Below are 44,362 nucleotides of genomic sequence, written 5' to 3'. Positions count from 1 at the left end.
GGTCCATTCATAGCCGAAGCCGTCGGGCAGCTGGCCCGCCAGCTGCTCCATCTCCGCCATGGCCTCGCCGGTGCTGTAACCGGGCGCGGCGCTGCCGGAGATATTCAAAGACGGAAATCCATTATAGCGGTTGAGCTGGGGCGGCCCCGCCGTCCACTCCGCCGTCGTGAACGCGGAGAAGGGAACCATTTGGCCCTCCGCATTGCGCACCCGCAGGTCGAGAAGGTCGGTCGGCGTCATGCGCTGCTCGGGCTCGGCCTGCAACAGCACGCGCAGCACCCGCCCCTCCCGGTTGAAATCGTTTGCGTAGCCGGAGCCGAAGGTGATCGACAGGGTGGTGTTGATGTCGCCGATATCCACGCCGAGCGCGCGCGCCAGAATCCGGTCGACGGTCACCCGCACCTGCGGGCTGTCCTGTAACCCTTCCGGCCGCACGCCGGTGAGAACCGGACTTTGCGCGGCCAGACCCAGAAGCTGGTTTTGCGCCTGGACAAGCGCGCCATGTCCGAGACCCGCCCGATCCTGCAAGCGGAAGCTGAAGCCGCTGGCTGTACCCAGCTCGGGGATGGGCGGCGGGCTCAAGGCATAGAGCAGTGCGCCCTTGATCTGCGAGAGCACTGCCATCGCCTTTCCCGCGACGGTCGAGGCGTGATTGTCCCTGCCCGGCCGCTCTTCCCACGGCTTCAGATTGATGAACATCAGGGCCGCATTCTGGCCGCTGCCGAAATAGCTGAAACCGAGAACGGCGATGACCTGCCTCACCTGAGGCTGGGCGAGATAATATGCCTCTGCCTGTTCCACCACCGCCAGCGTGCGCTGCTGAGTGGCGCCCGGGGGCGCCTGCACCACGGTGATGAGATATCCCTGATCCTCCTCCGGCAGGAAACTGCCGGGCAGGGACGTGAACAGGTAGCCGGCAACGGCCGTCAGCACCGCAAAAACGGCAAGCCAGCGCAGGGGCCGGCGAATGAGACTGCCGACCTTGTTCTGATATTTGAAGGTGGTGCGCCCGAACCAGGTGTTGAACCTGCCGAAGAAACCATGCCGCGACCCCTCCTCGACGCCCGGCTTCAGCATGGAGGCACACAGGGCCGGCGTCAGCGTGAGGGCGAGCAGGGCAGAGAAGGCGATGGAGAGCGCCAGCGTGACCGAGAACTGCCGGTAGATGCCGCCCACCGTGCCCGGAAAGAAGGCCATGGGGATGAACACCGCCACCAGCACCAGCGTGATGCCGATGATCGCGCCCACAATCTGGCCCATGGCCTTGTAGGTGGCGTCTCGGGGCGAAAGCCCCTCCTCCGCCATGATGCGCTCCACATTCTCGATCACGACGATCGCGTCATCGACGAGGATGCCGATGGCCAGCACCATGGCGAACAGCGACAGCACGTTGATGGAGTAGCCGAGCAGCGCCAGCCCGACGCACGAGCCCAGGAGCGCGACCGGGACAACGACCGTCGGGATGATGGTCGCCCGGAAATTCTGCAGGAACAGGTACATGACGATGAACACCAGCACCATCGCCTCGGCCAGGGTCTTGACCACCTCCTTCACGGAAATCTCGATGAACGGCGAGGTGTCGTAGGGCACGGACCAATCCATGTCCGGCGGGAAGTCCTGCGCCAGTTCGGCCATGCGCGCCTTCACCGCCCCGGCGGTTGCCAGCGCGTTCGCGCCCGTCGCCAGCTGCACCGCCATGCCCGCCATGGGCTTGCCGTTGAGGCGCGATCCGGTTTCGTAGCTGGCGGCACCCAGCTCGACCCGCGCCACATCCGCCAGACGCACCGATGACCCGTCCGGGTTGGCGCGCAGGATGATCTGCCCGAACTCCTCGGGCGTGGCGAGGCGGCGCTGGGTGATGACCGTGGCATTCAGCTGCTGGTTCGGAATGGACGGCTGCGCACCAAGCTGACCGCCCGGCGCCTGGGAATTCTGCTCCTGCACGGCCGCCAGCGCCTCGGCGGGCGACAGGGAAAAGCTGGCCAGCCGCTCCGGGTCCAGCCACACCCGCATGGCGTATTCCGAACCGAACAGGCGCACGTCCCCCACGCCATCCACGCGGCGCAGCTGATCGACGATGCGGGTGTTGGCATAGTTGCCAAGATCGAGGGCGCTGCGGCTGCCTCCCGGAGAGGTGAGCGACACAATCATCAGAAAGCTGGAGGAGGCCTCGTTGACCTGGATACCCTGACGCCGCACCTCCTCCGGCAGGCGTGCCTCCACCCGGCTGAGGCGGTTCTGCACTTCCATCTGGGCGATATCGATGTCCGTGCCGCTTTCGAACGTCACCGTGATGGTGACCGTGCCGTTGGAAGCGCTGGTGGAACTCATGTAGAGAAAGCCGTCCACGCCGTTCAGTTCGGGCTCGATCACGGCCGTCACGTTCTGCTCGAGCGTCTCCGCATCGGCGCCCGGGTAGGTCGCGGTGATATTGAGGGAGGGCGGCGCGACGGACGGATACTGCTCGATGGGCAGCGAACGCAGCGCCAGCAGACCGGCAATGGAAATTGCCAGCGCGATCACCCAGGCAAAGACGGGCCGATCAATGAAAAACCTTGCGAACATTGGCCTTCCCTGGAATGGTCCTTACCGCTGAACCGGCGGCTTCCCTGCCCCGCCCTGCTGCCCCGGGCCCGCGCTCTGACCCGCCTGACGCGACGCCGCGGCCACCTGCACGGGCGCGCCCGGTCGGGCCTTCAGCTGCCCCTCGACGATCACCCGCTCGCCCGGCCTCAAGCCCTGCGCAATGATCCACGAGTCGCCAACGAGTTCTCCGAGTTTCACCGGGCGCTGCGCGACGATGTTGTTCTCGCCCACCACCAGAACGGAGGCGCTTTCGGCGGAAAACTGCACCGCCTTTTGCGGCACGGTGATGCCGGCCGGGTTGACGCCCACCTCGATCCGCGCGCGCACGAATTCTCCGGGTAGCAGCAGGCGTTCCTCGTTGGGCAGCACGGCGCGCAGGCTGACCGTGCCGGTGCCGGGATCGACCGCAAGATCGAGGAAGTTCAGGCGGCCCGCCTTGGCGTATACCGTGCCATCCTCCAGCACGACGGTCACCCGCATCTGATCGAGGGACGGAGCCTTCAGCCGGCCGCTCTCCACATCTTTGCGGATGTTGAGAACCTGGCTGCTCGAATGGGAAAAATTCACATAGATGGGGTCCAGCTGCTCGATGGTGGTCAGCAGCGTGCCCCCCGCCGCGCTCACAAGGGCGCCTTCCGTCACCTGGGCGCGGCCCGCGCGGCCACTGATCGGTGCCGTCACCGTGGCATAGCCCAGATCCAGCCGGGCCTGCTCAACCTGCGCCTGAGCGGATTCCACATCGGCCTCGGCCCGGGCCAGTCGCGCCTGAGCGGCGTCGAATTCCTGCTGGCTGATGGCATTTCGGGCGACAAGGGGACGAAAGCGCTCCACATCCTGCCGGGCGTTGGCCGCTTCCGCCTCTGCCCGGCGCAGCGCGGCCTGCGCGGCGGCCAGCCGCGCCTTCAGCGGCCGCGGGTCGATCTGGAACAGGGTCTGCCCTTCCCGCACGTCGGTGCCTTCCTCGTACAGGCGGCGCTCTACAATGCCGTCCACACGGGCCCGCACCTCGGCCGTCCGCACCGCCTGCAAGCGGCCGGGCAACTCCACGACAATCGGCACGGATGTGGCCTGAACCACCTGAGCGATGACCTCGGGAGGCGGCGTCTGCGGCGTTGCCTCATCCCTGTCGCAAGCGGCAAGACCGGTGCCCAGAACCAGGGCAAAGGTGGGTAAGGCCCAGGGGGCAAGGGCCCGGGGACGCCTGCGCCGACCGATCACCGATAGACACCGCCACATGCGTGCCCCTCCATTGCCTGTGGGGGCATTGCATGCTGCACACCCTGCCCCCGGGGACGCCTCATCGCAGGTGATGGGCTGCGGGAAGTTCCCCCGGAGTAACGTATGAAGAAGCGGACCGATCCCCCCGGCAGGCCACCCCAAGGGGTGGGACGCCAGCCGATCACCCCGGCGGGGCCGGCGCTTCCGGTTTGATTGGCCGTTAATGTAGTTGTAATAACATCCCCGATCCGGCAGAGGCTGGGGGCCTTGTCAGATCGGCAGTTCCCGGCACGGGGCCAGGGGGGGGGCAACGTGGAAGAGGCAACATCGTCGTTTTCGACGCCGCAGTCCGGTCTCGGCCGGGCGGGTTTCGCGATTGGCGGAAGAACCATTTTCCTGCTCGTCTTTCTGCTCGCCCTGTTCCCGTTTTTCATTTCCTGGACGCTGGAGCCGTCGGTTCCGCCGCAGCTTCAACTGTGCCACAGCGTGACGGACGATGCGGTTGACCCGGGCAAGGTGCCAGGTCTCACCTTCCAGTGCGACGGCACGCCGGCCAACTATGCCGACCGGTGGCTCTGGCTTCGCCACGAAATGACGGGGCAGCAGCAGACCTGGCCCGACTGGTCCATGAACCTGCATAACACGCGGTTTGAGGACCTTCTGGTCAACTTCCACTTTGCCAATGGCCATACGGAGACCCACCGGGTCCGCGCGGGCGATTTCGGCAACCATTGGACCCCCAACGGCTACCTCGCCTTCCACGCCCACAGCCGGCCGGCGCCGCTGGATGCCATTACGCTCGGCATCAACCGGCTGGCCTCCTACGAGTTGCTCCGGCTGCGTCTGGTGCCGGGGGTGCAACAGGACCGGGCCGTTCAGCTGACCTCCGTGCTGGTCGGCGCGTCGCTCAGCCTTCTGACCGTCTCCCTGGTCTACAACCTGTTCATTACCGTTATCGCGCGGAAGCGGCGGGCAATCTGGCACTGCGCCTGGGTGGTCTGCATGATTGCCTGGGGACTGTGCTGGTCCCAGCTCATTCTGCTGATTGCCCCCCAGCTGGCCGGAAGCGCGACCGTCAGAATTTCCTCCGTCCTTGCGACATCCGCCATCGTCTTTGCCAACCAGTACATGCTGGTCTCGCTGGAGAAGACCGCCCTGCCCCGCATCGTGAGAGTGGGTCTCAGGGGCAGTGCCCTGGCGATGCTGCTGTTGTGCCCCGCCGCCCTCTATGCCCCGGCGGGCATGGCCACCATCCTCGCCGAACTCTTCCGCTTTTCCACCGTGCTGACCCTGACGCTGGTGATCATTGCGCTCATCGTTGCCCTCTACCGTCGCAGTCAGGCCGCAAAGGATTTCGCCCTGGCCTGGAGCTTGCCGGTCGCGGCGGTACTGGCCTCGTTCACGGCCGACACCTCAACCACCGTGCCGGTCGTCAGCGGCGAATTGATGGTTCTGGGCACCTCCGCCCTGCAAACGCTCTGGCTGTCCTTCGCCGCATCGCGAGGGTTCGCCAACCTTCAGGCCGAGCGCGATCAGGCCCGGGCCATGCAGTCCGAACTCATGGTGCTGGCGGAAACTGACCCGCTGACCAAGCTCTACAACCGCCGCGGCATGATGGAGCGCTTCCATCGCGAACTGGCCCAGGCCCAGCGAAACGGCTCGTCTCTCGGCCTGATGCTGGTCGACATCGACCACTTCAAGTCCATCAACGACACCTTCGGCCATGAGGTTGGCGACCATGCGCTTCAGCATGTGGCAAACCTGCTGGCGCAACTCAGAAAGATCGGCGCGATCGTCGCCCGGTTCGGCGGCGAGGAGTTCTGCATCATTGTCCCGGGGAAGACGGGTGAGGAGCTGCTGACCCTGGCCGAGCGCGTCCGCCGCCTGCTGGCCGACGCCGACATGTCAAAGGTGTTCGACACGAACACGCACGGCATCACCGCCAGCTTCGGCATCATCGACACGCGGGAATTTCCGGATTCGGACGCCGCCACCCTGCTGCGCGCGGCGGATCAGGCCCTGTATCGGGCCAAGGCCGGGGGCCGCAATCGCGTGGTCATGGCGCGCCGGGAGGAAAACCCGCCGAGCATGGCTCTCGAAGATACAAACACCTGAGCGGCCAGCAGGCCATCCCTGCCTCAGCGCCCTTGCCTCAGGTGTTATCTTCTCGAGGCGCTTCCGCCACCGCCCGCACGATCGCCTGGCGGAGCGTGGTGATATCGAACGGCTTGCGGAGCACGAGCCAGTTTTCCGCCTCCTGAAAGGCGTTGTCGCTCCACCCCGTCATCAGGAGTGCCGGGACCAACGGATAATTCCGCCTGATGATCTCCGCCAGTTCCACACCGTTCATGCCGCCCGGCATGATCACATCGCTGAGCACCAGATCGATTGCCACTCCCGCCCGCAGGTGATCGAGGGCATCGGCCGCGTTGTCCGCCCGCATGACCTGATAGTCCAGTTCGCGCAACATGCTGGCGGTGACGTTGCCCACGATCGGGTCGTCCTCCACCAGCAGCACCCTGCCGCCTGGAAGGATGCTCTCCTCCGCCGGCGCGTCGTGCTTCCCTTTCGCCGGGATCTCCTGCGATTTCGGCAGGTAGATGGTAAAGGTCGTCCCCTCCCAGGGCACGCTCCTGACGGTCACCGTACCGCCCGAGCGGGACGCAAAGCCGTAAACCTGAGAGAGCCCCAGCCCCGTACCCTTGTTCGCATCCTTTGTTGTGAAGAATGGGTCGAAGATCTTGTCCAGATGCTCCGGCGCAATGCCGGTGCCCGTATCGCTGACCGCAATGGCGACAAAGGCGCCGTGAAGGTGAGACACCTCCGCGTTGGGCAGTTGAACATTCTCCGCCGTGATGCTGAGCAGCCCGCCCTGGCCCATGGCGTCTCTCGCATTCATGGCCAGGTTGACAATCGCCAGCTCGAACTCGCCCACATCGACCCGCACCGGATACACATCGGGCTGCACCTCGATGGTCAGTTCCAGATCGCCACGCAGCGAGCCATGCACCAGCTCCCGGAGGGCATCGAACTGCCGGGGCAGGTCCACAACCACCGGGTTGAGCGGTTCCCGGCGTGAGAAGGCCAGCAACTGGCGCGTGAGGGTGCGCCCCTGCTCGGCCGCATGGCGGATCGTGTCAATGGCCACCAGATCGGCCGGGTCCGTGAGCCGCCGGGCCAGAATGTCCGCATAGCCGTTGATGATCATCAGGAGGTTGTTGAAGTCGTGCGCCACACCCCCGGTAAGCTTGCCGATGGCCTCCATCTTCTGGGCCTGCGCCAGCTGCTCGCGGGTCAGCGCCAGCGCCACCTGCGTGTTGCGCTGGGCGGTCATGTCACGCGTCACCTTGGCGAAGCCCACATGCCGGCCGTGCTCGTCGTGGATTGCGTCCAGCACCACGCTCGCCCAGAACCGGCTGCCGTCCTTGCGAACCCGCCAGCCCTCGTCTTCATGACGGCCGTTCGCCAACGCAGATGCCAGCGCGCGGTGCGGCAGGCCGCCTTGCTGGTCCTCGGGCGTAAAGAAGCACGCATAATGCCTGCCGATGATCTCGGACTCGCTGTAGCCCTTGATCCGCTCCGCCCCGCCGTTCCAGCTGATCACATGCCCCTTCTGGTCGAGCATGTAGATTGCGTAATCGACCACCGATCTCACCAGCAGCTCAAATCGGCGATTGTTGATCTCTGCAATAGACATATCGGGAACTGTCAACGTCCGCGTTCCGGCTGTTCATCGCCCAAGCAACGGAAATGACTCATGCCAGACCTCACCCTTACCTGGTTCAGGTGACGGGCATCGCCCTGATGTCCATCTCGCCCAGTGCCTTTGCCTCAAATGTCTTTGCGACAGGAGTCCCCAGCGGTCTCCCCCCGTCCCCCGGCCGATTTCCCCCCTCTCTGCCAAGCTCTCTTTTTAAATTTATCAAAGTCGCCAAAAGTCACGGGCGACGCCGGAAAAATTATACACCCCCCCGGCTCAGACCCGCACCTGCCGCGCGACCCGCCCCCGCGAGCCGAACAGGGAGAGATAATGGGCGATGGCCTCCGGCGTGCCCGTCGCCTTCACCGGATTGTCCGACAGTTTGACCGTCGGACGGCCGTTGGCCTGCGTCACCTTGCAGACCAGCGAAATGGGCTCCAGTCCCGGCCGATCATCGGTGGCGCACCCGGCAAGATCGTTGGTCAGGTTGGTCCCCCAGCCAAAACTGAGGCGCACCCGGCCATTGAAATGATGGTAGGTCTCCTCGATAGCCTCCACGTCCATGCCGTCCGAGAAGACCAGCAGTTTGGCCGCCGGGTCAATCCCCCTGGCCCGCCACCAGGCCATGATCCGTTCTCCGCCTTCGACAGGCGGTGCGGAGTCCGGGCGGAAGCCGGTCCAGTCGGCAACCCAGTCCGGGGCCTGTTCCAGAAAGGCCTCGGTGCCGAAGGTATCGGGCAGCACCACCAGCAGATTGCCGCTGTAATAGCGCCTCCAGTCTTCCAGCACCTTGTAGGGTGCCCGGCGGCGCTCCGCGTCGGTGTCGGCCAGCGCCGCCAGCACCATGGGCAGCTCATGCGCATTGGTGCCGATGGCCTCCAGATCATGCTCCATCGCCAGGAGCACGTTGCTGGTACCCATGAAGGCGGACCCCAACCCCTCCTTCAGCGCCGCGATGCACCAGTTCTGCCACAGAAAGCTGTGCCGGCGGCGCGTGCCGAAGTCGGAGAGGCGCAGATCCGGCAGGCCGCGCAACCGCTCCAGCTTCTCCCACAGCCGGGCTTTGGCGCGGGCGTAGAGCACATCGAGCGAGAACCGGCCCAGCCCCTTGAGCGCCGCCCGGGAGCGCAGTTCGTTGACGATGGCGAGCGCGGGGATCTCCCACATGCTGGCATAGGCCCAGGGGCCGTGGAAGTTGAGGCGATACTGGCCATCCACCTTCTCCAGCTCGTAGTCCGGCAGCTGGAAATCGGCGAGCCAGGCGAGGAAGTCGGGCGCGAAGATCTGCTGGCGGCCATAGAAGCTGTTGCCCGCGAGCCAGATCAGCTCCTTCTTGGTGAACCGCAAGGTGCGGGCGTGGTCGAGCTGGGCCCGCAGCTCGCCTTCGTCGATTTCATCGGCGATCCGCACCGACGTGGTGCGGTTGATCAGCGAGAAGGTGACATTCACGTCGCGGTACAAGCCCCAGATCATCTGGACCATCAGGAGCTTGTAGAAGTCCGTGTCGAGCAGGCTGCGCACGATCGGATCGAGCCGCCAGCCATGGTTGTAGGTCCGGGTTGCGATATCGGTGAAGATCATGGGGGCCCCAACACGGCTGCTGCCTCTTACAGGGAGTCTAGCGTTTCAGGGCAAGTCAGGCTACACGCGCCCAATCACAGAGATCGGGCAGCAGGACAGGCAGGAGACGGCCATGGACCGGATCACCCTCACCCAACCGGACGACTGGCACCTCCACGTGCGCGACGGCGACGCCTTGCGCGCGGTTCTGCCCTATTCGGCCCGCCAGTTCGGCCGGGCCATCATCATGCCGAACCTGGTGCCGCCGGTGACGACCACCGAGCAGGCCCTGGCCTACCGCGAGCGCATTCTGGCCGCCTTGCCCGAGGGCAGCGCCTTTGAGCCGCTGATGACGCTCTACCTGACCGACAACACACCGCCGGAGGAGATCCTGCGCGCCAAGGCCAGCGGCCATGTCCATGCGGTGAAGCTGTATCCGGCCGGAGCCACCACCAACTCCGCCTCGGGTGTCACCGACATCCGCCGCTGCGACGATACGCTGGCGGCGATGGCGGAAGCCGGTCTGCCGCTGCTGGTGCATGGCGAAGTGACCGACCCGGATGTGGACATCTTCGACCGCGAGGCCGTATTCCTCGACCGGGTGCTGGAGCCCCTGCTCACCCGCCTGCCGAAGCTGAAGGTGGTGATGGAGCATATCACGACCCGCGAGGCGGCCGCGTTCGTGCGCGGCGGGCCGGACACGCTCGCCGCCACCATCACGGCACACCACCTGCTGTTCAACCGCAACGACATGCTGGTGGGCGGCATCCGCCCGCACTTCTTCTGCCTGCCGATCCTGAAGCGGGACGACCACCGCCGCGCGCTGGTGGAGGCGGCCACGTCCGGCAGCCCCAGGTTCTTCCTCGGGACGGACAGCGCGCCCCACGCCCGCAAGGCGAAGGAAGCCGCCTGCGGCTGCGCGGGCTCCTACACCGCGCCGGCCGCGCTGGAGCTGTACGCCACCGCCTTCGAGGCCGCAGGCGCGCTCGACAGGCTGGAAGGGTTCGCCAGCCACTTCGGACCGGATTTCTACGGCCTGCCGCGCAATACGCGCACGGTGACGCTGGTGCGCGAGAGCTGGCGGGTGCCCGCCACCCTGCCCTATCTCGACGAGGTGATCGTACCGCTCAAGGGCGGCGAGACGCTCGGCTGGCGTCTGGCCGACGCCGGCTGAGGCCTATTTCCGGGCCGGCACGGTCCACAGGTAGACGGTGCGGCCGCCGACCATGCGCGTCTCGTCCGGCTTCCAGTCGCCCATGTCGAAGGCATGGCTGACGATCCGGCTGCCGGGCTTCAGCTCCTTGAGCAGCTTGGGCCGGAGTTTCTGGTTGAGGGTCGGCAGCAGGTAAAGCGTCACCACGCTCGCCTCGCCGAGATCGGTCTCGAACAGATCCCCATTCCGGAAGGTCACCTGGTCGGTAACGCCGGCCGCCTTGGCGTTGGCATTGGCCTCGCTGATGCGGGCCGGGTCGATGTCGATGCCAACCGCCTTGATGCCGTAGCGCTTGGCCGCGGTGATGGGGATGCGCCCGTCGCCCGAGCCCAGGTCATAGAGCACATCGCCCTGCTTCACCCCGGCCATCTCCAGCATGGCGTCCACCACGTCCTGTGGTGTCGGCACGAAAATCACATCCGGCTCGCGCGGCGCCGCGTCGGCCGCCGGCGCGGTGGCGGCGTCCTGCGCATTTGCCGCGCCGGCATGTGGCAGCATGGCGGTCATGGCGACAATCTCGACTGTGCACAGGGCGGCAAGTGTACGCATGGCTTTCATGGTGCAGCTTCCTTGCTGGTGGGTGAGAGAAAAAGCAGGAGGATGACGCCCGCCGCCAGCACGCCTGCGCCGACAAGCGCGCCCCAGCCGGTGTAGGCGAGGCTCGACCACAGCAGCCAGGCATTGGCGGCGCAGAACAGCAGCGGCGTCAGCGGATAGAGCGGCACACGGAACGGCCGGGGCACATCGGGAGCGCGGCGGCGCAGCACGAACAGCGCGATGCCGACGAGCAGAAAGAAGAACCAGAACACCGGCGCGCTGTATTCCACCGCCATCTGGAAGCCGTCGCGCGCGAAGGCGCCCGCGATAACCAGAAGCAGCGCCATGCCCCCCTGCACCAGAAGCGCGTTGCCCGGCGTGCCGGTCGTCCCGTTCCACCGGCCAAGGAAGCCGAGCTGCGGCATGTCGCGCCCCAGTGCGAAGGTGGAGCGCGCGCCGGTAATCACGGTGGCGTTGGCCGAGGTCAGCGCGGCGACCGCCACCGCCGCCGTGATGAGCACCGCCCCCGCCCCGCCGGCCGCCCGCCGCATCACCTCGGCGGCGACCGCCTCCGAGGCGGCCATGCCTGCCAGCCCCAGCGCCCGCATGTAGGCGAGGTTCACCAGCAGGTAGAGGCCGGTGATCGCCCCCAGTCCCAGGAGCAGCACCCGCAGCATCCGGCGCGGGCCGCCGCGCAGCTCCGCCGAGACGTAGACCGTCTCGTTCCAGCCGCCATAGGTCAGCAGCACGAACACCATCACCAGCCCCAGCGCGCCGCCCGGGGCGCCCCCGGCCGGGGCGGGCGCGGGCGTTGCCGCCGGGGCCAGCGCCAGTCCGGCAACGATCACCGCGGCAAGGCCGGCGACTTCCAGAAGGGTCAGCATGTTCTGGGCGAAGGTGCCCTGACGCACCCCCAGCCAGTTGAGCGCCGTCAGGCCGATCACCGCCAGCGCTGCGTAGATCGCCGAGCCATTGGCGCCGAGCGGCAAAAGGTCCGCCATGTAGTCGCCAAAGACAAAACAGAGGATCGCCACCGACCCGGTCTGGATCACCGTCAGCCGCGCCCAGGCGTAGAGAAAGGCAAGGCGTCCGCCGAACGCGCGGCGCAGGTAGGTGTAGTCGCCGCCGGCATGAGGAAAGGCGCTGGCAAGCTCCGCATAGCAAAGCGCGCCGATGAGGGCGACGAGCCCGCCCGCCGCCCAGACGGCCATCAACATGGCCTCGCTGGTTACCCCGCCCGCCACGAGCGAGGGCGTGCGGAAGATCCCCGCACCCAGCACGATCCCGATGGTGATGGCCACCGCGTCGCGTGTGCGCAGCAGGGGGTGCGGTTCGTCGCCGCCGACGCGCCCGGCCGTCCTTGAGTCGGACTCGAGGTCTGCCCCCCGCATGGTCTCCGCCCCGCTGAACGTTGGTCCCTGGTCGCAAGAGCTGGCAAAACGTTCAGCAGGGGCCTTGGTTGCTCCGCCGCGATTGCATGCAAAATGCTCCCGGCTTGACAACGCGCCGGATTTCCCGAGAGTCGCTATATGACCAACGCCACGTCCACCATCTTCCGGTTGTTCCCGATCGCGGGACTTTAGGCCCCTGGGCTTGGCAGTACGCGCCCCAAGCCACAGGGGCGCAGCGGTTTCGCAAATCCCCTTCGTGTAACGTCAGGGCGCATCCAAACCGCTTTTCACCGCGTTGCATTGCGGCGTTTGCGCAGCTCCGCACCGCGCTTTCCCTTCGATCCCAATCAACAGGATATCAGGACTGCTATGACACATTCCCGTTCCCGCGCTTCCGGCTCCAAGCCGCCGATCATTCTGAGCGAGGATGACTACAACCGCCTGAGTGGTCTCGCTGCCGCCGTGGAGGACCGCCAGCCCCTCGTCGCCGAGGAGCTTCAGGCGGAGATCGACCGCGCCCGCGTGGTGGCGGACGGCACCGTGCCCGCCGACGTGGTGCAGATGGGCTCTACGGTCGAGTACCAGGCAAACGACGGCCCGACCAAGCGCGTCACCCTCGTGTTCCCCGGCGACGCGGACATTGCCGATGGCCGCATTTCCATCCTGACCCCGATCGGCACCGCGCTCATCGGCCTCTCCAAGGGCCAGTCGATCCACTGGACCGCCCGCGACGGCCGCACGCAGCGGCTCACTGTCCTCAACGTGGAGCAGCCCGCGGCGCGGGAGACCGCCTGAACCATCCGCGCTCGCCCAAGCCTCCGAAAGCACGCATAGAACATTTGCATCCCGATCAGATTGAGGGTATATCGTATACCATTCGCGGTCAGGTGATGACGAGGCAGCCCCGATGCCCTGCCGGGGACGCACGGCATGCCTGACTGCGAACACATGGAACGCTCAGGTGACGACGGGAGGCATTGCATGACGGACGCAGCGGAGAAGGTTCGGCTTTCCCTTGAGGAAGTGCGCGCGCTTGCCGAGGCGGTTCTGTCGCGCCACGGCCTGTCCGAGCGTCATGTGAAGGCCGTGGCCGAAACCATGGTCGCGGGCGAGCGCGACGAGTGCGCGTCCCACGGCATCTACCGGCTGCTGGTGTGCGCCCACACGATCAAGGCCGGCAAGGTGGCGCTTGATGCCGAGCCCGTGGTGCACGACATCGCCCCGGCGCTGGTGCGGGTGGACGCAAAGGGCGGCTACGCCCAGCTGCCGTTCCAGATGGGCAAGCCGGTGCTGGAGGAGAAGGCCCGCAATTGCGGCATCGCGGCAATCGGCATCAACAACTGCGTGCACTTTGCCGCCCTGTGGCCGGAAGTGGAGGCCCTGGCGCGCGATGGCTTCGTCGCCTTCGCCTTCACCCCCAGCCACGCCTGGGTTGCCCCCGCCGGCGGCACCAGGCCGGTGTTCGGCACCAACCCCCTCGCCTTCGGCTGGCCGCGCCCGGGCCCGCACCCTTACGTGTTCGACTTTGCCACCAGCGCCGTGGCGCGGGGCGAGATCGAGCTGCACCGCCGCGCCGGCAAGCCGATCCCCCTTGGCTGGGGCATCGACGCGGAAGGCAACCCGACGACGGACGCCGCCGCTGCACTGGAAGGCGCCATGCTCACTTTCGGCGGGCACAAGGGCTCGGCCCTCGCCACCATGATCGAGCTGATCGCGGGCCCGCTCATCGGCGACATGACGAGCGCGGAATCCATCGCCTACGATGACAACGCCAAGGCCTCGCCCTTCGGCGGCGAGCTGATCATCGCCATCGATCCCGCCCGCTTCCTGGGCGACAAGGCGGCCGAGCATCTCGCCCGCGCCGAGGCGGTGTTCGAGAACATCGTCAGCCAGGGCGCGCGCCTGCCCTCGCAGCGCCGCTACGAGGCCCGCGAGCGCACCCGGGTGCATGGCGTCGAGGTGCCCGCCAAGTTGCTGGCGGACATCAAGGCCTTGCTCGACTGATTTTCGTGTACTGTCATTGGGCCAGACAACAGAGGGGGAAAATGCCCATGAACAGACCATTCAGGCACATCGCCGCGCTGGGTGTGCTGGCGGCCGCCTGGGCCGCGCCTGCAACGGCGGCCAACGCCGAAGTGGATTACGCCACCCGGCTGAGCGAAGGTGACGTCATCCTGAAGAATTTCACCTTCGCCTCGGGTGAGACGCTGGCCGAATTGCGCATGCACTACGCGACGCTCGGCACGCCGCAGCGGGATGCCGAAGGGCGCATCACCAACGCCGTCATGGTGCTGCATGGCACCGGCGGCAGCGGCCGCCAGTTTCTCGCGCCCCAGTTCGCGCAGGAGCTTTACGGCCCGGGCCAGCCGCTGGATATCACCAAGTACTTCATCATCCTGCCGGACAACATCGGCCACGGCCAGTCCTCCAAGCCGAGCGACGGCCTGCGCATGGCCTTCCCCAAGTACGACTACGCCGACATGGTGGAAGCCCAGCGCCGCATGCTGGTGGAGGGCCTGAAGGTCACCCGGCTGCGTCTGCTGATCGGCACGTCCATGGGCTGCATGCACGGCTTCATGTGGGGTGAACTGCACCCGGATTTCGCGCAGGCGCTGATGCCCATGGCCTGCCTGCCCATGGAGATCGCGGGCCACAACCGCATGTGGCGCAAGGCGGCGATGCACGGCATCATGTCCGATCCGGCCTGGAACAACGGCAACTACGAAACCCAGCCGGTGCTCGGCCTGCGCACGGCGGTGAGCCTGTTGCAGGTGGCGGGCTTCGCGCCGCTTTATCTCCAGAAGCAGTATCCGAACCGCGCGTCCGCGGATGCGTATATCGTCGAGCGCATCGAGTCCGACATTGCCCGCCGCGACGCCAACGACCTGATCTACCAGCTGGACGCCTCGCGCACCTATGATCCCTCGAAGGATCTGGAAAAAATCATCGCGCCCATGACCTGGGTGAACTCGAGCGACGATTTCATCAACCCGTGGGACTATGGCCTCGCCGAGAAATTCGCGGCGCGCCTGAAAAACGGCCGCTACGTTCTCATCAAGGCCACCGACGATACCCGGGGCCACAGCACCCATACCTGGGCCAGGTTCTGGAAGGATGAGCTGATCGACCTTCTGAAACGCTCGGAAAAATAAATCGGTCTCCCCCCAAACCGCGCCAGTGATGGCCGGTCGTCGCGCGGCGGTCCTCCCCCCCCTCGGGACCGCCGCGCGTCTTTTTTGGGAAGCCCCCGCAAAACGACGCGGCACACACGCCAGACCGGCAACGCGCCTTCCGAAAAAGGAAATGGCCGTGCCTGGAGGGGAGAGGCACGGCCATCAGTTTGACTGCGTTTGGGGAAGCTAAGGTTTTTGTTATTGGGCCACCGTCCCCGTCCTCATTGACATTCGGACTTTCGGGGCGGCCACCGTTAAGGCGATTCCGTCGCCGAGACGTGGTTGAGCGCGATGACCCATTTGCCGTCCCGCTTGCGCATCAGCCGGGTGTTGATGCCATCCAGCGTCTTTTGCGGACGGCTGAGACGGAACCGGCTGATGAGCTGAGCCGCATCGGGCGCCAGCATCTCGATACGGATGTCATAGAAGTGCAGTTCGCCGCGGGTCTCGGCGGACGCGCCGTAATCCCGGATGTAATGATCGAGCGTGCCCTGCCAGTCCTTCTGGAACTGGCCGCGCGAGACGAAAATCACATCCGGGTTGGCAAAGCCCGCCATGTACCCCCGGAAGTCGCCCCGGTTCCACGCCGCCTCCATGTCCGCGATCACCTTGCGGATCGCGGCCTCCTCCGCCGCCACATCCACCCCGCAGAGGGTGCAGGCGGCCGGCTCCGCCCCCGCCGTGGCGGCGGGAGCGAGGCCCAGCGTCAGAAGGGCGGCAGCGAGGCAGAAGGCGCGCATCCGGGCCCCGACCTCAGGAATTCGGCTGACCCGGCGCGCGGCCGCCGTTGGCGATGAACTTCTTGATCTGGTCTTCCAGCGTCGAGAGCGGCACCGCGCCCAGCTGGAGGATCACATCATGGAAGTAGCGCTTGTCGAAGTTCTCGCCGAGCGCGGCTTCCGCTTCCTTGCGCAGGCGGCGGATGGTCAGCTCACCCAGCTTGTAGGCGACAGCCTGACCCGGCCAGGCGATGTAGCGGTCGATTTCGTTGATGACCTCGTGCTCGGTGAGCGCGGTCTTCTCCATCAGGTAATCGATCGCCTGCTGGCGGGTCCAGCCGAACTGGTGGATGCCGGTGTCCACCACCAGGCGGGTCGCGCGCCACATCTCGTAGGACAGCTGGCCGAACTCCTCGTAGGGCGTCTCGTAGATGCCCATCTCATAGCCGAGGTATTCAGTGTAGAGACCCCAGCCCTCGCCATAGCCGGAGAAGTAGATGTTCTTGCGGAAGTCCGGCCGCTCCGGCGCTTCCAGCGCCAGCGCCGCCTGGAAGCTGTGGCCCGGCGTGCACTCGTGGAGCGTCAGCGCCGGAATGTTGAACAGCGACCGCGCCGGCAGGTTGTAGGTGTTCATCATGCAGTTCTCGAGACCGCCGCGCCCGCCGGTGTAGATGGGGGCCAGCGCCTCGGGAACCGGAATGATGCCGTGGCGATAGCGCGGCAGGGTGGCGATGGTCGTCTTGAGCGCCGCGTCGGCTTTCTTCGACACGTACGCCGAGAGCGACAGCAGCTCCTTCGGCGTCTTGGCGTAGAACTGCGGATCGGTGCGGAGGAACTGCTTGAATTCGGCCAGCGTGCCGTTGAAGCCCGCCTTCTTCTTGGTTTCCTCCATGGCGGCGGTGATGCGCTCCACCTCCTTGAGGCCGATCTCGTGGATTTCCTTGGCCGTGATGTTCAGTGTGGTGAACTTGCGGACCATGTCCTGGTAGTAGGCGTCGCCGTTCGGCAGATCCTTGGCCGCAATGGTGGTGCGGGCCTTGGGCATGTACTCCGTGACGAACATGGTGTGCAGCTTCTTGTAGGCCGGCGCCACCACCTCGCGGATCACCTTCAGCGCCTCGGCCTTCAGCTTCTCGCGCTCGGCCTCGGGAATGTTGTCCGGCATCCGCTCGAACGGCTCGAACAGGGGGTTGTCCTCACCGGCCCGCAGGTACGGCTCCATGGTCTTGTCGCGGCCCTCGATGGACACGCGTGGCACCGTGAAGCCGCGCTTGATGCCGGCCCGCATGTTGGTCATGTGTTCGTCGAAGTAGCGCGGCACCTCGCGCAGACGGCTGATGTAGTCCTGGTAGTCCTGCCGCGTGCGCAGGACGCCCCACGGCTTCAGGCCGGTCCAGAAGAAGGTGTCCGCATTGAACGGCGCTTCGTAGGCCTTGTAGCGCAGGTCAACCGCGTCGTTCCACACCATGGTGTAGAACACGTCGTAGTTGATCCGCTCCTCGGGAGAGAGCTGGTCGACGGGGATGGCCTCCAGCTGCTTCAGCACATTCTCCCAGTAGGCGAGACGCTTCTGCTGGGTCGCAGCGTCAACGCGCGGCAGATGAGCGCCGCCTTCCTCACCACGGCCGAATTCGGCTTGGCGCCACTTCCATTCGGCTTCGTAAATGCTCCGCAGGCGTGCGTCAGCGCTGTTCGCCGCCGGGGCCTCTGCCGCCGTCGCCGTGGTCGCGGTGACCGCCACGGCGGGCAGTGCACCGATTGCTGCCGAGGCAAGCAGTACGCGGAACATAAGGGAAGCGTTTCGCATGCGAAAATCTCCTGTCCGGGACCCCCTGGAATCTTCTAGCCCCCGCCTCCCGGTAGCGAGGCATCGTATACCGAATACGATACGGAAACGGCCCGGCTGTCAATCCCGCAGATGCACCGAACGCGCCCGGATCTGGAATTTTCGCCTGCCGTCTGGCGCGTGGTCGGGCCGTGCCCCGACCTTAAACCCGAAAGTGCACCGGCCGGAAGCCCGGCGTGGCAGATTTGGATTGCCGCGCAGAGTATTTTGTATACGATTTGCACATACGAGAATGGCTGCGCCGGTGTGCGACGGCCGTAAAGCAGACATGGCCTTCACGACCCGAGGGGGAGTAGACCAGAAATGATCGACCAGATTTCCATCAACCGCCGCACGCTGCTGGCCGGGGCCGCCTTCGCCGCACTGATGCCGACGAGCGTCTGGGCCGCCACGCGCGCCGCCGGGCTGCCGGATCGGGCCACGGCGCTGCCGCTGTCCTCCGTGCGGCTGCTGCCCTCGCCGTTCCTCGAGGCGGTCGAGGCGAATCGCGCCTATCTGCACCGCCTGGACCCGGACCGGCTGCTCCACAACTTCCGCGTCAGCGCCGGGCTCCAGCCCAAGGGGGAGGTCTACGGCGGATGGGAGAGCGACACCATCGCCGGCCACACCCTCGGCCACTACCTGACCGCCCTTTCTCTGATGTACGCCCAGACCGGCGACGAGGAATGCAAGCGCCGCGTGCATTACATCGTGCGTGAGCTGGCCGAAGTGCAGGCGGCCCATGGCGACGGCTACGTGGCGGGCTTCACCCGCAAGCGCGGCGACATCGTCGAGGACGGCAAGGTCATCTTCTCGGAGATCATGGCGGGCGACATCCGCTCGGCCGGTTTCGACCTCAACGGCTGCTGGGTGCCCTTCTACAACTGGCACAAGTTGTTCGCCGGCCTGTTCGACGCGCAGACCTGGTGCGGCGACACCCAGGCCCTGCCCGTCGCCCTCAAGCTGGCCAGCTACATCGACAAGGTCTTCGCCGCGCTCAACGACGAGCAGGTGCAGCAGGTGCTGGACTGCGAGTTCGGCGGCATCAACGAGAGCTTCGCCGAGCTTTATGCCCGCACCCGCGATCCGCGCTGGATGCGCCTTGCCCAGCGCATCGACCACAAGAAGGTGATCGAGCCGCTGCGCAACCGCCAGAACTCGCTGCCGTGGATCCACGCCAACACCCAGATCCCGAAGATCATCGGCCTCGCCCGCATCCATGAGCTGACGGGCACGCCGAAGGACCGGGTGGCGGCCGAGTTCTTCTGGGATACGGTCGTCAATGAATATTCCTATGTGATCGGCGGCAACGCCGACCGCGAATATTTCCCCGCGCCGCGCACGGTCTCCAAGCACATCACCGAGCAGACCTGCGAGAGCTGCAACACCTACAACATGCTCAAGCTCACCCGGCATCTGTACAGCTGGAGCCCGAGCGCGCACCTGTTCGACTATTACGAGCGGGCGCACATCAACCACATGCTCGCGCACCAGAACCCGAAGACCGGCGGCTTTGCCTACATGGTGCCGCTGATGTCGGGCACGCACCGCAGCTTCTCCAGCGACTTCGACCATTTCTGGTGCTGCGTCGGCACGGGCATCGAGACCCACTCCAAGCACGGCGAGAGCATCTACTGGCAGGGCGGCGACACGCTGATCGTCAACCTGTACATCCCCTCTGAGGCGCAGTGGCAGGAACGCGGGGCGACTGTCCGCCTCGACACCCGCTATCCCCATGGCGAAGACGTCACCCTGACGCTGGCCGATCTCAAGAAACCGGGCAGCTTCGGCATTGCCCTGCGCATCCCCGGCTGGTGCGAGGGCGCGAAGGTCGCCGTGAACGGCGCCGACCAGCCCTTCACCGCCCGGGACGGCTATGTGGTGCTGCGCCGCAAGTGGCAGAAGGGCGACCGCATCACCCTCCGCCTGCCCATGACGCTGCGGACGGAATCGACGGTCGATGACCCGAACGTCATCGCGCTGCTGCACGGCCCGGTCGTGCTGGCCGCCGACATGGGCTCGCCGCAGGAGCCCTTCAACGGCCCGGCCCCGGCGCTGGTTTCGGACAACCTGCTGGCCGGTTTTGTCCCCGTCTCCGTGGAGCAGAAGCACTTCCGCTCCCAGGGCATCGGCCGCCCGCAGGACATGGAGTTCCGCCCGTTCTACAGCCAGTGGGAGCGGCGCACCGCTGTCTACTTCCGCCACTTCTCCGAAGCCGAATGGGAGAAGGAGCAGGTGGCCTTCGCCGCCGAGCAGGCGCGCCAGCGCGATCTGGAGGCGCGGTCGGTGGACATCATGCACCTGGGCGAAATGCAGCCGGAACGCGACCACCAGCTGGAGGCGAAGAACAGCTATCCCGGCACCTATCGCGGCCGCCACGGGCGCGACGTGCGCGCGGAAGGCTACGTGCAGTTCCGCATGAAGGTGCGGCCGGGCAAGATGGTGTTGCAGGCCACCTACTGGGGCGAGGAGCGCAACAAGCACTTCCACATCCTGGTGGACGGCCAGCGCATCGCCACCCAGAAGCTGAACGGCGACAAGCCGGGCGAGTTCTTCACCGTGGACTACCCGATTCCCGAAGAGCTGACCCGCGGCAAGTCCGAGGTGGTGGTCCGCTACGAGCCGGAGGCAGGCCTCAACCGCGGCGGACCGATCTACGGCATGCGGATGCTCGAAGCAAAATAACTCAGACAATAAATATATTACTCAGACAAAAGGCGGGCCCCACGGCCCGCCTTTCCTTTATAAAAATCCTGTAAATCTGCGGACCACTCAAAAAGTCCGCACTAAATCCGCCCGTTTCGACTCCCCGTCACGCGGCGTTTTTCTCCGCCTTCCCGCACGAGACCTTGGCGCCCCGGTTCGTAACTGATGTGTCGCAAATTAGACACACTATAGAAACGAGCCGCTGCGCAGCCTTGGGACATCCTTGACTCTTAAATCACCTGCAATACGGTATTTTGTATACGTTATTCATAGGCGACGGAGATATCCGGACTAGGGGAGTCGGACGGCCACGCCGTGAATGAGAACGACCGCGAAGCAATCGCGGCGCAACAATCCGCCGACCTATGGGGGCTCTCGGGAAAAGGGCATCTGCGCCAGACCGGGACTGTATGAGTTGCGTGTGTAGGGAGACACCAATGCATAGGGTTCAGAAGATGACGCACAAGCAGCGGCGATCCGCTTTGCACCGAACAAGCCTCATGTCGTCAACGCTGCTCTGCGGCGCGGCCATGCTGGCTTCGGCCTCCGCATGGGCGCAGGACGCAGCGCCGGCCGCCAATGAGGTGGAAACCATCATTGTCACCGGTTCGCGCCTCGTCCGTACCGACCTGGCTGCGCCGAGCCCGCTCACCGTAGTGGGTGCGGAAGCCATCGCGCTTTCAGGCAGCGTTACCGTCGAAAACACGTTGAATGAATTCCCGCAGCTGGCTGCCGGTAACACCTCGAACGTCAACAACGGCGGTGGCTCGGGCGTTCTCACCGCCAACCTGCGCGGCCTCGGCGCCACCCGCACCCTGGTGCTGGTGAACGGCCGCCGCTTCATCCCGGCCAACTCCGACGGTTCGGTTGACCTCGCCTCCATTCCCGACGCGCTCATCGAGCGCGTGGACATCATCACCGGCGGCGCCTCGGCGGTCTATGGCTCCGACGCCATCGCCGGCGCGGTCAACTTCGTGCTGAAGGACAATTTCGAGGGCCTGGAGACCAGCTACAACTACGGCCAGACCTTCAAGGGCGACGGCGAGTCCCACAAGGTGGACGTGACCTTCGGCTCCAACTTCGGCGGCGACCGGGGTAACGTGGTGATTTCCGCCACCTACACCAAGCGCAACGAGGTGATGCAGTCGGCCCGCTCCTTCTCGCGCGTGCCGCTGGATACCTTCGGCGACGAGCTGGTCCCGGGCGGCTCGGGCAGTATTCCGGGCACCCGCGTCCCGCTGAACGACGCCCAGCGCGCCAGCCTGGTGGGTGTCGACCTGACCCCGTCGGGCGCGTGCTCCGCCATCACCGGCATCCGCTTCGGCGAGAACGGCGCGGTTCTGCCGTACTGCCAGCCGCAGGACGCCTACAACTACGCGGCCGACAACTACCTGCTGCGCCCGATGGAGCGTACGCAGATCTCCGGTCTGGCCAAGTATGACCTGACCGACAACATCCAGGCCTACGCCGAGGTGTTCTTCGTCAACACGACGAATGCCTTCCAGCAGGCACCCGACAGCTTCACCCCGCTGACGCCGGGGGCGCCGTCCTCCACCCTGCTGCTGCCGAACTACGCCACCAGCGCTGCCCTTCCGCCCGCGCTGCGCCAGTTCTTCGTCAACAACGCGCACATCTTCGACCCGGACAACGACGGCACGGCGGAAGTGGTGGGCGCGGGCCGTCGCGCCGACGAGCTGGGCCAGCGCTACTACGAGTACGAGCGTACCTCGTTCAGCCTGACCGGCGGCCTGCGCGGCGACTTCGAGGTGGCCGGCAGCCAGTGGAACTGGGACGCCTTCTACCAGTACCAGCGCAACCGCACCAACACCCGCATCGAGGGCCAGATCTCGCAGACCCGCCTGAGCCTCGGCCTCGACGCGATCGAGGACGACAACGGCAACATCGTGTGCCGCAATCAGGTGCTGGGCTGCGTGCCGGTGAACATTTTCGGCCTCGGCTCGATCAGCGCCGAAGCCGGCACCTTCCTGACCCCGACGCGCGCGCACAGCGATCTGTTCGAGCGGCAGGTGGCCGGCGCCTCCATCAGCGGCGCGCCGTTCGAGTTGCCGGCCGGTCCGGTCGCCATGGCGTTCGGTGTCGAGTACCGCAAGGACAAGTACAACTTCCGTCCGAGCGCGCTCGACCTGGGCAACGAGTATGGCCCGGTCTCCCAGAAGCCGATGGGCGGCAGTTACGACCTGAAGGAAGTGTTCGGCGAAATCCGCATCCCGCTGCTGGATTCGCTGCCCTTCGCCGACACCCTGGCCATCGAGGCGGCCGCCCGCTACGGCGACTACTCCTCGATCGGCAGCGTGTTCACCTGGAAGGTGGGCGGCGAATATGCGCCGGTTGAATGGATCCGCGTGCGCTCGGCCTACAACAGCGCGATCCGCGCGCCGACGCTCAACGAGCTGTACTCGACCATCAGCCGCGGCTTCGCCTCGGGCACCGACCCGTGCGACCGCTCCCAGAGCCCGAGCGCCGCGCAGAAGCAGCTCTGCGTTGCCCAGGGCGTGCCGGCCTCCGAAATCGACAACTTCACCCAGGCGACCCTGGGCTACACGGTCGAGAGCGGCGGCAACCCGAACCTGAAGGAAGAAAAGTCCAAGACCTTCACGATCGGCGCCGTGATCTCGCCGCCGATGCTGCCGCGCTTCAACTTCACCATCGACTACTTCTCGGTGAAGGTTGACGACGCGATCACCAGCATCAACGGCAACCAGACGCTGGGCGACTGCTTCCGCACGCTCGACCAGAACTCCGAGACCTGCCGTGCCATCGTCCGTCTGCCGAGCGGCCAGCTCGACTACGTGTCGACCAGCCTGAAGAACATCGGCAAGCTCAAGGTGGAGGGTCTGGACGTTCAGGCCGACTATCGCTTCGACCTGCCGGATGCGGTGTCGATCGGCGGCGACGGCGCGACCCTGTCGCTCTCCGCTGTCGGCAGCTGGCTGTTCGAGCGGTCCACCCAGATCCTGGCCGGCCAGGAGCCGCTGGACTGCGCGGGCACCATGGGCGGCGGCTGCACCGGCGTCGGCGTGTTCGCCATTCCCGACTTCAAGCTGCTGCTGGGCGCCACCTACAACTCGGGCCCGGTCACCTGGCGCCTCCAGGGCCGCATGATCGCGGGCCTGAAGCTGCACAAGGATGCCCGGTCGCCGGTCACCAAGACCGCGGACCAGTGGTACTTCGACACCTCCGCGGCGGTCGACATCACCAAGGGCCTGCAGCTGTTCGGCGGCATCGACAACCTGTTCAACAACAAGCCGCCGATCATGGGTACGGCCCTGGCTGGCGACGCCAACACCGACCCGTCGCTCTACGACGTGCTCGGACGGCGGTTCTTCGTGGGTGCCCGCGCCCGCTTCTAAGAAGAACAGGGACAACGATTTTCGGTTCCGCACAACTGAGCGTCGCTGGGCTTTCCGTCCAGCGGCGCTTTTTCTTTCAGCCCAGGGAGGAGACCACACACCAATGACAAAGATCAAAGACATGCTGCTGCGCTCGATGCTCGGCATCGGCATGGCCGCGGCGACGGCCGGCATGACAGTCGCCGCGCCGGAGACCACGGGGCCGGTGGATGATCCCATTCCGCCGCGCGGCGAACGGGGCGTCGGCCCCTACCAGCGCATCGTGCTGCGCAACGTCACCTACGTAGACGGCACGGGCGCGCCGGCCCAGGGCCCGGTGGACATCGTCATCTCCGGTGACAAGATCGCGGAAATCCGCCCCATCGGTGCGCCGGGCGCCATCAACGAGGCCGCCCGCCCGCCCAAGGGCGACTACGAGATGGACCTGACCGGCCACTACGTGCTGCCGGGCTTCGTTGACACCCACGTCCACCTGCACAGCCTGGCGGACGGGCAGAAGGTGCCCTCGGACTACGTCCTGAAGCTGTGGCTGAGCCACGGCGTCACCACCGCCCGGGATCTCGGCAGCGCGCGCCCCATCGAATGGCTGGCGAGCATCAAGCAGCGCCTCGCCCGCAACGAGATCGTCGGCCCGCGCATCGACATCTACCCGTTCTTCGGGCGGATTCTCGACAAGCCGGTGAACGATCCCGAAACCGCCCGCTTCGCGATCCGCGAGGCGAAGCGCCGGGGCGCGGACGGCATCAAGTTCATCGGCGGCATCCCCGAGGACGTGCTGTACGCCGCCCTCGACGAGGCGGAGAAACTCGGCCTCAAGACCACCATGCACCACGCCCAGCAGATGGTGGCCTACGCCAATGTGCTGCAGACCTCGGCCCACGGGCTCGATTCCATGGAGCACTGGTACGGCCTGCCGGAGGCCATGTTCACCGACAGGCGGATCCAGGCCTTCCCGAACGACTTCAACAACACGGACGAGCAGATGCGCTTCCATGAAGCCGGCCGTCTGTGGCAGCAGGCGGCCAAGCCCGGTTCCGAGAAGTGGAACAAGGTGATGGACGAGCTGCTGGAGCGGAAGTTCGTGCTGAGCCCCACCTTCACCGCCTACCTCACCAGCCGCGACTTCATGCGCATGAGCCGCGCCGCCTGGCATGAGGAATACACCATGCCGAGCCTGTGGGACTGGTATCGCCCGAGCCGGGTGAACCACGGCTCCTACTGGTTCGACTGGACCACCGAAATGGAGATGGCGTGGAAGGAAAACTACCGCCTGTGGATGACCTTCGTGAACGAGTACAAGAACCGCGGCGGTCTGGTGACAGTGGGCAGCGACAGCGGCTACATCTACAACCTCTACGGCTTCGGCTACATCCAGGAGATGGAGCTGCTGCGCGAGGCGGGCTTCAGCCCGCTGGAGGTGATCCACGCCGCCACCCAGGCCGGCGCCAAGGCGCTGGGGCGCGAGCACGAGCTGGGCACCATCCGCGCCGGACGCAAGGCCGATCTGGTCATCGTAAAAGGCAATCCGCTCGCCAACATGAAGCTGCTGTTCGGCACCGGCACCATCCGGCTGAATGACGAAACCGGCCAGGTGGAGCGCGTGGGCGGCATCGCCTACACCGTGAAGGACGGCATCATCTACGACGCCCGCAAGCTGCGCGCCGAAGTGCGCGAGATGGTGGCGCGGCAGAAGGCCGAGCGGAACATCCCCGCCGGCCCGATGGTGATCGAGGCGGTCGACACGTCCCGCTGATCACGGCGCCGCAGATCAACGCCCCTGGGGCGGTCACACCGGTGGCCGCCCCTTTTTCATGCGGGCGGCGCTGGAGGCCGGGGGCGCTGCTCCGGCCCCTCCATGCCTGCGCCCCCTCTTGCGCCCGCAAAGAAGAAGGGCGGCCACCGGTGTGACCGCCCTTCCCTGTCTTGCGTGATGCCGGTGGTTATTCGGCAGCAGCCGCAGCCGCCTGCCGCTTCACCACGCTGCGGGTGCGCCCGTAAGCCAGGTAGACCAGCACACCGAGCACGTTCCAGCCCACGAAGCGGATCAGCGTCTTGTCCGGCAGGCTGAGCAGCAGGTAGAGGCAGCCGACAATGGCCAGCGTGCCCACCACGAACGGCAGCGGGCACTTGAACACCCGCTGCAGATCCGGGCGCTTCACGCGCAGGACCATCATGCTCGCCGCCACCGCGATGAAGGCGATGAGCGTGCCGGCGTTGGCCAGCTCGGCGATCTCGTCCAGGCGGAAGAAGCCGGCAACGGCCGCCACGAACACGCCGGTGATGGCGGTGATGAGCAGCGGCGAGCCGGTGCGCGGCGACACCTCGCTGAGCTTGCGCGGCAGCAGGCCGTCGCGCGCCATCACGAAGAAGATGCGGCTCTGGCCGTACATCATCACGAGAATGACCGACGGCAGCGCGATGAGCGCCGCGATGCCGACCGCCCACGCCGCAAACGGATGGTTCAGCGTGCGCAGCACGTAGGCCAGCGGCTCGGACGACTTGGCCACCTCGGTGTAGTGAACCGCGCCAATGGCCGACAGGGCCACGAGCATGTAGATGAGCACGCAGGCCGCCATGGAGCCGACGATGCCGATGGTCAGGTCGCGGCCCGGGTTCTTGGCTTCCTCGGCCGAGGTCGCCACGGCGTCGAAGCCGTAGAAGGCGAAGAACACGATCGCGGCCGCCGCCATGACGCCGCGGGTAACGCCGCCCTCATCGGCGACGCTGCCGAAGCCGTAGGGCATGAACGGCGTCATGTTCGCGCCGTTGAAGGCCGGCAGGGCCATGAACACGAAAGCCGCCAGCGCGCTGATCTTGATGATGACGAGAATGATGTTGAACGTGGCGCTCTCGCGCGTGCCCGCCATCAGGAGGCCGGCAATGGACAGAGCCACCAGCACCGCCGGCAGGTTGATGATGCCGCCCCCGTGGGGTCCGGCCAGAAGGAGCGGCGGCAGATGAAGGCCGATGCTCTCGAGCCAGCCAACCAGATAGGCCGCCCAGCCGACGGCCACCGTGCTGCACGCCAGCGAATATTCCAGAATAAGGCTCCACCCCACGACCCAGGCAACGGCCTCGCCGATCACCGAGTAGGTGTAGGTGTAAGCGCTGCCCGCCGTCGGGATCAGCGTCGCCATTTCCGCATAGGCCAGAGCGGCGCAGGCGCACACCGCACCCGCAATGGCAAAGGCCAGCAGCACCGCCGGACCGGCGCGGTCAGCGCCGACACCGGTCAGAGTGTAAATACCCGTACCGACAATCGCCCCGATGCCCAAGGCGATCAGGTGCGGCCAGCTGAGCGTTTTCTTGAGAGATTGCCCGTGCCCTGGCGCACCCGCCGTTTCAATGGGCTTGAGCGGCCCCCACAGATTGATACCCACAGTCCTCGGTCCCCTTGTTATATACGCTTTTACACACAGCCGGCCGGTGCCGGCCGTGTTTTTACGATTCAGGAGGCAGCTGCTTGCGCAGGTCCTCCAGAGTCTGGCTGATGTGTTTGCGCATCAGCTCCTCAACTGCCTTACCATCACGGGCCAGCCATGTCTCCAGAAGACGGGCATGTTCTTCATTGGCGCGTTCATCGCGGCCCAGCGGTTCCAGATGCTTGCGAACGTAGCGATCGGAGAGAACGTGCAACCGCTCGAGGAACCGGCTGGTCACCCGCAATCCCGACGGGCGGATGAGCGCCAGGTGGAAGGCGCGGTTGAAGGCACCCACGCCCGAGCCCTTCTCGTCGGTGACGCGGTAGAGGGTCTCCAGCGTGTCCTTGGCGAACTGCCGCTCCTCCTCGCTGGCCTTTTCGGCGGCGGCCGCGACGGCCTCCGGCTCCAGCTTGAGGCGCAGGGCGTAGACTTCCTCCGCCTCGGCGGTGCTGAGCGGGCGGACGAAGAACCCCCGGTTGGCCTGGGAGCGCAGCAGCCCTTCCTGCTCCAGCCGGGCCAGCGCCTCGCGCAGCGGAATCTTGCTGACCCCCAGCTCCGCCGCCAGCGCATCCTGCCGTATGGCCCTGTCAACCGGAACCTGCCCGGACAAGATACGGTCGCGAACGAGTTCAACGAGCTGGTCAGAAAGGTTCCGAACGACGAGGCTGCTCATAGGCGTTACACCGGTTTCTGGTATTTGTTTCTGTTATTCGTGAAGTCGGCACGGATAACCCGTGCCCGAACACGCGGACCATAGCTTCTAGACGGCGTTCCGCCAATCGCTATGCGAAAATTACTAACAGCAGCAATCCGGGCAGGCCGGAGGGCGCGCCCGTCGGGATCGCGCCGCGGGCACAGGCCCTGTTTCCTGCCCGACTCGCGCTCGCGCGCGCCAATCTGCTGACGGGGGGGCCGCCCCCGGGCAAAAGCAACGGCCCGGGCGATGTCGCCACGGGCCGTCAACAGCACATCGGCCTCCTTCCCCTGCCCGTCCGGCGCCGCCGTCCGAGCGATCTGCCCGGCAACCCGGTTGCCGGCGAAGGGGAAGGAAAGGCCGAGGGACAAGGGCATCAACGTTCCTCAGACCACCGAGAAGCCGGCCCAGAACTTGTCTGCCCGGTCGATCCAGATGGTGTTGTAGCCGGTGGCGATGGCCGAGCCCTCGATCGAGGGGATGATGGCGGGCTGGTCGCCCAGCATGGTCTCGCCTTCCACACGGCCGATGAACCGGCTGCAGATGTAGCTCTCGTGGACAAAGGAATCGCCCACCTTCAGGCGGCCGGTGGCGTGCAGGTGCGCCAGACGCGCCGAAGTGCCGGTGCCGCAGGGGCTGCGATCGATGGCGCGCTCGCCGTAGAACACGGCGTTGCGGCCGTCCGCGTCCTCGGCCTTGGGCTTGTCCGCCCACAGCACGTGGCTGACGCCGCGAATGGTGGGCTCCAGCGGATGCACCGGCTCGTAGACCTCCCGCACCATCTGGCGGATGACGCGGCTCAGCTCGACGATGCGCGAGGCGCCCAGATCATCAAGGCCGGTGTAGGGGCCCTGCGGCTCGATGATGGCGTAGTAGTTGCCGCCGTAGGACACGTCGATGGAGAGGGGGCCGAAGCCCGGCACGTCGATCTCGATGCCGCGCTTGGCCAGATAGGCCGGGACGTTGCGAATCTTGACCGAGGCGACCTTCTGGCCTTCGGTCTTGTACTCGATCTCGATGATGCCCGCCGGCACCTCGATGCGCAGCTTGCCGGGGGTGCGCGGCGTGATGAGGCCGTGCTCCAGGCCGAAGGTCACCATGCCGATGGTGCCGTGGCCGCACATGGGCAGGCTGCCGCTGGTTTCAATGAAAAGGATGCCGCAATCCGTATCCTCGCGGGTGGGCGGATACAGAAAACCGCCGGACATCATGTCATGCCCGCGCGGCTCGAAGCAGAGACCGGTGCGAATCCAGTCGAAGCGGGCCAGGAAATCCTGGCGGCGCTCGGCCATGGTCGAGCCCTTGAGCAACGGAGCCCCGCCGACCACAAGCCGAACCGGATTGCCGGCTGTATGGCCGTCAATGCAGAAGAATGTATGACGCATAAAGTTCTGCCTTACCTTGCCGTCAGAAATGGTGATGGCGCCATAGACAGGGGTCTACTTCATCACTTCGGAGTTTACGGCTTCCTCCATTGAACAGGGGGATAATATACGGTATACGAACCGGCCATGCCAATAAAAAATATGCACCCTACAAGTTCGTCCATCGTGGTTGGAGGCGGCCTCGTTGGCCTCGCGTGCGCCATCAATTTGCAGGCGCGAGGCGTTCAGACAAGTCTCGTTGATCCGGCCGGCCCGCAGCGGCCGGCGTCGTGGGGCAACGCGGGCCACATAGCCGTCGAGCAGGTGGAGCCGCTGGCGTCCATGGCGACGGTCAAGAGCTTCCCGCGCCGCCTGTTCTGGCGGGGCGGCGCGCTCGGCCTGCCGCTGCGGGACATCGCCGCCTGGCTGCCGTTCTCGCTGCGGCTGCTGGCCGCCGCCCGCCCGAGCCGCTTCAGGGCGGGCAAGGCCGCCCTCTCCGCCGTGCTGGCGGAGGCGATCCCCGCCTGGCGGCGCCTCCTCGGCGCGGCCGAGTCCCGGCATCTGATGGTGGAGGACGGCCACTACATCGTGTGGGAGAGCGAAGCCTCCGCCGCCCGGGGCCGCGCGGCGTGGATGGGCGCCGACACCGGCACCGCCTCCTGCCGCGACGTGACCGACGCGGAGATGGAGTCGCTGACCGGGGTGATCGGCTTCCGCCCGGCCGGCGCGATTCGGTTCGAGGGCAGCGGACAGATCACCGATCTCGGCGTTCTGGCCGAGACGCTGGAGCGGCACTTCGAGGCCCTCGGCGGGCGCCGGGTGCGGGGTTCGGTCAAGCTCCTGCGCCGGGGCAGCAAGACGATTTCCGTGGTGACGGACACCAACGAGACGCTGGTGGCCGAGACGGTGGTGGTGGCCGCGGGCGCGGCCTCCGGCGAACTGATGGCCCCGCTGGGCTTCAAGGTGCCGATCATCGCCGAGCGCGGCTACCACATCCAGACCCCGAACACCCAATGGCCCGAAGGAATGCCGCCGGTGGTGTTCGAGGACCGCTCGATGATCGTCACCCGTTTCCGCTCCGGCCTGCGCGCCGCGAGCTTCGTCGAGTTCGGCCGACTCAAGAGCCCGCCGGACCCGCGCAAGTGGGCGCGGCTGAAGGCGCATGTGCGGGCGCTGGGCCTCTCCTTTGGCGAGCCCGTCTCCGAGTGGACCGGCGCGCGGCCGACCCTGCCCGACTACCTGCCCGCCATCGGCCGGGCCGACAGCTTCCCCGGCCTCTACTACGCCTTCGGCCACCAGCACCTGGGCCTGACGCTGGCGGCGGTGACGGGCGAGGCCATCGGCGCCCTTGTCACGGGCGAGACTCCGGTGGTTAATATCTCCCCCTTCTCCCTCGACCGTTTCAGGAAGTGAAATTATGACGCGCGGAATTGGCGGCTCCACCGCCGCAGCCGAACTGGCAAGCCTGACGCCGTGGCAGGATCGCGCCCCTGCGATCACCGTTGACGAACGCCTCGCCCGCATCGAGAAGGCGCGCCGCCTGATGCGCGAGAACGGCGTCGATGCCCTGCTGGTCAACGCGGGCATGAGCCTGCGCTACTTCGCGGGCGTGACCTGGGGCGCCACCGAGCGGCTGGTGGCGATGCTGCTGCCGCTCAGCGGCAAGCCGATCATCGTCTGCCCGAACTTCGAGCTGGGCAGCCTGGAAGCCGAACTCGCCATCGAGGCCGACATCCGCCTGTGGGAAGAGCATGAAAGCCCGAGCGAGCTGGTGGCCAGCGCCCTGCGCGAGCATGGCGTGCAGCGCCTCGCGCTCGACCCGGCCATGGCGCTGATGTTCGTCGACCGCATCCGCAAGGCCGCCCCCTCCATCGACGCGGTGGAAGGCTCCGCCATCATCGACGGCTGCCGCATGCAGAAGTCGCCCGCCGAACTGGCGCTGATGAAGCAGGCCAAGGCGATGACGCTGGAAGTGCACCGCCGCACCGCCCGCATCCTGCGCGAGGGCATCACGGCAACCGAAGTGCGCCGCTTCATCGACGAGGCGCACCGCGCCCTGGGCGCCTCGGGCTACAGCTTCTGCATCGCCCAGTTCGGCCGCTCCACCGCCTTCCCGCACGGCCTGCCGGGCGAGTCCTACCTGCGCGAGGGCGATGTGGTGCTGATCGACACCGGCTGCACCATCGAGGGCTACCACAGCGACATCACCCGCACCTACGTGTTCGGCGAGCCCAACGCCGAGCAGCGCGCCATGTGGGAGCTGGAGCGGGAAGCCCAGCAGGCCGCGTTCGACGCGGTCCGGCCGGGCGTGCCCTGCGAGGCGGTGGACTACGCCGCCCGCGCCGTGCTGGAGAAGGGCGGTCTCGGCCCCGACTACAAGCTGCCCGGCCTGCCCCACCGCACCGGCCACGGCATCGGCCTGTCGATCCATGAGCCGGCCTACCTGGTGCGCGGGGACAAGACCCCGCTCGCGCCCGGCATGTGCTTCTCCAACGAGCCCATGATCGTCGTCCCCGACAAGTTCGGCATCCGCCTCGAGGACCACTTCTACGTGACCGAGAACGGCGCCGAGTGGTTCACCCAGCCTTCGCCTTCCATCGACGCCCCCTTCGGCTGAGAAAGGCGAGGTCCCCGGTCTGCCCGTTCCTCCCCGCCTGCTCCCCGCTGTCCGACCGTTTGCGGCCAACTTGCAGGGAGGGGCGGGCAGACCTTCCTGCCTCCGCCCCCCCGCGACGGACATTCGCCCGCGAGACCCTTTCGGGGCGGGCCGTCCTGCCATAGGCTGACGCCTTGGACTGCCGCGCGAGGACAGGATGGGCACGCTTCGCACAAAACGCATCTACGACCCCGCCGCACCGGAGGATGGCGTCCGCGTGCTGGTGGACCGGCTGTGGCCCCGGGGGCTGACCAAAGCGGAAGCCGCCATTGACCACTGGGCGAAGGACATCGCCCCCTCAACCGACCTGCGGAAATGGGTCCACGCCGACATGGAGGCGCGCTGGCCCGCGTTCGAGGCCCGCTACCGGGCGGAACTGGCGCCGCAGACCGAGGCGCTGCGCGCGCTTGTCGCCCTCGCCGGGGACCGCTCCCTCACCCTCCTCTATTCGGTGAAGGACCCGGAGCGGAACCACGCCGTCATCCTGCGGCAGGTGCTGGAGGCGCTGGGGCCGGACTGAGGAGGTGGCGCTAGGCCACCGCCAGCCGGCGCCGCCGCTCCAGCAGGACGGAGAGCAGCAACGGCGGCAGGCCGCCCAGCGCCAGGGCGCAGCCGACCCAGCCGATGGAGGTCCAGCCGTAGCCCGCCGCAATCGCCATGCCGCCGAGCCAGGGGCCGAGCGCGTTGGCGGTGTTGAAGGCCGAGTGGTTGAGCGCGGCCGCGAGGGACTGGGCGTCCTCCGCCACTTCCATGAGCCGGGTTTGCAGGATGGTGGCGAGCGACCCGCCCCAGCCGATGACGAACACGTCCGCCATCACCAGCCAGGGGTTGTGCGCCGCAGCGGGGAACAGGGCCATGGCCGTGGCGCTGACCAGCAGCAGCCCGATCGCCGTCGGCATCAGTGCGCGATCGGCAATGGGCGGCACGATGAGGTTGCCGACGGTCATGCCGATGCCGAACACCGCCAGCACCACCGGCACGAAGGCTTGGGCGACGTGCGTCACTTCCACCAGCGTGACCGAGAGGTAGGTATAGACCGCGAACAGGCCGCCAAAGCCGATGGCGCCGGTGATCAGGGTCAGCCAGACCTGCACGCTGGCGAGCGCCCCCAGCTCGCGCAGGGGGCTGGCGTTGCTGTCGGGCACGTCGCGCGGAGCAAAGCGCCACACCAGAGCGGCCGTGAGCAGGCCCAGCAGCGCCACGATGGAGAAGCCCCAGCGCCAGCCGACCGCCTGGGCCAGCCAGTTGGACACCGGCACGCCGATAATGGTGGCAACGGTGAGACCGAGGAACATGCGGGCGACGGACTGGGTGCGCTTGCCGGGGTCAACCAGCGAGGCGATCGTCAGCGCGGCAAGGCCGAAATAGGCGCCGTGCGGCAGGCCGCTGAGGAAACGGAAGCCAAGCATGGCGTGATAGGAAGGCGACAGGCCGCTCAGCGCATTGCCCAGCGCAAACACCGACATGAGGGCGATGAGCATGGTGCGCCGGGCCACCCGGGCGGAAAGCACGGCGATGATCGGCGCGCCCACCACCACGCCGAGGGCATAGGCGCTGATGGCATGGCCGGCAGTCGGCTCGTCAATGCCCAGGTCCTTTGCGAAGAAGGGCAGCACCCCCATGGTGGCGAATTCGGTGGTGCCGATGGCAAAGGCGCCGACGGCCAGCGCAAACATGACAAGGCCGGGGCGCACGGCGCGGTCCAGAACACGACTCATAGGCTTTCCCGAAATCACCGACGGAGGCGGTCCGCCTCATTCCTGCTGGATGGAGGGCCCCGCCGCCCGCCGGCCGGCGCGGCCCAGGCGCGCTAGATGAGGCCCCGGACGGCGCTTTTCAAGTGCCCATCGGGCAGGGCAGCCATGCAGGCGCACCTGCGCCGCCCGCTTTTCGGGGCCCCCGTTCAACCGGGCGCTGGAGTGGCGCGTTGGACACGGGAGGGCAGACAGCAGAACGGGTGGAGCGCGTGTCGGGGGGGCACGCAAGCCCCCGGACCGGGAGACGGCCATGGCCAGGCAGACGAAAGCGCAGCAGAAGAAGGTCGGGCGCGTGATGCACGAGTTCAAGCATGGCGAGCTGGAGACCAGCCACGGGCAGACGGTGAAGAACCCGCGTCAGGCCATCGCCATCGGCCTCAGCGAAGCGGGTGCCTCCAGGACGCAAAGCCCGCAAAGGAACGCCGAGCGCCGCCGCGAGACGGAGGCACAGGCCCGCCGCGAGGGCGGCAAGGCCAGCGCGGGCAGAAGCGGCACCGGCAACCGGCAGACCAAGGCCGAGCTTTACGCCCGGGCAAGGCAGCAGGACATCCCCGGCCGCTCGCGCATGAGCCGGGACGAGCTGGAAAAGGCGCTGCGGTAACGGCGGACGGCAGGCCGCCCCATGCGCCTGCTGTGCGACGAGATGCTGGCGGGCCTCGCCCGCTGGCTGCGCGCGGCCGGGCACGATACGGAACTGGCCGCCCCCGGCACGCCGGACCGGAGTCTCATCGCGCTGGCGCGGGCGGACGGACGCCTGCTGCTCACGCGGGACCGGAGCCTCGCCGCCCGCTGCCCTGACCGGGCGGTGCTTCTGCCCGAGCCGCTCGATGCCGAAGCGGAGCTGCTGGCGCGAACGCTGGGGCTGGACTGGAAACTCGCGCCCTTCACCCGCTGCCTCAGGGACAACAGCCCCCTCGCCCCCGCCAGGCCGAAGGAGCTGGCCGGGCTGCCGGGCGCTACGGCGGCGCTGCCGGGGCCGTTCCGGGTCTGCCCCGCCTGTGGGCGGCGCTACTGGCCCGGAAGCCATGTGCGGCGCATGGCGGCGCGGCTGGAGCACTGGGCGGGGTTTGCGACCTCCCCGCAGGGAACTCCGCCCGGCTCCAGCGGTTGGCTCCAGGCGGAGGCACCGGGCGCTGTCCGAACCGGACTCGGGGCGGCGACGCAGGAAGGAGGGACCGGCATGGACAAGCGCGACGAGACCAGACCGCCATTTCCCGACCAGCAGCAGGACGCCCCCGGCTCGACGCAGGCGATGACGCCGAAGCCCGATCACGGCGAGGACAGCTATCAGGGCTCGGGCCGCCTCAGGGACAAGAAGGCGATCATCACCGGCGGCGACAGCGGCATCGGCCGGGCCGTCGCCATCGCCTTCGCCCGCGAGGGGGCGGACGTGCTGCTCTCCTACCTCAGCGAGGACGAGGACGCGCAGGAGACCGCCCGCTGGGTGGAGAAAGCAGGCCGCACGGCGGTGCTGGTGCCGGGCGACATTCAGGACCCCGCCCACTGCCGGGCGATCATCGAGCGGGCGGTGCAGGAATTCGGGCGGATCGACGTGCTGGTCAACAACGCCGCCTGGCAGATGACCTTCGAGGCGCTGGACGACATCTCCGACGAGGACTGGGAGGCCACCTTCCGCACCAACATCCACGCCATGTTCTACCTCACCAAGGCGGCGGTGCCGCACATGAAGTCGGGGGCCGCGATCATCAACACCACCTCGATCAACGCCGACAAGCCCAACGAGACGCTGCTGCCCTACGCCACCACGAAGGGAGCCATCCAGAACTTCACCGGCGGGCTGGCGCAACTGCTGGCGGACAAGGGCATCCGCGCCAACTGCGTCGCGCCCGGGCCGGTATGGACTCCGCTGATCCCCGCCACCATGCCGCCGGAGAAAGTGAAGGAATTCGGCAAGAGCTACCCCATCGGCCGCCCCGCCCAGCCGAAGGAGCTGGCCCCGGTCTACGTGATGCTGGCCAGCGACGAGGCCAGCTACGTCTCCGGGGCAACGGTGGCGGTGACCGGCGGCAAGCCGTTCATCTGAGCGCTGCCCCCCGTGAGCCTCTTTTCAGGCGCGGATTTCCGCCGCGCGCGACCTCCTCATAAGTGCAGGTGGCCGACCGGTGCCGGTCATGGCAAGCCATGACCATGGAAGCCCTGAACAGACAGAGCGAGATCGGGATGACCCCAGTGAAATTCGAGCGGGAGGGCGCGGTTGCGCGTCTTGTCCTCTCCCGGCCGGACGCGGGCAACGGCATCGACGTGGCCCTGGCGCGCACGCTGCTGGAGCATGCCATTGCCTGCGACGAGGATGACAGCATCCGCGCCGTGGTGCTGACCGGCGAAGGCCGCATGTTCTGCGTGGGCGGCGACATCACCGCCTTCGGCGCGGCCGGCGACAACGCCCCGGCGCTGATCAAGGAGATCACCGCCTACCTGCACGCCGCCATCGCGCGGCTCTCGCACATGAACAAGCCGCTCCTCACCGCCATCAACGGCCCGGCGGCGGGCGCGGGGCTGAGCCTTGCTGTCCTCGGCGACATCGCCATCGCCCGGGCAAGCGCCCACTTCACCGTGGCCTATACGGCGGTCGGCCTGTCGCCGGACGGCGGCGCCAGCTGGCTGCTGCCGCGCCTCATCGGCCTGCGCCGCGCCCAGGAACTGGCGCTGCTCAATCGCCGTGTCGGCGCCGAGGAAGCGGCCCAGATCGGCCTCATCACCCGCGCGGTGGCGGACGACGCCTTCGAGGAGGAGGTGGCGAGCCTCGCGCGCCAGCTGGCGGTCTCCGCCACCGGCGCGATCGGCCGCACCCGCAACCTGCTGCTCTCCAGCCTCCACACGCCGCTCGAGGCGCACATGGACGCGGAAGCGCGCAGCATCGCGGAGGGCGCGCGCAGCGAGCACGGCCGGCGCGCCATCGCCGCGTTCCTCGCCAAGCAGAAACCCGATTTCAGCAACTGACCTCTTCCCTGGCCGACCGGGGGCCGCGGGCTCCCGGTCGGCAGAACCGCAGACGGCCCCATGGCGGGGCATCTCCGTCCCTACAAACTTGACGCCCAGCGCGCGGGAAGCGCACTGGGCGTCTTTTTTTGCCAGGGAGGAACCGGCAAAATCCGGGTCAGTCAATCCGGGTCAGTAGTGCAGTGCCCGGCCAAAGGCGTCGAGCACGCTCTCGTGCATCATCTCCGACAGCGTCGGGTGCGGGAAGACGGTGTGCATCAGGTCTTCCTCGGTGGTCTCCAGCTGGCGGGCGATCACATAGCCCTGAATGAGCTCGGTCACTTCCGCGCCCACCATGTGCGCGCCGAGCAGCTCGCCGGTATCCGCATCGAACACGGTCTTGACGAACCCTTCCGGTTCGCCGAGCGCGATCGCCTTGCCGTTGCCGATGAAGGGGAACTTGCCCACCTTCACCTTGTGGCCGGCTTCCTTCGCCTTTTCCTCGGTGAGACCGACGCTCGCCACCTGCGGGCGGGAATAGGTGCAGCCCGGAATGTTGGACTTGTCCATGGGGTGCGCGCCCTTGAAGCCGGCAATGGCCTCGGCCGCGACCACGCCCTCGTGGCTCGCCTTGTGCGCCAGCCACGGCGCGCCGGCAACGTCGCCGATGGCCCACAGGCCGGCCACGTTGGTGCGGCCGTAGGGGTCGGTGTCGATGTGCCCGCGGGTCATCTTGACCCCCAGCGCCTCAAGGCCGAGGTTCTCCGTGTTGGGCACGATGCCGATGGCGACGATCACCCGGTCGAAGGTCTCGGTGACGGTGTTGCCGTCCGCGCCCTTGATGGTGGCCTTCACCTCGTCGCTGCCGGGCTCCAGCGCCTCGACCGACGCCCTGGTGCGGATGGTGAGCCCCTGCTTGGTGAGCTGCTTCTCGACGAAGGCGGAGATTTCCGCGTCCTCGACGGGCAGGATGCGGTCCAGCATCTCGACCACCGTGACCTTGGCCCCCATGTCCGAATAGAAGCTGGCAAACTCGATGCCGATGGCGCCCGAGCCGATGACCAGCAGCTTCTTCGGCATGACCTCGGGGGTCATGGCGTGGCGGTAGGTCCAGATCAGCTTGCCGTCCGCCTTCGCCGCCGGGTGCTCGCGCGCCCGCGCACCGGTGGCGATGATGACGTTCTTTGCGGACAGCTCGGTCGTCTGCCCGTCCTTCGTCACCACGACGCGGGTGGCGGCGGCAAGACGGCCCTCGCCCTCCACCACCGTCACCTTGTTCTTCTTCATCAGGCCCTTGACGCCGCTGTTGAGCTGGTTCGCCACCTTGCGCGAACGCTCGACCACCGCCTTCAGGTCGAAGGCGGGCGTCCCGGCCGAAAGGCCGAAGGCCTCGGCGTGGGTCATGTAGTGGTAGATCTCCGACGTGCGCAGCAGCGCTTTCGTCGGGATGCAACCCCAGTTGAGGCAGATGCCGCCGAGCCGCTCACGCTCGACGATCGCGACCTTCTGGCCCAGCTGCGCCGCCCGGATGGCCGCCACATAGCCGCCCGGACCCGAGCCCAGAACAATCAGATCATAGGTATTGGCTGTCATTTACGATTTCCTGCCTGCAACGGGTTCAGAACACACAACATCACTCAAGGCATCGCCTCAACGGCACCCCGCCGCATGGCGGCCCGCCACCCGGCCGAACCACGAGCCCGGCCCGAGGCTGAGGCCGCTGGCATAGCCCTTGCCGGTCTGCGGAATGTGCGCGGCGCACGCGCCTGCCGCATAGAGCCCCGGCACCGGGTTGCCGCGCGGGTCAAGCACCTGCGCGTGCGCGTTGGTCTTGAGGCCGCCCAGCGCGATGAAAAGGTAGATCGACTTGTTGAAGGAGACGTCAAAGGCCGCGTAGGGCCCCTTGTCGAGCGGCTTCAGCCACTCCGGGTCCTTGAACAGGAAGGGATCGCGCCCCTCGGCCGCGTAATGGTTGTAGTCGGCCAGCGTCTTCTGGAGCGAGCCCTCGGGCAGCTCCAGGCCCGCTTCCATCTCCTCCACCGTCTCCCAGCCGTCGATGAGGCGGTGCTGGTGGGTCTCGATCTCGGGGTAGGCGAAGATCTCGGAGTCGACGATGAGATAGGCGGTCTGGTCCGGCTGCTCCATGATGAAGGCCGCCGTGCGGCCGTGGTAGCTGTCCTCCGCGACGAAGCGCTCGCCGCGCTTGTTGACGAGGATGCCCTTGATGAGCTGGGCCGGGGGATAGATGGAGGCCGTCGCGATCACGCCGTCCATCGCCTGGGTCGCCGCGCCCACCGACAGGCCCAGCTTGATCCCCGAGCCGTCATTGGAGGGAATGCCGAGCGGCTCGGAAGTCTCCGACAGCAGCGGGAGATACTTCGAGGTCATTTCCTTGTTCAGGTTGAAGCTGCCGGTGGTCAGGATCACGCCGCGGGCGGCGCGCACGAACAGCTCCCGGCCCGGCTGGCGGATGCGCGCGCCGACGACCCGGCCCTCGTCGTTCCGGATCAGCGCGGTCACGCCGCTGTCGTAGATGGCCGGCACGCCCTCGGCATTGCAGGTGCGCAGCAGGGCCTCCATGGCCTTCGCCCCGGCGTTCTCGCCCACGCCGGCCACCTTGTGGCCGCGCGGGGCCGGACGGGCGATCTGCTTGTAGGGCCACAGCTTCTCGTTGCCGGTGCTGAACAGGCACTCGGTGGTGTTGAGGAACACCGCCTTGCCCTTGAAGCTGGTGCGCTCGAAGGGCACGCCCTGCGCCTCCAGCCAGTCGAAGTGGGCGACGCTGTTCTCGCAGAAGGAGCGGACGATCGACGCATCGGGCGCGCCGCTGCTCGCCATCAGGAACTTGTACATCTCCTCGGGATCGTCGTCGTAGCCGCAGGCCTTCTGCACGGCCGTTCCGCCGCCGAGATAGAAAATGCCCGACGACATGGCGCTGGCGCCGCCGCCGCCGCTGGCCCGCTCCACCACCAGCACGCGCGCGCCCGCGCGATGCGCTTCCAGCGCGGCGCACGCCCCCGCCACGCCATAGCCGACGACGAGAACGTCCACGCTATTGTCCCAGCCCGGAACGTCCGTTTCCCTGACCGCCTCGACTTCCTGACCCAATCTTGCCTCCCCCGGCTGACCTTCGTCGCAAACAACCGTCGCAAACAACTGCATGCGAAGGGCCTGTCCGCCCGTCTGTTTCGCGCGACAGGCCGGGGAAAAGCATGTCCGCCGGAGGGCGGTCCCCCTACTGGCAAATCTGTCAGGTCCGTAGGGCCTACCTCTCCTATTGGTGAGGCTCGCGCCCCCCCTCGTTTTGTATAATTGACGCTCTAAAAGAGAAGATGTGTGCCGGGGAGGACAGACATGGATTTCAGCGCAAGCTGCAACAGAACCGTCGAACACCTGCTCGACTACGTGGCCAACGGCAAGACCGACCAGGCCGCCGAGACGATGACCGTGCCGGTGGAGGCCTATCTGGATCCCGACCAGTGGCAGCGGGAAATGGACCTGATCTTCAAGCGGTTGCCGATCTTTGCGGGCCTGTCCCACGAGCTGCCGAACCCGCGTGATTTCAAGACGATCGAGATCCTCGGCAAGCCGCTGATCATCAGCCGCCAGACCGACGGCAGCCTGCGGGCCATGTACAACGTGTGCACCCACCGCGGCATGCTGCTGACGACCGAGGCGCAGGGCAATTGCAGCCGCTTCTCCTGCCCCTACCACGGCTGGACCTTCGGCAACGACGGCCGCCTCATCGGCGTGGCCGAGGGCCAGAAGTTCGGGCCGGTGGACAAGGAGTCCCACGGCCTCACCCAGCTGCCGGTCTGGGAGCGCGCCGGGTTCATCTTCGTGGTGCTGACGCCGGGGCTGGAGGTGAATTTCGAGGAGTTCTTCGGCGGCATGGCCGATGAGCTGGACCAGTTCAACTTCCCCAACTGGTATTACTGCGGCCAGCGGGTGATCCAGGGCGCCAACTGGAAGGTGGCCTACGACGGCTACCTGGAAGGCTATCATTTCGCCGCCGCCCACCCGGAGACCATCAACCAGCGCACCTACTCCAACGTGATGCACTTCGAGGCCTACGGCCCGCACCTGCGCATCGGCTTCCCGCAGCGCGGCATCGACGAGAAGCTGCGCAACGTGCCGCCCGAGGAGTGGTGGAAGCACGAGAACGACGGCTACGACTTCGTGCGGACGCTGTTCCCCAACGTGTCGATTTTCGTTGCGCCCGAGTTCACCCAGATCGCCCAGCTGCTGCCCGGGCCGACCCCGAACCGCAACACCACCATCCTCTACTATGTGCGCTCGTCGCCCCCGGCCGACGACGTGGACAAGCAGAAGCTGATCGAGACCGTCGACTGGCTGCGCGACGTGGTGGACGAGGAGGATTACCAGCTCGGCCTCAAGGTGCAGCGCGGGCTCGAATCCGGCGGCATCAAGGAGGTCGTCTTCGGCCGGAACGAGCGCGGCAACCAGTATTTCCACAAGTGGGTGAACTACTATCTGGCCAACGATCCCAGCGCCCCCAAGCCGGTGCTGTAAGGTGGAGAAAACAAGTATGGCAAAAGGACCGATTTCTGCCCTCGGCGAGGTGATGCAGCTGGCGTATGTGCCCGCCGATTTCGACGCGGCGCTGCGCTACTGGACCGAGACGATGGGCGTCGGCCCCTTCTTCCTGTTCGACCACATGACCATGGAGGACTTCAAGTACAAGGGTCAGCCCACCGACGCGGTGTTCTCCGTGGCCATTGCCTACTGGAACGATATCCAGATCGAACTCATCCAGCAGCACAACGACAGCCCGTCGATCTACAAGCAGTGGCGCGATGCCGGGCTCGACGGCCTGCACCACACCTGCATCGTGGTGCCGGACCTGAAGAAGGCGCGGGCGGTCTGCCTTGAGGCGGGCGCGACCATTCTCCAGGAAGGCCGCGCGCCGGGCGTCGAGGCGCTGTACGTGGACACGGGCGGCGGGCCGGGTTCGATCCTGGAGCTGATCGAGATCGCGGAGGAAACCCGGGGCGCGTTCGACACCATCCGCAACGCCGCGCGCGACTGGGACGGCACCAACCCGCTGCGCCCGATCGGCGGCTGAGCCAAAACAACGCCCCCGCGACCGGCACCGGCAGCGGGGGCAAAAAAATCACAGGACGCACACACCAAAAAAGACCCCGGCCGATCGGCCGGGGTCTTCCTGTTTCCCCCCTGTTGTGAAGCGGCCTTCTCAGCCGGTCGGCCGGCGGTTGGCCTCGACGGTCTGGCGGATCGCCTCGAGGGTTTCCGCCTCGGTCATCGGCCGCTCCGGCCGCGCCTCCTTGGCCCAGGCAATGCCCCGGCGCAGGAGGGTGTAGAACACCGGCAGGTTCCACGCGCAGCGGTCCACCGTCGGCCAGTAGTCCAGCAGCGGCTGCATGTCGTAATGGCCGCGGCAGTGGCCGAGGGTCAGGTAGAGCACCTCGCCCTTGCCCACCGGATGCAGGTAGAACACCGGGTGCTTGCCGTGCTCCCAGGTGTGGTTGACGAAGCCGGGCGCCTCGCCGCCGAACTCGGTCTCGAGCAGCACGTGGAGATGCCCGTAGGTCTCCATGAGATACAGCTCGTCCGTGGTCTCGAACGGCTCCACCCCCTCCACCAGCGGGTGGGTGGGATCGGCCACCGTCACGGTGTACGGCTCGATCGGCGGGTGGGCGACGAACATGGAGCCCAGCGTCTCGCTGAACAGCGGGGCCCAGCGCGGCGTGTCGAACTCGCCGTTCGAGACCATGCGGATCAGCGAGTTGGTGCCATGCAGGGCATACCAGCGCCCGCCCCGCTCCAGCCAGGCGCGAATGGCCTCCTGCGCCGCCACGCTCGGCACCACGTCGCAGGTGTAGCTGACGAGGAAATCCGCCGCCTCGATGGCCGCGATGTTCTCGTAGTCCTCGAACACCCGCACGCGGATGCGATCGTCCTCCGCCAGCAGCTTGAGCAGCTCAAGCCGGGCGAAGTCGATGTCGTGCCATTTGCCCGAGGCGACGAGGACGCAATTGATGCGCCCCCGCTCGGGGGTGGTGCCATCGCTCATGCCGTTGCCTCCCCGTGCCCGCGATCAGAACTGGACGCGCTTGGTGTAGCCGCCGTCCACCACCAGGTTGACGCCGGTGATCCAGCTCGCCGCCGGGCTCGCCAGGAACGTGACGGCGCGGGCCACCTCTTCCGGCGCGCCCAGGCGGCCGCTCGGCTGCTGGGCCACATGGGCCGCGTAGAGATCGGGCATCTGCTGCTCGATGTGGTCCCACGCGCCGCCCGCGAACTTGATCGGGCCCGGCGAGACCACGTTGACTCGGATGCCCTTCTTCATGAACTCCTGGCTCAGCTGCTTGGCATAGGTGATGAGACCCGCCTTCAGCGCATTGTAGGCCATGGGCGCCATGAAGGTCTCGACCGCCGCCGTGGTGCCGAGGAACACCACCGCGCCCGCCTCCGACTTCTCGAGCCAGGGCGTGGAGGTCTCGACGCCGCGCACCGCGCCCATCACGTCCGCCTCGAAGCACTTGTACCAGCTCGCCTCGCCTTCCATGCCGCCGCCGGCCGAGACGTTGTGGACGAACACGTCAATGCCGCCCAGCTGCTCCGCCATGGAGGAAATCCAGGCGCGATAGCTCTCGGCGTTCGCCACGTCGACAGCCGCGCCCACCACCTTGCCGCGGCCGCTCAGCTCGCCGAGCGCGGTCTTCACCTCGTCGGCGCTGCGGGCGCCGATGGCGACCGACGCGCCTTCCGCCAGCATGGTCTCGACGATGCGGCGGCCGATGCCGCGCGTCGAACCCGTGACCAGTACCTTCTTGCCAGCCAGACCCAGATCCATGTCAATTCCTCCTGAAACTGTGCTCAGACGCCCGAGAAGCCGGCAATCGAACCACCGTCGATGACCATTTCCGCGCCCGTGATGAATGAAGATTGATCAGACGCCAGGAACAGCACCAGCGCCGCGATCTCCTCCGGCCGGCCGAGACGGCCCAGCGGAGAGACGCTTTCCAGAAAGGCGCGCGCCGCCGCCGCGTCGGCCTGCTCCTCGATGGCGCGCTTGATCGTCGCCGTCTCGGTGATGCCGGGGTGAATGCTGTTGCAGCGGATGTTGTACTTCTTGCGCGCGCAGTGAATGGCAATGGACTTTGCCAGCGACCGCACCGCCCCCTTGGTGGCGGTGTAGGCCGCGTCATCCGGCAGACCCACCATGCCGGTCACCGACGAATTGATGATGATCGAGCCGCCCGGACCGCCCGGATTTTTCTTCATCGCGGCAATCGCATGCTGGCAGGTGAGCATGGTGCCGGTAACGTTCACCTCGAAAATGCGGTTCCAGGCTTCCAGCGGCACCGTCTCGATATCGCTGTCGCCGTGGTTGATGCCCGCGTTGGCGAACGCCATGTCGAGGCGGCCGAACTGGCGGTCGATCTCCGCCATCACCGCGCTCCAGCCCGCCGCATCGGAGGCATCATGGCGCACGAACACCGCGCCGGTCTCGGCGCAGATGCGATCGGCCGCCGTCTGGTTCGA

The 44,362-nt window shown here is 66.9% G+C and carries 34 protein-coding genes and 1 pseudogene (2 of these 35 running past the window's edge); 17 read left to right on the top strand and 18 right to left on the bottom strand.

Translation table 11 applies throughout. From position 1 onward, the window contains the following. Both ACSJJU_RS14115 and ACSJJU_RS14110 read right to left on the bottom strand, forming a co-directional pair. Positions 1 to 2,565: the 5' portion of an efflux RND transporter permease subunit gene (locus ACSJJU_RS14115; RefSeq protein ID WP_435916235.1), read on the bottom strand. The gene continues 579 nt to the left of window position 1, outside the view; only the first 2,565 of its 3,144 coding nucleotides appear in the window; it begins with the start codon at positions 2,563 to 2,565; the stop codon falls past the left edge of the window. 21 nt (positions 2,566 to 2,586) lie between these two features. Then, entirely contained in the window at positions 2,587 to 3,822 is a 1,236-nt protein-coding gene (locus ACSJJU_RS14110; RefSeq protein WP_435916234.1) for an efflux RND transporter periplasmic adaptor subunit, read from the bottom strand. A gap of 294 nt (positions 3,823 to 4,116) precedes the next feature. Between ACSJJU_RS14110 and ACSJJU_RS14105 the strand changes: the two genes are divergently transcribed. Further along, a complete protein-coding gene (locus ACSJJU_RS14105; RefSeq protein WP_435916233.1) occupies positions 4,117 to 5,919 on the top strand; it encodes a diguanylate cyclase in 1,803 nt (600 codons plus the stop codon). A gap of 37 nt (positions 5,920 to 5,956) precedes the next feature. On the opposite strand, the gene ACSJJU_RS14100 is transcribed toward ACSJJU_RS14105, so the two are convergent. Together ACSJJU_RS14100 and pncB are read right to left on the bottom strand one after the other, a co-directional pair. Then, positions 5,957 to 7,501: an ATP-binding protein gene (locus tag ACSJJU_RS14100; RefSeq protein WP_435916232.1), complete on the bottom strand. Its 1,545-nt coding sequence runs from the start codon at positions 7,499 to 7,501 to the stop codon at positions 5,957 to 5,959. A gap of 279 nt (positions 7,502 to 7,780) precedes the next feature. Beyond that, positions 7,781 to 9,085: a nicotinate phosphoribosyltransferase gene (pncB, locus tag ACSJJU_RS14095; protein ID WP_435916231.1), complete on the bottom strand. Its 1,305-nt coding sequence runs from the start codon at positions 9,083 to 9,085 to the stop codon at positions 7,781 to 7,783. A 112-nt stretch (positions 9,086 to 9,197) separates the two neighbouring features. On the opposite strand from pncB, the gene pyrC reads away from it, so the two are divergent. Then, positions 9,198 to 10,238 (top strand): dihydroorotase, encoded by a 1,041-nt coding sequence (pyrC, locus tag ACSJJU_RS14090; RefSeq protein WP_435916230.1) that lies wholly within the window; start codon positions 9,198 to 9,200, stop codon positions 10,236 to 10,238. Positions 10,239 to 10,241: 3 nt separating this feature from the next. On the opposite strand, the gene ACSJJU_RS14085 is transcribed toward pyrC, so the two are convergent. Beyond that, positions 10,242 to 10,835: an SAM-dependent methyltransferase gene (locus tag ACSJJU_RS14085; RefSeq protein WP_435916229.1), complete on the bottom strand. Its 594-nt coding sequence runs from the start codon at positions 10,833 to 10,835 to the stop codon at positions 10,242 to 10,244. Further along, on the bottom strand, positions 10,832 to 12,205 hold the full coding sequence (locus ACSJJU_RS14080; protein ID WP_435916228.1) for an APC family permease: 1,374 nt from the start codon (positions 12,203 to 12,205) through the stop codon (positions 10,832 to 10,834). The genes ACSJJU_RS14085 and ACSJJU_RS14080 overlap by 4 nt, the downstream gene beginning before the upstream one ends. A gap of 369 nt (positions 12,206 to 12,574) precedes the next feature. Between ACSJJU_RS14080 and rnk the strand changes: the two genes are divergently transcribed. From rnk to ACSJJU_RS14065, 3 genes are all read left to right on the top strand, one after another. After that, positions 12,575 to 13,000, top strand: coding sequence for a nucleoside diphosphate kinase regulator (rnk, locus tag ACSJJU_RS14075; RefSeq protein ID WP_435916227.1), 426 nt, complete (start codon positions 12,575 to 12,577; stop codon positions 12,998 to 13,000). A gap of 186 nt (positions 13,001 to 13,186) precedes the next feature. Next, entirely contained in the window at positions 13,187 to 14,209 is a 1,023-nt protein-coding gene (locus ACSJJU_RS14070; RefSeq protein ID WP_435916226.1) for an Ldh family oxidoreductase, read from the top strand. Between the two features lie 47 nt (positions 14,210 to 14,256). Beyond that, positions 14,257 to 15,357 (top strand): alpha/beta fold hydrolase, encoded by a 1,101-nt coding sequence (locus tag ACSJJU_RS14065; protein ID WP_435916225.1) that lies wholly within the window; start codon positions 14,257 to 14,259, stop codon positions 15,355 to 15,357. A gap of 275 nt (positions 15,358 to 15,632) precedes the next feature. On the opposite strand, the gene ACSJJU_RS14060 is transcribed toward ACSJJU_RS14065, so the two are convergent. Further along, a complete protein-coding gene (locus tag ACSJJU_RS14060) occupies positions 15,633 to 16,118 on the bottom strand; it encodes a YybH family protein (RefSeq protein ID WP_435916224.1) in 486 nt (161 codons plus the stop codon). 13 nt (positions 16,119 to 16,131) lie between these two features. Then, complete coding sequence (locus ACSJJU_RS14055) at positions 16,132 to 17,904, bottom strand: DUF885 domain-containing protein (RefSeq protein ID WP_435916223.1); 1,773 nt, start codon at positions 17,902 to 17,904, stop codon at positions 16,132 to 16,134. A gap of 342 nt (positions 17,905 to 18,246) precedes the next feature. Here ACSJJU_RS14055 and ACSJJU_RS14050 point away from each other — a divergent pair, with 342 nt between their 5' ends. From ACSJJU_RS14050 to ACSJJU_RS14040, 3 genes are all read left to right on the top strand, one after another. Then, positions 18,247 to 20,607: a beta-L-arabinofuranosidase domain-containing protein gene (locus ACSJJU_RS14050; protein WP_435916222.1), complete on the top strand. Its 2,361-nt coding sequence runs from the start codon at positions 18,247 to 18,249 to the stop codon at positions 20,605 to 20,607. A 521-nt stretch (positions 20,608 to 21,128) separates the two neighbouring features. After that, positions 21,129 to 23,999 carry a TonB-dependent receptor plug domain-containing protein gene (locus ACSJJU_RS14045; RefSeq protein WP_435916221.1) on the top strand — a complete coding sequence of 957 codons (2,871 nt, stop codon included), beginning with the start codon at positions 21,129 to 21,131 and terminating at the stop codon, positions 23,997 to 23,999. 103 nt (positions 24,000 to 24,102) lie between these two features. Continuing rightward, a complete protein-coding gene (locus ACSJJU_RS14040) occupies positions 24,103 to 25,752 on the top strand; it encodes an amidohydrolase family protein (protein WP_435916220.1) in 1,650 nt (549 codons plus the stop codon). 187 nt (positions 25,753 to 25,939) lie between these two features. Here ACSJJU_RS14040 and ACSJJU_RS14035 read toward each other — a convergent pair whose 3' ends face one another. From ACSJJU_RS14035 to ACSJJU_RS14020, 4 genes are all read right to left on the bottom strand, one after another. Then, positions 25,940 to 27,379, bottom strand: coding sequence for an amino acid permease (locus ACSJJU_RS14035; RefSeq protein ID WP_435916219.1), 1,440 nt, complete (start codon positions 27,377 to 27,379; stop codon positions 25,940 to 25,942). Positions 27,380 to 27,440: 61 nt separating this feature from the next. Further along, entirely contained in the window at positions 27,441 to 28,094 is a 654-nt protein-coding gene (locus ACSJJU_RS14030; protein WP_435916218.1) for a GntR family transcriptional regulator, read from the bottom strand. Positions 28,095 to 28,099: 5 nt separating this feature from the next. Beyond that, positions 28,100 to 28,492, bottom strand: coding sequence for a hypothetical protein (locus ACSJJU_RS14025; protein WP_435916217.1), 393 nt, complete (start codon positions 28,490 to 28,492; stop codon positions 28,100 to 28,102). 9 nt (positions 28,493 to 28,501) lie between these two features. Next, positions 28,502 to 29,500, bottom strand: coding sequence for a 4-hydroxyproline epimerase (locus ACSJJU_RS14020; protein ID WP_435916216.1), 999 nt, complete (start codon positions 29,498 to 29,500; stop codon positions 28,502 to 28,504). 141 nt (positions 29,501 to 29,641) lie between these two features. Between ACSJJU_RS14020 and ACSJJU_RS14015 the strand changes: the two genes are divergently transcribed. The 3 genes from ACSJJU_RS14015 to ACSJJU_RS14005 all read left to right on the top strand — a co-directional run bounded on the left by ACSJJU_RS14015 (position 29,642) and on the right by ACSJJU_RS14005 (position 32,655). Continuing rightward, positions 29,642 to 30,892 (top strand): NAD(P)/FAD-dependent oxidoreductase, encoded by a 1,251-nt coding sequence (locus tag ACSJJU_RS14015; protein WP_435916215.1) that lies wholly within the window; start codon positions 29,642 to 29,644, stop codon positions 30,890 to 30,892. A 4-nt stretch (positions 30,893 to 30,896) separates the two neighbouring features. Next, complete coding sequence (locus ACSJJU_RS14010; RefSeq protein ID WP_435916214.1) at positions 30,897 to 32,096, top strand: M24 family metallopeptidase; 1,200 nt, start codon at positions 30,897 to 30,899, stop codon at positions 32,094 to 32,096. A 196-nt stretch (positions 32,097 to 32,292) separates the two neighbouring features. Then, positions 32,293 to 32,655 carry a DUF488 domain-containing protein gene (locus ACSJJU_RS14005; protein ID WP_435916213.1) on the top strand — a complete coding sequence of 121 codons (363 nt, stop codon included), beginning with the start codon at positions 32,293 to 32,295 and terminating at the stop codon, positions 32,653 to 32,655. A gap of 10 nt (positions 32,656 to 32,665) precedes the next feature. Here ACSJJU_RS14005 and ACSJJU_RS14000 read toward each other — a convergent pair whose 3' ends face one another. Continuing rightward, positions 32,666 to 33,853, bottom strand: a complete 1,188-nt coding sequence (locus ACSJJU_RS14000; protein WP_435916212.1) for an MFS transporter — start codon at positions 33,851 to 33,853, stop codon at positions 32,666 to 32,668. 289 nt (positions 33,854 to 34,142) lie between these two features. On the opposite strand from ACSJJU_RS14000, the gene ACSJJU_RS13995 reads away from it, so the two are divergent. The 4 genes and pseudogenes from ACSJJU_RS13995 (at position 34,143) to ACSJJU_RS13980 (ending at position 36,853) form a co-directional block, all read left to right on the top strand. After that, entirely contained in the window at positions 34,143 to 34,493 is a 351-nt protein-coding gene (locus ACSJJU_RS13995; protein ID WP_435916211.1) for a DUF6496 domain-containing protein, read from the top strand. 21 nt (positions 34,494 to 34,514) lie between these two features. Continuing rightward, positions 34,515 to 34,928 (top strand): annotated as a pseudogene (locus tag ACSJJU_RS13990) (DUF5615 family PIN-like protein); the annotation flags it as partial. Positions 34,929 to 35,072: 144 nt separating this feature from the next. Continuing rightward, a complete protein-coding gene (locus tag ACSJJU_RS13985; RefSeq protein WP_435916238.1) occupies positions 35,073 to 35,936 on the top strand; it encodes an SDR family oxidoreductase in 864 nt (287 codons plus the stop codon). Positions 35,937 to 36,073: 137 nt separating this feature from the next. Next, the gene (locus ACSJJU_RS13980; protein WP_435916210.1) at positions 36,074 to 36,853 is read left to right on the top strand and encodes an enoyl-CoA hydratase/isomerase family protein; all 780 of its coding nucleotides are present in this window, start codon (positions 36,074 to 36,076) and stop codon (positions 36,851 to 36,853) included. Positions 36,854 to 37,024: 171 nt separating this feature from the next. On the opposite strand, the gene lpdA is transcribed toward ACSJJU_RS13980, so the two are convergent. After that, complete coding sequence (lpdA, locus tag ACSJJU_RS13975; protein ID WP_435916209.1) at positions 37,025 to 38,425, bottom strand: dihydrolipoyl dehydrogenase; 1,401 nt, start codon at positions 38,423 to 38,425, stop codon at positions 37,025 to 37,027. Between the two features lie 57 nt (positions 38,426 to 38,482). Further along, positions 38,483 to 39,940, bottom strand: coding sequence for an FAD-binding protein (locus ACSJJU_RS13970; RefSeq protein ID WP_435916208.1), 1,458 nt, complete (start codon positions 39,938 to 39,940; stop codon positions 38,483 to 38,485). A gap of 246 nt (positions 39,941 to 40,186) precedes the next feature. Between ACSJJU_RS13970 and ACSJJU_RS13965 the strand changes: the two genes are divergently transcribed. Both ACSJJU_RS13965 and ACSJJU_RS13960 read left to right on the top strand, forming a co-directional pair. After that, the gene (locus ACSJJU_RS13965) at positions 40,187 to 41,365 is read left to right on the top strand and encodes an aromatic ring-hydroxylating oxygenase subunit alpha (RefSeq protein WP_435916207.1); all 1,179 of its coding nucleotides are present in this window, start codon (positions 40,187 to 40,189) and stop codon (positions 41,363 to 41,365) included. A 16-nt stretch (positions 41,366 to 41,381) separates the two neighbouring features. Beyond that, a complete protein-coding gene (locus ACSJJU_RS13960; protein ID WP_435916206.1) occupies positions 41,382 to 41,918 on the top strand; it encodes a VOC family protein in 537 nt (178 codons plus the stop codon). 129 nt (positions 41,919 to 42,047) lie between these two features. On the opposite strand, the gene ACSJJU_RS13955 is transcribed toward ACSJJU_RS13960, so the two are convergent. The 3 genes in view from ACSJJU_RS13955 to ACSJJU_RS13945 are tightly spaced (at most 24 nt apart) and all read right to left on the bottom strand, a layout consistent with a single transcriptional unit that may run on beyond the window. Further along, positions 42,048 to 42,887: a ThuA domain-containing protein gene (locus tag ACSJJU_RS13955; protein WP_435916205.1), complete on the bottom strand. Its 840-nt coding sequence runs from the start codon at positions 42,885 to 42,887 to the stop codon at positions 42,048 to 42,050. A 24-nt stretch (positions 42,888 to 42,911) separates the two neighbouring features. After that, positions 42,912 to 43,670 carry an SDR family NAD(P)-dependent oxidoreductase gene (locus tag ACSJJU_RS13950; RefSeq protein WP_435916204.1) on the bottom strand — a complete coding sequence of 253 codons (759 nt, stop codon included), beginning with the start codon at positions 43,668 to 43,670 and terminating at the stop codon, positions 42,912 to 42,914. 23 nt (positions 43,671 to 43,693) lie between these two features. Next, positions 43,694 to 44,362, bottom strand: partial view of an SDR family oxidoreductase gene (locus ACSJJU_RS13945; protein WP_435916203.1) — the 3' portion only. 114 nt of this gene lie beyond the right edge of the window; only the last 669 of its 783 coding nucleotides appear in the window; its start codon lies beyond the right edge, outside the window; the stop codon is at positions 43,694 to 43,696.

It is taken from the genome of Pedomonas sp. V897, assembly GCF_051304405.1.
GTDB lineage: Bacteria > Pseudomonadota > Alphaproteobacteria > Sphingomonadales > Sphingomonadaceae > Pedomonas.
Note: the sequence above shows the minus strand (reverse complement) of the source record. Positions and strands in the feature narration are given on the sequence as shown.

Excerpts from the sequence above, each read along its gene's own strand:
- ACSJJU_RS14110 (WP_435916234.1), bottom strand. The coding sequence starts at position 3,822 with ATGTGGCGGTGTCTATCGGTGATCGGTCGGCGCAGGCGTCCCCGGGCC.
- ACSJJU_RS14100 (WP_435916232.1), bottom strand. The coding sequence starts at position 7,501 with ATGTCTATTGCAGAGATCAACAATCGCCGATTTGAGCTGCTGGTGAGA.
- pncB (WP_435916231.1), bottom strand. The coding sequence starts at position 9,085 with ATGATCTTCACCGATATCGCAACCCGGACCTACAACCATGGCTGGCGG.
- pyrC (WP_435916230.1), top strand. The coding sequence starts at position 9,198 with ATGGACCGGATCACCCTCACCCAACCGGACGACTGGCACCTCCACGTG.
- ACSJJU_RS14085 (WP_435916229.1), bottom strand. The coding sequence starts at position 10,835 with ATGAAAGCCATGCGTACACTTGCCGCCCTGTGCACAGTCGAGATTGTC.
- ACSJJU_RS14080 (WP_435916228.1), bottom strand. The coding sequence starts at position 12,205 with ATGCGGGGGGCAGACCTCGAGTCCGACTCAAGGACGGCCGGGCGCGTC.
- rnk (WP_435916227.1), top strand. The coding sequence starts at position 12,575 with ATGACACATTCCCGTTCCCGCGCTTCCGGCTCCAAGCCGCCGATCATT.
- ACSJJU_RS14070 (WP_435916226.1), top strand. The coding sequence starts at position 13,187 with ATGACGGACGCAGCGGAGAAGGTTCGGCTTTCCCTTGAGGAAGTGCGC.
- ACSJJU_RS14065 (WP_435916225.1), top strand. The coding sequence starts at position 14,257 with ATGAACAGACCATTCAGGCACATCGCCGCGCTGGGTGTGCTGGCGGCC.
- ACSJJU_RS14060 (WP_435916224.1), bottom strand. The coding sequence starts at position 16,118 with ATGCGCGCCTTCTGCCTCGCTGCCGCCCTTCTGACGCTGGGCCTCGCT.
- ACSJJU_RS14055 (WP_435916223.1), bottom strand. The coding sequence starts at position 17,904 with ATGCGAAACGCTTCCCTTATGTTCCGCGTACTGCTTGCCTCGGCAGCA.
- ACSJJU_RS14050 (WP_435916222.1), top strand. The coding sequence starts at position 18,247 with ATGATCGACCAGATTTCCATCAACCGCCGCACGCTGCTGGCCGGGGCC.
- ACSJJU_RS14045 (WP_435916221.1), top strand. The coding sequence starts at position 21,129 with ATGTCGTCAACGCTGCTCTGCGGCGCGGCCATGCTGGCTTCGGCCTCC.
- ACSJJU_RS14040 (WP_435916220.1), top strand. The coding sequence starts at position 24,103 with ATGACAAAGATCAAAGACATGCTGCTGCGCTCGATGCTCGGCATCGGC.
- ACSJJU_RS14030 (WP_435916218.1), bottom strand. The coding sequence starts at position 28,094 with ATGAGCAGCCTCGTCGTTCGGAACCTTTCTGACCAGCTCGTTGAACTC.
- ACSJJU_RS14025 (WP_435916217.1), bottom strand. The coding sequence starts at position 28,492 with ATGCCCTTGTCCCTCGGCCTTTCCTTCCCCTTCGCCGGCAACCGGGTT.
- ACSJJU_RS14020 (WP_435916216.1), bottom strand. The coding sequence starts at position 29,500 with ATGCGTCATACATTCTTCTGCATTGACGGCCATACAGCCGGCAATCCG.
- ACSJJU_RS14015 (WP_435916215.1), top strand. The coding sequence starts at position 29,642 with ATGCACCCTACAAGTTCGTCCATCGTGGTTGGAGGCGGCCTCGTTGGC.
- ACSJJU_RS14010 (WP_435916214.1), top strand. The coding sequence starts at position 30,897 with ATGACGCGCGGAATTGGCGGCTCCACCGCCGCAGCCGAACTGGCAAGC.
- ACSJJU_RS14005 (WP_435916213.1), top strand. The coding sequence starts at position 32,293 with ATGGGCACGCTTCGCACAAAACGCATCTACGACCCCGCCGCACCGGAG.
- ACSJJU_RS14000 (WP_435916212.1), bottom strand. The coding sequence starts at position 33,853 with ATGAGTCGTGTTCTGGACCGCGCCGTGCGCCCCGGCCTTGTCATGTTT.
- ACSJJU_RS13995 (WP_435916211.1), top strand. The coding sequence starts at position 34,143 with ATGGCCAGGCAGACGAAAGCGCAGCAGAAGAAGGTCGGGCGCGTGATG.
- ACSJJU_RS13985 (WP_435916238.1), top strand. The coding sequence starts at position 35,073 with ATGGACAAGCGCGACGAGACCAGACCGCCATTTCCCGACCAGCAGCAG.
- ACSJJU_RS13980 (WP_435916210.1), top strand. The coding sequence starts at position 36,074 with ATGACCCCAGTGAAATTCGAGCGGGAGGGCGCGGTTGCGCGTCTTGTC.
- lpdA (WP_435916209.1), bottom strand. The coding sequence starts at position 38,425 with ATGACAGCCAATACCTATGATCTGATTGTTCTGGGCTCGGGTCCGGGC.
- ACSJJU_RS13965 (WP_435916207.1), top strand. The coding sequence starts at position 40,187 with ATGGATTTCAGCGCAAGCTGCAACAGAACCGTCGAACACCTGCTCGAC.
- ACSJJU_RS13960 (WP_435916206.1), top strand. The coding sequence starts at position 41,382 with ATGGCAAAAGGACCGATTTCTGCCCTCGGCGAGGTGATGCAGCTGGCG.
- ACSJJU_RS13955 (WP_435916205.1), bottom strand. The coding sequence starts at position 42,887 with ATGAGCGATGGCACCACCCCCGAGCGGGGGCGCATCAATTGCGTCCTC.
- ACSJJU_RS13950 (WP_435916204.1), bottom strand. The coding sequence starts at position 43,670 with ATGGATCTGGGTCTGGCTGGCAAGAAGGTACTGGTCACGGGTTCGACG.